The sequence below is a fragment of the Mycobacterium neumannii genome (genome assembly GCF_002245615.1).
Taxonomy (GTDB): domain Bacteria; phylum Actinomycetota; class Actinomycetes; order Mycobacteriales; family Mycobacteriaceae; genus Mycobacterium; species Mycobacterium neumannii_A.
This window is the reverse complement of sequence record NZ_NKCO01000001.1, coordinates 1-56763: the sequence shown is the minus strand read 5'-3', so window position 1 is coordinate 56763 and position 56763 is coordinate 1. Positions and strand designations below refer to the sequence as shown.

At 67.6% G+C, this 56763-nt stretch carries 58 protein-coding genes and 1 pseudogene (1 of these 59 only partly in view); 40 read left to right on the top strand and 19 right to left on the bottom strand.

What is annotated here, in order from left to right; genetic code table 11:
• The 3 genes in view from CEX88_RS00295 to CEX88_RS00285 are tightly spaced (at most 53 nt apart) and all read left to right on the top strand, a layout consistent with a single transcriptional unit that may run on beyond the window.
• Positions 1–623, top strand: the end of a protein-coding gene (locus CEX88_RS00295; protein WP_094292004.1) for a circularly permuted type 2 ATP-grasp protein. Its footprint begins 2038 nt before the window's first position; the window shows 623 of its 2661 coding nt (coding positions 2039–2661); the start codon falls outside the window, past its left edge; it ends in the stop codon at positions 621–623.
• A 53-nt stretch (positions 624–676) separates the two neighbouring features.
• A complete protein-coding gene (locus tag CEX88_RS00290; protein ID WP_094292003.1) occupies positions 677–1552 on the top strand; it encodes a transglutaminase family protein in 876 nt (291 codons plus the stop codon).
• Entirely contained in the window at positions 1545–2573 is a 1029-nt protein-coding gene (locus CEX88_RS00285) for a zinc-binding metallopeptidase family protein (protein WP_094292002.1), read from the top strand. Before CEX88_RS00290 ends, CEX88_RS00285 begins: the two co-directional genes overlap by 8 nt.
• Positions 2574–2689: 116 nt before the next feature.
• On the opposite strand, the gene CEX88_RS00280 is transcribed toward CEX88_RS00285, so the two are convergent.
• Both CEX88_RS00280 and CEX88_RS00275 read right to left on the bottom strand, forming a co-directional pair.
• Positions 2690–3175: a nuclear transport factor 2 family protein gene (locus CEX88_RS00280; protein ID WP_094292001.1), complete on the bottom strand. Its 486-nt coding sequence runs from the start codon at positions 3173–3175 to the stop codon at positions 2690–2692.
• Entirely contained in the window at positions 3172–3972 is an 801-nt protein-coding gene (locus CEX88_RS00275) for an SDR family NAD(P)-dependent oxidoreductase (RefSeq protein ID WP_094292000.1), read from the bottom strand. Before CEX88_RS00275 ends, CEX88_RS00280 begins: the two co-directional genes overlap by 4 nt.
• 122 nt (positions 3973–4094) lie before the next feature.
• On the opposite strand from CEX88_RS00275, the gene CEX88_RS00270 reads away from it, so the two are divergent.
• The 4 genes from CEX88_RS00270 (at position 4095) to CEX88_RS00255 (ending at position 7211) form a co-directional block, all read left to right on the top strand.
• The gene (locus CEX88_RS00270; protein ID WP_094291999.1) at positions 4095–4943 is read left to right on the top strand and encodes a DUF3097 domain-containing protein; all 849 of its coding nucleotides are present in this window, start codon (positions 4095–4097) and stop codon (positions 4941–4943) included.
• Between the two features lie 20 nt (positions 4944–4963).
• Complete coding sequence (locus CEX88_RS00265) at positions 4964–6292, top strand: replication-associated recombination protein A (RefSeq protein WP_094291998.1); 1329 nt, start codon at positions 4964–4966, stop codon at positions 6290–6292.
• 122 nt (positions 6293–6414) lie between these two features.
• The gene (locus tag CEX88_RS00260) at positions 6415–6720 is read left to right on the top strand and encodes an ArsR/SmtB family transcription factor (RefSeq protein WP_066841515.1); all 306 of its coding nucleotides are present in this window, start codon (positions 6415–6417) and stop codon (positions 6718–6720) included.
• Positions 6721–6737: 17 nt separating this feature from the next.
• Positions 6738–7211, top strand: a complete 474-nt coding sequence (locus CEX88_RS00255) for an SRPBCC family protein (RefSeq protein WP_066841323.1) — start codon at positions 6738–6740, stop codon at positions 7209–7211.
• A 66-nt stretch (positions 7212–7277) separates the two neighbouring features.
• Here the strand turns inward: CEX88_RS00255 and CEX88_RS00250 are convergent, their stop codons facing one another.
• A complete protein-coding gene (locus tag CEX88_RS00250; protein WP_064395413.1) occupies positions 7278–7586 on the bottom strand; it encodes a GlsB/YeaQ/YmgE family stress response membrane protein in 309 nt (102 codons plus the stop codon).
• Between the two features lie 79 nt (positions 7587–7665).
• Positions 7666–8286 (bottom strand): hypothetical protein, encoded by a 621-nt coding sequence (locus CEX88_RS00245; protein ID WP_094291997.1) that lies wholly within the window; start codon positions 8284–8286, stop codon positions 7666–7668.
• A gap of 119 nt (positions 8287–8405) precedes the next feature.
• Here CEX88_RS00245 and CEX88_RS00240 point away from each other — a divergent pair, with 119 nt between their 5' ends.
• The 6 genes from CEX88_RS00240 to CEX88_RS00215 all read left to right on the top strand — a co-directional run bounded on the left by CEX88_RS00240 (position 8406) and on the right by CEX88_RS00215 (position 14829).
• Positions 8406–8807: a secondary thiamine-phosphate synthase enzyme YjbQ gene (locus CEX88_RS00240; RefSeq protein ID WP_318284580.1), complete on the top strand. Its 402-nt coding sequence runs from the start codon at positions 8406–8408 to the stop codon at positions 8805–8807.
• A 147-nt stretch (positions 8808–8954) separates the two neighbouring features.
• A complete protein-coding gene (alaS, locus tag CEX88_RS00235) occupies positions 8955–11657 on the top strand; it encodes an alanine--tRNA ligase (protein ID WP_094291996.1) in 2703 nt (900 codons plus the stop codon).
• A 4-nt stretch (positions 11658–11661) separates the two neighbouring features.
• Complete coding sequence (gene ruvX, locus CEX88_RS00230) at positions 11662–12243, top strand: Holliday junction resolvase RuvX (protein WP_094291995.1); 582 nt, start codon at positions 11662–11664, stop codon at positions 12241–12243.
• On the top strand, positions 12236–13477 hold the full coding sequence (locus CEX88_RS00225) for an endolytic transglycosylase MltG (protein WP_066841318.1): 1242 nt from the start codon (positions 12236–12238) through the stop codon (positions 13475–13477). The genes ruvX and CEX88_RS00225 overlap by 8 nt, the downstream gene beginning before the upstream one ends.
• Complete coding sequence (locus CEX88_RS00220) at positions 13474–14274, top strand: shikimate dehydrogenase (RefSeq protein ID WP_094291994.1); 801 nt, start codon at positions 13474–13476, stop codon at positions 14272–14274. The genes CEX88_RS00225 and CEX88_RS00220 overlap by 4 nt, the downstream gene beginning before the upstream one ends.
• 123 nt (positions 14275–14397) lie before the next feature.
• A complete protein-coding gene (locus CEX88_RS00215) occupies positions 14398–14829 on the top strand; it encodes a prepilin peptidase (RefSeq protein WP_094291993.1) in 432 nt (143 codons plus the stop codon).
• Here the strand turns inward: CEX88_RS00215 and CEX88_RS00210 are convergent.
• Genes CEX88_RS00210 through CEX88_RS00190 form a run of 5 tightly spaced genes read right to left on the bottom strand, consistent with a single transcriptional unit; the run spans position 14826 to position 17202 of the window.
• Positions 14826–15026: a CbtB domain-containing protein gene (locus CEX88_RS00210; RefSeq protein WP_094291992.1), complete on the bottom strand. Its 201-nt coding sequence runs from the start codon at positions 15024–15026 to the stop codon at positions 14826–14828. The two genes, CEX88_RS00215 and CEX88_RS00210, sit on opposite strands and share 4 nt — an antisense overlap.
• Entirely contained in the window at positions 15019–15309 is a 291-nt protein-coding gene (locus CEX88_RS00205) for a nitrile hydratase accessory protein (RefSeq protein ID WP_094291991.1), read from the bottom strand. The genes CEX88_RS00210 and CEX88_RS00205 overlap by 8 nt, the downstream gene beginning before the upstream one ends.
• A complete protein-coding gene (gene nthA / locus CEX88_RS00200; RefSeq protein WP_066841313.1) occupies positions 15306–15926 on the bottom strand; it encodes a nitrile hydratase subunit alpha in 621 nt (206 codons plus the stop codon). The genes CEX88_RS00205 and nthA overlap by 4 nt, the downstream gene beginning before the upstream one ends.
• Complete coding sequence (gene nthB, locus CEX88_RS00195) at positions 15926–16660, bottom strand: nitrile hydratase subunit beta (protein WP_094291990.1); 735 nt, start codon at positions 16658–16660, stop codon at positions 15926–15928. The genes nthA and nthB overlap by 1 nt, the downstream gene beginning before the upstream one ends.
• The gene (locus tag CEX88_RS00190; protein WP_066841311.1) at positions 16660–17202 is read right to left on the bottom strand and encodes a DUF1097 domain-containing protein; all 543 of its coding nucleotides are present in this window, start codon (positions 17200–17202) and stop codon (positions 16660–16662) included. The genes nthB and CEX88_RS00190 overlap by 1 nt, the downstream gene beginning before the upstream one ends.
• A 102-nt stretch (positions 17203–17304) precedes the next feature.
• Between CEX88_RS00190 and CEX88_RS00185 the strand changes: the two genes are divergently transcribed.
• Both CEX88_RS00185 and CEX88_RS00180 read left to right on the top strand, forming a co-directional pair.
• A complete protein-coding gene (locus CEX88_RS00185) occupies positions 17305–17691 on the top strand; it encodes a nuclear transport factor 2 family protein (protein ID WP_094291989.1) in 387 nt (128 codons plus the stop codon).
• Complete coding sequence (locus CEX88_RS00180) at positions 17688–18179, top strand: DUF3237 domain-containing protein (RefSeq protein ID WP_094291988.1); 492 nt, start codon at positions 17688–17690, stop codon at positions 18177–18179. Before CEX88_RS00185 ends, CEX88_RS00180 begins: the two co-directional genes overlap by 4 nt.
• A gap of 221 nt (positions 18180–18400) precedes the next feature.
• Here the strand turns inward: CEX88_RS00180 and CEX88_RS00175 are convergent, their stop codons facing one another.
• Positions 18401–19174 carry an alpha/beta hydrolase gene (locus CEX88_RS00175; RefSeq protein ID WP_094291987.1) on the bottom strand — a complete coding sequence of 258 codons (774 nt, stop codon included), beginning with the start codon at positions 19172–19174 and terminating at the stop codon, positions 18401–18403.
• Positions 19175–19270: 96 nt separating this feature from the next.
• On the opposite strand from CEX88_RS00175, the gene CEX88_RS00170 reads away from it, so the two are divergent.
• The 6 genes and pseudogenes from CEX88_RS00170 (at position 19271) to CEX88_RS00145 (ending at position 24335) form a co-directional block, all read left to right on the top strand.
• Positions 19271–19879 (top strand): TetR/AcrR family transcriptional regulator, encoded by a 609-nt coding sequence (locus CEX88_RS00170; protein ID WP_094291986.1) that lies wholly within the window; start codon positions 19271–19273, stop codon positions 19877–19879.
• 37 nt (positions 19880–19916) lie between these two features.
• A complete protein-coding gene (gene aroC / locus CEX88_RS00165) occupies positions 19917–21128 on the top strand; it encodes a chorismate synthase (RefSeq protein WP_066841514.1) in 1212 nt (403 codons plus the stop codon).
• Positions 21128–21652: pseudogene (locus tag CEX88_RS00160) on the top strand (shikimate kinase); the annotation flags it as partial. The gene aroC and the pseudogene CEX88_RS00160, both read left to right, overlap by 1 nt.
• 115 nt (positions 21653–21767) lie before the next feature.
• A complete protein-coding gene (gene aroB, locus CEX88_RS00155) occupies positions 21768–22844 on the top strand; it encodes a 3-dehydroquinate synthase (protein WP_094291985.1) in 1077 nt (358 codons plus the stop codon).
• 4 nt (positions 22845–22848) lie between these two features.
• A complete protein-coding gene (gene aroQ / locus CEX88_RS00150) occupies positions 22849–23289 on the top strand; it encodes a type II 3-dehydroquinate dehydratase (RefSeq protein WP_094291984.1) in 441 nt (146 codons plus the stop codon).
• Positions 23290–23387: 98 nt separating this feature from the next.
• On the top strand, positions 23388–24335 hold the full coding sequence (locus CEX88_RS00145) for a DUF5995 family protein (protein ID WP_126315867.1): 948 nt from the start codon (positions 23388–23390) through the stop codon (positions 24333–24335).
• Here the strand turns inward: CEX88_RS00145 and CEX88_RS00140 are convergent.
• The 4 genes from CEX88_RS00140 to CEX88_RS00125 are packed head-to-tail and all read right to left on the bottom strand — an operon-like array spanning position 24295 to position 30687.
• Positions 24295–25986: a hydroxysqualene dehydroxylase gene (locus CEX88_RS00140; protein WP_066841302.1), complete on the bottom strand. Its 1692-nt coding sequence runs from the start codon at positions 25984–25986 to the stop codon at positions 24295–24297. The two genes, CEX88_RS00145 and CEX88_RS00140, sit on opposite strands and share 41 nt — an antisense overlap.
• Positions 25983–29171, bottom strand: coding sequence for an adenylate/guanylate cyclase domain-containing protein (locus tag CEX88_RS00135; protein ID WP_094291983.1), 3189 nt, complete (start codon positions 29169–29171; stop codon positions 25983–25985). Before CEX88_RS00135 ends, CEX88_RS00140 begins: the two co-directional genes overlap by 4 nt.
• A gap of 49 nt (positions 29172–29220) precedes the next feature.
• Entirely contained in the window at positions 29221–30123 is a 903-nt protein-coding gene (locus CEX88_RS00130; RefSeq protein ID WP_066841300.1) for a hypothetical protein, read from the bottom strand.
• Between the two features lie 18 nt (positions 30124–30141).
• Positions 30142–30687, bottom strand: coding sequence for a B-4DMT family transporter (locus CEX88_RS00125; RefSeq protein ID WP_094291982.1), 546 nt, complete (start codon positions 30685–30687; stop codon positions 30142–30144).
• Positions 30688–30720: 33 nt separating this feature from the next.
• Here CEX88_RS00125 and CEX88_RS00120 point away from each other — a divergent pair, with 33 nt between their 5' ends.
• Genes CEX88_RS00120 through CEX88_RS00105 form a run of 4 tightly spaced genes read left to right on the top strand, consistent with a single transcriptional unit; the run spans position 30721 to position 33471 of the window.
• Entirely contained in the window at positions 30721–31866 is a 1146-nt protein-coding gene (locus tag CEX88_RS00120) for a M24 family metallopeptidase (protein WP_094291981.1), read from the top strand.
• Between the two features lie 17 nt (positions 31867–31883).
• Complete coding sequence (gene efp / locus CEX88_RS00115; RefSeq protein ID WP_064395435.1) at positions 31884–32447, top strand: elongation factor P; 564 nt, start codon at positions 31884–31886, stop codon at positions 32445–32447.
• On the top strand, positions 32440–32919 hold the full coding sequence (nusB, locus tag CEX88_RS00110; protein WP_094291980.1) for a transcription antitermination factor NusB: 480 nt from the start codon (positions 32440–32442) through the stop codon (positions 32917–32919). Before efp ends, nusB begins: the two co-directional genes overlap by 8 nt.
• A gap of 3 nt (positions 32920–32922) precedes the next feature.
• Positions 32923–33471, top strand: a complete 549-nt coding sequence (locus CEX88_RS00105) for a hypothetical protein (RefSeq protein WP_094291979.1) — start codon at positions 32923–32925, stop codon at positions 33469–33471.
• A 10-nt stretch (positions 33472–33481) separates the two neighbouring features.
• Here the strand turns inward: CEX88_RS00105 and CEX88_RS00100 are convergent, their stop codons facing one another.
• Both CEX88_RS00100 and CEX88_RS00095 read right to left on the bottom strand, forming a co-directional pair.
• Positions 33482–34702: an FAD-dependent monooxygenase gene (locus CEX88_RS00100; protein WP_094291978.1), complete on the bottom strand. Its 1221-nt coding sequence runs from the start codon at positions 34700–34702 to the stop codon at positions 33482–33484.
• A 17-nt stretch (positions 34703–34719) separates the two neighbouring features.
• Positions 34720–35922, bottom strand: a complete 1203-nt coding sequence (locus tag CEX88_RS00095; protein ID WP_066841294.1) for a serine hydrolase domain-containing protein — start codon at positions 35920–35922, stop codon at positions 34720–34722.
• Positions 35923–36066: 144 nt separating this feature from the next.
• On the opposite strand from CEX88_RS00095, the gene pyrR reads away from it, so the two are divergent.
• From pyrR to metK, 12 genes are all read left to right on the top strand, one after another.
• Positions 36067–36663, top strand: a complete 597-nt coding sequence (gene pyrR, locus CEX88_RS00090) for a bifunctional pyr operon transcriptional regulator/uracil phosphoribosyltransferase PyrR (RefSeq protein ID WP_064417116.1) — start codon at positions 36067–36069, stop codon at positions 36661–36663.
• A complete protein-coding gene (locus tag CEX88_RS00085; RefSeq protein WP_064395441.1) occupies positions 36660–37610 on the top strand; it encodes an aspartate carbamoyltransferase catalytic subunit in 951 nt (316 codons plus the stop codon). The genes pyrR and CEX88_RS00085 overlap by 4 nt, the downstream gene beginning before the upstream one ends.
• Positions 37607–38911 (top strand): dihydroorotase, encoded by a 1305-nt coding sequence (locus CEX88_RS00080; RefSeq protein WP_094291977.1) that lies wholly within the window; start codon positions 37607–37609, stop codon positions 38909–38911. The genes CEX88_RS00085 and CEX88_RS00080 overlap by 4 nt, the downstream gene beginning before the upstream one ends.
• On the top strand, positions 38908–39411 hold the full coding sequence (locus CEX88_RS00075) for a PH-like domain-containing protein (RefSeq protein ID WP_064417172.1): 504 nt from the start codon (positions 38908–38910) through the stop codon (positions 39409–39411). The genes CEX88_RS00080 and CEX88_RS00075 overlap by 4 nt, the downstream gene beginning before the upstream one ends.
• 20 nt (positions 39412–39431) lie before the next feature.
• Positions 39432–40571 carry a glutamine-hydrolyzing carbamoyl-phosphate synthase small subunit gene (gene carA, locus CEX88_RS00070; protein ID WP_094291976.1) on the top strand — a complete coding sequence of 380 codons (1140 nt, stop codon included), beginning with the start codon at positions 39432–39434 and terminating at the stop codon, positions 40569–40571.
• A gap of 91 nt (positions 40572–40662) precedes the next feature.
• Positions 40663–44010 carry a carbamoyl-phosphate synthase large subunit gene (gene carB / locus CEX88_RS00065; RefSeq protein ID WP_066841289.1) on the top strand — a complete coding sequence of 1116 codons (3348 nt, stop codon included), beginning with the start codon at positions 40663–40665 and terminating at the stop codon, positions 44008–44010.
• Positions 44007–44825 (top strand): orotidine-5'-phosphate decarboxylase, encoded by an 819-nt coding sequence (pyrF, locus tag CEX88_RS00060; protein WP_094291975.1) that lies wholly within the window; start codon positions 44007–44009, stop codon positions 44823–44825. Before carB ends, pyrF begins: the two co-directional genes overlap by 4 nt.
• Before the next feature lie 429 nt (positions 44826–45254).
• Positions 45255–45572, top strand: a complete 318-nt coding sequence (gene mihF / locus CEX88_RS00055) for an integration host factor, actinobacterial type (RefSeq protein WP_003889986.1) — start codon at positions 45255–45257, stop codon at positions 45570–45572.
• A gap of 9 nt (positions 45573–45581) precedes the next feature.
• The gene (gmk, locus tag CEX88_RS00050) at positions 45582–46157 is read left to right on the top strand and encodes a guanylate kinase (protein ID WP_068197204.1); all 576 of its coding nucleotides are present in this window, start codon (positions 45582–45584) and stop codon (positions 46155–46157) included.
• Positions 46158–46230: 73 nt separating this feature from the next.
• The gene (rpoZ, locus tag CEX88_RS00045; RefSeq protein ID WP_064395447.1) at positions 46231–46548 is read left to right on the top strand and encodes a DNA-directed RNA polymerase subunit omega; all 318 of its coding nucleotides are present in this window, start codon (positions 46231–46233) and stop codon (positions 46546–46548) included.
• A gap of 31 nt (positions 46549–46579) precedes the next feature.
• Complete coding sequence (coaBC, locus tag CEX88_RS00040) at positions 46580–47830, top strand: bifunctional phosphopantothenoylcysteine decarboxylase/phosphopantothenate--cysteine ligase CoaBC (protein ID WP_094291974.1); 1251 nt, start codon at positions 46580–46582, stop codon at positions 47828–47830.
• 129 nt (positions 47831–47959) lie between these two features.
• Complete coding sequence (gene metK, locus CEX88_RS00035; protein ID WP_066841281.1) at positions 47960–49168, top strand: methionine adenosyltransferase; 1209 nt, start codon at positions 47960–47962, stop codon at positions 49166–49168.
• Between the two features lie 93 nt (positions 49169–49261).
• On the opposite strand, the gene CEX88_RS00030 is transcribed toward metK, so the two are convergent.
• Genes CEX88_RS00030 through CEX88_RS00020 form a run of 3 tightly spaced genes read right to left on the bottom strand, consistent with a single transcriptional unit; the run spans position 49262 to position 52152 of the window.
• Complete coding sequence (locus CEX88_RS00030; RefSeq protein ID WP_094291973.1) at positions 49262–50743, bottom strand: flavin-containing monooxygenase; 1482 nt, start codon at positions 50741–50743, stop codon at positions 49262–49264.
• A gap of 18 nt (positions 50744–50761) precedes the next feature.
• On the bottom strand, positions 50762–51193 hold the full coding sequence (locus CEX88_RS00025; RefSeq protein ID WP_094291972.1) for an ester cyclase: 432 nt from the start codon (positions 51191–51193) through the stop codon (positions 50762–50764).
• On the bottom strand, positions 51190–52152 hold the full coding sequence (locus CEX88_RS00020) for an alpha/beta hydrolase (RefSeq protein ID WP_094291971.1): 963 nt from the start codon (positions 52150–52152) through the stop codon (positions 51190–51192). Before CEX88_RS00020 ends, CEX88_RS00025 begins: the two co-directional genes overlap by 4 nt.
• Between CEX88_RS00020 and CEX88_RS00015 the strand changes: the two genes are divergently transcribed.
• The 3 genes from CEX88_RS00015 to CEX88_RS00005 form a co-directional block, all read left to right on the top strand.
• On the top strand, positions 52151–52873 hold the full coding sequence (locus CEX88_RS00015; protein WP_202931337.1) for a lysoplasmalogenase: 723 nt from the start codon (positions 52151–52153) through the stop codon (positions 52871–52873). The genes CEX88_RS00020 and CEX88_RS00015 overlap by 2 nt on opposite strands.
• A gap of 77 nt (positions 52874–52950) precedes the next feature.
• Positions 52951–54897, top strand: coding sequence for a primosomal protein N' (locus CEX88_RS00010; RefSeq protein WP_202931351.1), 1947 nt, complete (start codon positions 52951–52953; stop codon positions 54895–54897).
• 84 nt (positions 54898–54981) lie between these two features.
• On the top strand, positions 54982–56763 hold a 1782-nt coding region (locus CEX88_RS00005; protein WP_094291969.1), incomplete at its 3' end, for a DUF2207 domain-containing protein.

Genomic DNA, 56763 nt, shown 5'->3' with positions numbered 1-56763 from the left:
AGGCCGAGGGCGAGGCGTTCCTCACCGCGACGGCCAGCCTGACCCTCGCGGGCATGCTGGCGCTGTCCGGTGTGGCGGCGGAATCGATGATCCGCGATGTCAGCTGGACGATGATGGACATCGGCAAGCGCATCGAACGCGGCCTGAACCTCACCGCGCTCCTGAGCGCGACGCTCACCACCGCCCGTAGCCCGGCCGCCGAGCAGACCATCACCGAATCGACTCTGGTGGTGTGCGAGTCGTCGGTCATCTACCGGCGCCGGATGCTCGGAAAGGTCAGCATGTCCGCGGTCGCCGACCTGGTGCTGTTCGACACCGACAACCCGCGCTCGCTGATCTACCAGCTGGAGCGGCTGCGCGCGGGCCTCAAGGCGTTGCCCGGGTCGTCGGGTTCGTCGCGGCCCGAGCGGATGGTCGACGAGATCGCCACGCGGCTACGGCGACTCGACCCCGATGGTCTCGAGGAGATCGTGGACGGCAGGCGGGTCGAGTTGGCTGAGCTGCTCGACGGAATGCACGCGGATCTCCGTGAACTGGCGACCGTGATCACCGCGACCCATCTGTCGCTGCCTGGGGGCATGCAACACCTGTGGGGTCCGGACGAGCGGCGGCTGATGCCGTGAACGCGTTCCCGGACGGCCCGACTTCGTCTGCGGCCAGCCGCACCTACCGCATTATGCACCGCACCGTGTACCGCTACGCCGCCGATGTCACCAGTTCCTACGGCCGTGGCTTCCTCACTCCGCGGGACACCGAGCGTCAGCGCTGCCTGTCGCACGAGCTCGAGATCGATCCGCCGGCCGCGGACAGTTCCACCAGCCGCGACGTCTACGGCAACATCAGCTCGTATTTCCACGTAGCCGAACGCCACCGGACGCTGGCGGTGACCAGCCGGTCGGTGGTCGAAGTCGACCCACCGCCGCCCACGCTGTACGGGGCCGGTTCGGCGTTGGCGCCGTGGGAGATCGCCCGCCCGGTCGGCGTCGACGCCGCGTTGGCGACCGAGTTCACCCTCGACCTGCAGCCGCCGGAGATCACCCCGGTCCTACGCGATTACGCGGCAGCCAGTTTCGAGCCGGAACGACCGTTGATCGACGCGCTGGGGGACCTGACGCACCGCATCTACTCCGATTTCACCTACCGCTCGGGATCGACGACGGTGTCCACTCAGGTCAGCGAGGTTTTGGCGGCACGCGAAGGGGTATGTCAGGACTTCGCACGGCTGGCCATCGCCTGCCTGCGCGCCAACGGGTTGGCCGCCAGTTATGTGTCGGGTTATCTGGCGACCGATCCGCCGCCCGGGAAGGAACGGATGATCGGTATCGACGCGACCCACGCGTGGGCCGCCGTGTGGACACCGCAGAACCAGTGGTTGGGCCTCGATCCCACCAACGACCAGATGGTCGACGAGCGCTACATCACCGTCGGGTACGGCCGCGATTACGCCGATGTCCCGCCGTTGCGCGGCATCATCTACACCGAGTCGCAGAGCAGCGAGATCGACGTCTCCGTCGACGTCGAACCGTTCGAGGGAGGAGTGTTGCATGCGTGACTTCCTGTGCCCCAACTGCGGACAGCGCCTCGCGTTCGAGAACTCACTGTGCCTGTCGTGCGGTCGGCCGCTGGGGTTCTCGCTCGACGACATGGCGTTGTTGGTCATCGCCACCGGCGACGAGCAGAACCACGCCGGCTTCGTCGACGGCGAGAAGTACCAGCTGTGCGCGAATATGCATCTGGCGGAATGCAACTGGCTGGTGGAGAAAGCTCCGGTCCACAAGCTGTGTGACGCATGCACCCTCACCCGCACCCGGCCGCAGGATTCCGACACCAAGGCGCTCGCGGCGTTCGCCGACGCCGAGCGCGCCAAGCGGCGGTTGTTGGCCGAACTGCACGAACTCAAGCTGCCGATCATCGGCCGCGACGAGGACCCCGACTACGGCCTGGCCTTCGACTTGTTGTCGAGCGAACATAAAAAGGTGTTCACCGGACACCAAAACGGTGTCATCACTTTGGATCTCGCCGAGGGCGACGACGTGCACCGCGAGCAGTTGCGCAAGGCGATGGACGAGCCGTACCGCACGCTGCTCGGCCACTTCCGCCACGAAGTCGGGCACTATTACTACTACCGCCTGGTCAGCGTGTCACCCGATTACGACGCCCGGTTCCGCGAGTTGTTCGGTGACCCCGACGCCGATTACCAGGCCGCTCTGGACCGTCATTACAACGACGGTCCGCCCGACAACTGGCAGAAGAGCTACGTCTCCTCCTACGCCACCATGCACCCGGCCGAGGACTGGGCGGAAACGTTCGCGCACTATCTGCACATCCGCGACACTCTCGACACCGCCGCCGCGTTCGGGGTGGCGCCCGCGGCGGCGACATTCGAACGAAAGGTCCTGGGACCGAGCAGCTTCGACGCCATCATCGAAATGTGGCTTCCGCTGTCGTGGGCGCTGAACATGCTCAACCGCTCGATGGGCAAGGAAGATCTCTACCCGTTCGTGCTGCCCGGCCCGGTGCTCGAGAAGATGCGGTTCATTCACACCGTCGTCGACGAGATCACCCAACCCTGAACTCGCGCTCCCCACACCTCCGCGAGCGCTCCCCACACATCTCCGCGAGCGGCCGTGTTTGCACACGACACGCCGCGACAATTTGACCTCCCGCGGTCGCTCGCGCCGGTCGAGAGTCACCCCGATGTCGGATGTCCGGCCACGCCAGCCGTCAACAACTCGCGAGCCTCGACGCTGCCGTCGAGTTGTCGGGTTCGGCGCGCGACGATCGCCCATCGGCCGTCGCTGCGGTGCAACCGGAAGTGGTTGGCGCCCGCGCGTGACACCGCGAAACCGTCGTCGTGGCGCGTCACCAACAGCGACTCGCAGACCGCGACCGCGTCGTCGCCGTCGACCGTGACCACCGCGGGTCCCAAGAAGTGGCAGCATCCGCGGCGGATCAAACCCTGGTGCGCGTCGGAGCGGACCATCGCCGCGACCTCGCCACGGCCCGCCATGTGCCAACCCTCGACGTCGTAGGTGCCGTCGTCGGCCCAAAGGTTCGCGGTCGCATCGGCTTCGCCGGCGTCAACCAGCGGACCGTAGGAGGCGATCAGCCGCTCGATCGCGCGCTCGTCCTCGAGGCGGGCAAGTCGCCGCTCAAGGTCCGCCAATTCGGTCATCGGGTTCCTTTCTCGCCCAGCAGCTTCTGCATGAACTCGTGCGTGCGCAGCACGACCTTGGCGCGGTCCGGGTCGTTGCGGCGTGCGACGTCCTCGGCGTTACCGCCTGCCACATACACCGGCCCGTTCGCCAACTGCTCCAGACCTTCTCGCGCCACGTCGGCTGGATCGGCCACCCGCATACCGGGCACGTCGAAGTTCAGGCCCACCCGCTCCATGGCCGGTGTGCGGGTCACGCCGAGGACGAGTTCGAGCACATGGACGTCGTAGTCGCGCAGTTCGAGCCACAGGCTCTCGGCGAAGATCCGGCCGAACGCCTTCACCCCGCCGTAAACGGTGTGGCGCACGGAGCCCAGGTATCCCGCCATCGACCCCACCATCAGGATGCCGCCGCGGCGGCGCTCTCGCATCGGACGGCCGAAGTGCTGCACCACCGCGAGCATGGTGCCGACGTTCAGGTCGATCACCTTCTGAAAGTCGGCGAGGTCAGCGTCGAGGAAGTGCTCGCTGCAGGTGTTGGCTCCGGCGTTGTATATCAGCAGGCCGACCTCGACGTCACCGGTGACCGCCACGGTGCGCTCCAGCGCGTCGGGTGAGGTCAAGTCGACGGCAAGGGTTCGCACCGCAACGCCGGTGCGGCGACAGGTTTCGGCCGTCTGCTCGAGCGGGTCGGGCTTGCGCGCGATCAGCACGAGGTTGAACCCCGCGTGGGCAAGTTGGTGGGCGAACTCGGCGCCGACGCCTTCGGAGCCGCCGGCGATCACCGCCCAGGGTCCGTATCGGAACAGATCGGTCACGCCCCGCATTGTCGCCGACGCGCCTTTCTCATCCGCGGGCAGACGTCGGAGTGGCAGACATCTCGGCGTGTCGGAACCACATCGCATCGGGTGGGGGCGGGACGCGGCCCTACGATCGCTCGGTGGCTGATCGCTATGGCTCCGACATCCTGGCCAACAACCCTCACCCGCGCAGAGTCCGCTCCACTGAACAACCGGCCGAGATCGGGCTCGTCGTCGAGGACGCGCAGACGGGATTCGTCGGCGCCATCGTGCGGGTTGAGTACGGCCGCATGGAACTGGAAGACCGCAACGGACGGCGTAAGCCGTTTCCCGTCGGGCCGGGTTATTTGATCGACGGAAAGCCCGTCATCCTGACCGCTCCTCGCCGAACTGTACCCAAGACCACCCGAACGGCGTCGGGATCCGTTGCGGTGCACGGCGTCCGGGCGAAAGTCGCGTTGGCCAGCCGCATCTACGTCGAGGGCCGGCACGACGCCGAACTCGTCGAACAGGTCTGGGGCGACGATCTGCGGATCGAAGGCGTCGTCGTCGAACACCTCGGCGGCATCGACGATCTCGTCGCGATCGTCGAGGACTTCCGGCCCGGGCCCGGCCGCCGGCTCGGCGTCCTCGTCGACCACCTGGTCGCGGGTTCGAAAGAGGCCCGCATCGCCAGCGAGGTCATGAACGCGGTGCGGCGCGGACCCGGCGGCTCCCACACCTTGGTCGTCGGCCACCCGTTCATCGACATCTGGCAGGGCGTCAAACCCGAGCGGCTCGGCGTCGAGGAATGGCCCGCGGTGCCGAAAGGCGTTGACTGGAAGGCGGGCGTGTGCCGCGCGCTGGGCTGGCCGGCCGACGGGCAGGCCGACATCGCCAGGGCTTGGCAACGCATCCGCGGGCGGGTGCGGGACTGGAACGACCTCGAGCCCGCGCTGATCGGGCGGGTCGAGGAATTGATCGACTTCGTGACGCAACCCGCGTCGTGACGGCGTGGTAAGCAGAAGGCGTGTCCGACGGTCTGTTCGACGTCCCCGGCGAGGCCCCAACGCCCGCGGCCGGGCCCGTAGGCGCGTCGGCGCCCTTGGCGGTGCGGATGCGTCCGGCGACCCTCGACGAGGTGGTCGGCCAAGACCACCTGCTGCAGCCCGGCTCTCCGCTGCGCCGAATGGTGGAGGGGTCGGGCGCGGCCTCGGTCATCCTCTACGGCCCGCCCGGTACCGGTAAGACCACGCTGGCGTCGCTGATCTCACAAGCCACCGGCCGACGATTCGAGGCGCTGTCGGCGCTGTCGGCGGGCGTCAAAGAGGTGCGCGCCGTGATCGACGTCGCCAGGCGTGCGGCCGCCTACGGCGAGCAGACCGTGCTGTTCATCGACGAGGTGCACCGCTTCTCCAAGACGCAGCAGGACGCGCTGCTGTCCGCGGTCGAGAACCGCGTCGTCGCCTTGGTCGCTGCGACCACCGAGAACCCGTCGTTCTCGGTGGTGGCCCCGCTGCTCTCGCGGTCGCTGATCCTGCAGCTGCAGCCCCTCGATACCGACGCGGTGCGCACGCTGGTCCGCCGCGCCATCGACGACCCTCGGGGCCTCGCAGGCAGGGTGACCGTCACCGACGAGGCCGTCGAGCTTCTGGTTTCGTTATCTGCCGGCGACGCCCGCCGGGCGCTGACCGCGCTGGAGGTGGCGGCCGAAGCTGGCGAGGCCGTGACCGTCGAGACCATCGAGCAGTCGCTGGACAAGGCCGCCGTCCGCTACGACCGCGACGGGGATCAGCACTACGACGTGATCAGCGCGTTCATCAAGTCCGTGCGCGGATCCGACGTCGACGCCGCACTGCACTATCTGTCCCGGATGCTGGTCGCGGGGGAGGACCCGCGCTTCGTGGCGCGGCGGCTGATGATCCTGGCCAGCGAGGACATCGGCATGGCGGATCCGACGGCGTTGCAGACCGCGGTGGCCGCCGCTCAGACCGTGCAGTTGATCGGCATGCCAGAAGCGCAGCTCACGCTCGCGCACGCCACGGTTCATCTCGCGACGGCGCCGAAGTCGAACGCGGTGACCACGGCGCTGGGGGCGGCGATGGCCGATATCCGGGCGGGTAAGGCCGGGATGGTGCCGCCGCATCTGCGCGACGGCCACTACTCCGGCGCGGAGAAGCTCGGAAACGCGGTCGGCTACAAGTACAGCCACGATGATCCGGACGGGGTTGTGCCGCAACAGTATCCGCCCGATGAACTGGTCGGTGTCGACTACTACAAGCCGACCTCGCATGGCGTGGAGCGCGAGATCGCCACCCGACTCGACAAGCTGCGCGCGATCATCCGTCGCAAGCGCTGACTTCAGCCTTGACACGGCCTCTGGGCCGGTTTACCTTGGTAGTCAACCATAGAGTTGATCAAACATAGGGTTGACAGTTGGAGCGTGATGACGATGCTGACTCCGCACTCGACCGCGCCTTCATGGCGCTGGCCGACCCCGTCCGGCGCGCCATCGTGGCGCGGCTGTCTCGGGGGCCGGCCACGGTCAACGAGCTCGCGGAGCCCTTCGACATCACCAAACAGGCAGTGTCCAAACACATTCAGGTGCTCGAGCAAGCGGGACTGGTCACCAGGACCCGCGAGGCTCAGCGCAGGCCGGTACACCTGGACGCCGCCGCGCTCGAGCGGCTGACCGCATGGATCGACCGGTACCGGCTCGACGCCGAACGCAGTTATCGCCGGCTGGACGCCCTGCTGGCTCAGATTTCACCGATGACCGACACCTGACAGGAAAGAACCGACACATGAGGAACGCACTCGATATCACGGCCCCCGTGGACACACTGGCCATGGAGTTCACCCGGGAGTTCGACGCTCCCGTCGACGCTCTGTTCCGCGCGCACGCCGAACCCGATCTGATCAAGCAGTGGCTCGGCCCGCGCGGACTGGAGATGTCGATCGAGGAGTGGCACTTCAAAAGCCACGGCGGATACCGCTACGTGCATAAGGACCAGGGCGGCGCATACAGCTTCAACGGCACGTTCCACACCGTCCGGGAGAACGACTTCATCCTGCAGACGTTCGAGTTCGACGGGGCACCGGATCAAGTCAACATCGAGTACTTGTGGTTCGAGGACCTCGGTGGTGGCCGCAGCCGCTTGCGAGGCCGGTCGATCTGCCCGTCAGTCGAGGCCCGCGACGCGCTCCTGGCCTCCGGTATGGAGGGCGGGATGACCGAGGGCTACGAGAAGCTCGACGAACTACTGAAGACGCTGTGAGACACCCTGTGCAGAAGCGATCCCGGCTGCCGGGGGGCGCAGCCGGGATCGCCTGGGTGGTTTTCGCTAGCGCAGGACGCCGCCGCGACGGCCGCCCGTCACGCCGGTGCGCCTGCGTCCCATGAGCGCCGATACCAGAGCCACGCCGATCACGGCGACGACGACCTGGCAGAGCAATTCGATCCAGTCGACGCCGGCAGTTGCGGTCGGCAGCCCGAGCGCATTGGCGAGCCACGTGCCGATCAGCGCCGAGACGATGCCCACGAGAACGGTCACGATGATGCCGATGGGCTGCCTGCCGGGCAAGATCAAGCGGGCGAGCACGCCGACCACTGCGCCGATGAGAATCGCGGTGATAACTCCGGTGACGGTCATGGTTCCTCCAGGGTCTCGGGGTGCAGCTGACATACCCCGACACCGACGTCAATAAACTGATCGGCGCGGCGGACCGGGATCAGACCATTTCCGGTATGCGGAGGTGGGCGAGGGCCAGATCGAACTCGCCCACGTCGACGATGTCGGCTCCCAATTCGCGCGTCCGGGTGTTACGCAGTTCCCTGGCCTGGTCCCGGTTCTCCACCATCGCTTCGTGGCTGTCGAACGTCGCCGACGCCACGGCGCGGCCCGAATCCGGATTTATCAGGTAGCTGGCGCTGCAGAAGCCGTGCAGTTCCTCAAGGGCCGGCAGCACCTCGGTCTTGAAGAACGCGATCGAGCGTGCGACGTGTTCGCGAGGCACCCTCAGCCAGGTGGCCCGGACGCAGGCGCCGTCGGCCGAGCGGTGATCGCGGTGCATGACGCCGATCTGCCACTGATCGACGGTCGCCTCACCGCCGAGGGCCTCGGCGGCGCGATCGCGCAGCGGTGCCGCCCGCTCGGTGCTCGCCCGCAGCGCGTCCTCGGAGTCCCATGCGCTGGTCGCGATGCAGTGGCCGGATTCTCGATCCACCAACAACGACAAGCCGACGAACCCGTCGACCGCTTCCAGCGCGGGCATGACCTCGGACCTGATGAACGCGATGCCGTCATCGATCGACGAAGGTCGTGCATGGATGGTGGTAGAGCGTGCGTACACGGCCCACCTCCTTTGCTCGGGGCAGCGCCCCAGCGGCGCCGCCGGACCACCTCTCAGCTTCCTCCTGGTAGGAGGTCGATTCAATGGACGATAGAAACGCGACTCGTACTCTCGATGAGGTGGATACCGACGTGATCGACATCGAGACCGGTCAGCGCCGCATCATCGACCTGACCGACGACGTGCGCTCGTTCTGCGGCCGCCGCGGCGACGGGTTGTGCAGCGTCTTCGTCCCGCACGCGACCGCGGGTGTGGCGATCATCGAAACGGGCGCGGGTTCTGACGACGATCTCGTCGACACCCTCGAGAACCTGCTCCCGCGCGACGATCGCTACCGGCACTCCCACGGCTCGCCGGGACATGGCGCCGACCATGTGCTGCCCGCGCTGATGTCGCCGTCGGTGACCATCCCGGTGCAGAACGGCGAGCCGTTGCTCGGCACCTGGCAGAGCATCGTGCTCGTCGACCTCAACCGCGACAATCCGCAGCGCAAGGTCCGGCTGAGCTTCATCGACGCGTGACGTGACATCGGTGACACCAGACCGAGTCTGACCTGGGCACTGCCGACGCGGCCCGTTCGTTGTCTTTTCGGCGTGACAACCGCGACCGGTACTGTAGTGCGGTCGAATAGTCGCAGGTATCAGCGAAACTTCAAGGATGTATCAGACGTGCAGACACACGAGATCAGGACGCGTTTCCTCGATCACTTCGTGAAGGCGGGCCACACCGAGGTGCCGAGCGCCTCGGTGATCCTGGACGACCCCAATCTGCTCTTCGTCAACGCCGGCATGGTCCAGTTCGTGCCCTACTTCCTGGGTCAGCAGGCCCCGCCGTGGAAGCGGGCCACCAGCATCCAAAAGTGCATCCGCACACCCGACATCGACGAGGTGGGCATCACCACCCGCCACAACACCTTCTTCCAGATGGCGGGCAACTTCTCGTTCGGCGACTACTTCAAGAAGGGCGCCATCGAGTTCGCGTGGACGCTGCTCACCAATCCGGTCGAACAAGGCGGTTACGGGCTCGACCCGCAGCGTTTGTGGGCCACGGTCTACATCGACGACGACGAGGCGATGGCCCTCTGGCAGGAGGTGGCACGGCTGCCGGCCGAGCGCATCCAGCGTCGCGGGATGGCCGACAACTACTGGTCGATGGGCATCCCGGGGCCGTGCGGGCCGTCGTCGGAGATCTACTACGACCGGGGCCCCGAGTACGGCGTCGAGGGCGGCCCGATCGCCAACGAAGACCGCTACATCGAGATCTGGAACCTCGTCTTCATGCAGAACGAGCGCGGCGAGGGCACCTCCAAGGAGGACTTCGAGATCCTCGGGCCGCTGCCGCGCAAGAACATCGACACCGGCATGGGCGTCGAGCGGGTGGCGTGCCTGCTGCAAGGCGTGGACAACGTCTACGAGACCGACCTGCTGCGTCCGGCAATCGACCTGGTGGCCGCGCACGCGCCGCGCGGCTACGGGCAGGGCAGCCACACCGACGACGTGCGATACCGCATCATCGCCGACCACAGCCGCACGGCGGCGATCATCATCGGCGACGGTGTGAGCCCCGGCAACGAGGGCCGCGGATACGTGCTGCGCCGCCTGCTGCGCCGGATCATCCGCTCCGCGAAACTGCTCGGCGTCGAACAACCGATCATGGCCGACCTGATGGCCACCGTGCGCGAAGCGATGGGCCCGTCGTATCCGGAACTGGTCGCCGACTTCGACCGCATCCAACGCATCGCCGTGGCCGAGGAGACCGCGTTCAACCGGACGCTGGCCTCCGGTTCCCGGCTGTTCGACGAGGCGGCCGGCGCCACAAAGGCCAAGGGGGCCACGGTGTTGTCCGGCTCCGATGCGTTCACGTTGCACGACACCTACGGGTTCCCGATCGAGCTCACGCTGGAGATGGCGGCCGAACACGGCCTGTCCGTCGACGAGGAAGGCTTCCGCGGTTTGATGGCCGAGCAGCGCCAACGCGCCAAGGCCGACGCCGCGTCGCGCAAGCAGGCGCACTCGGATCTGTCGGCGTACCGCGATCTCGTCGACGCGGGTCCGACCGAATTCACCGGATTCGACGAGTTGTCTTCCGAGGCACGGATTCTCGGTATCTTCGTCGATGGAGAGCGGGTGCCGGTCGTCTCGCACAGCGGTTCCGGAGGAGGCCCGCCGCCGGACCGCGTCGAGTTGATCCTCGATCGCACCCCCTTCTACGCCGAGTCCGGCGGCCAGATCGCCGACGAGGGCACGATCAGCGGATCGGGCGCCTCCACCGCGGCCAAGGCGGCGGTCACCGACGTGCAGAAGATCGCGAAGACGTTGTGGTCGCATCGTGTCCGTGTGGAGTCCGGCGAGTTCGTCGAGGGCGACACGGTCGTCGCCGCGGTCGACCCGAAGTGGCGCCACGGCGCCACGCAGGGCCACTCCGGGACCCACATGGTGCACGCCGCGCTGCGGCAGGTGCTGGGGCCCAACGCCGTTCAGGCGGGCTCGTTGAACAGGCCCGGTTATCTGCGGTTCGACTTCAACTGGCAGGGACCGCTTTCCGAGGAACAACGCAGCCAGATTGAAGAGGTGACCAACGAGGCGGTCGAGGCCGACCACGAGGTCCACACGTTCACCACCGAGTTGGACAAGGCCAAGGCGATGGGCGCGATAGCGTTGTTCGGCGAGCAGTATCCCGAACAGGTTCGCGTGGTCGAGATCGGCGGACCGTTCTCGCTGGAGCTGTGCGGCGGCACCCACGTGCACAACTCTGCGCAGATCGGTCCGGTCACCCTTCTCGGTGAGTCGTCGGTCGGGTCGGGCGTGCGCCGGGTGGAGGCCTACGTCGGCCTCGAGTCCTTCCGCCACCTGGCTAAGGAACGGGCGTTGATGGCCGGGCTTGCGTCGACGCTGAAGGTGCCCTCCGACGAGGTGCCAGCGCGGGTGGCGAACCTGGTCGAGCGGTTGCGGGCGGCCGAGAAAGAGCTGGACCGGTTGCGTCTGGCCAATGCCCGCGCCGCGGCAGCCAATGCCGCCGCGGGCGCGGAACTTGTCGGTAAGGTCCGTCTCGTGGCGCAGCGCATGGCCAGTGGGATGTCGGCCGGTGATCTGCGCACGCTCGTCGGCGACGTCCGCGGCAAGCTCGGCAGCGATCCCGCCGTTGTCGCGCTGATCGCCGAGGGTGAGAACGACAGCGTGCCGTTTGTGGTTGCGGTCAACCCAGCCGCACAAGACCTCGGGTTCCGTGCCAACGATCTGGTGAAGACGCTGGGTGCGGCCGTCTACGGTCGCGGCGGCGGAAAACCCGATCTGGCACAGGGTTCGGGCAAGGGGGCGGCAGGAATCGACGCGGCGCTGGCGGCGCTCCGCGCAGAGATCGACCGAGGCTAGCGGCGTGAATTCCACACCGACGGGCGACGATCCGCACTCGCGGGGGGACTCAGGCGACCGTCGACCGGATCGGCCTGGGCATTTGCTGAACCCGCCGGATCCGGGGCGCGGCCGCCGGATCGGCATCGACGTCGGCAGTGTGCGGATCGGCGTGGCCGCCAGCGATCCGGACGGCATCCTGGCCACGCCTGTCGAGACCGTTCGTCGCGACCGCACCGACCGGCACATCCGCAGGCTCACCGGTTTGGTCAAGGACCTCGATGTGGTGGAGGTCGTGGTGGGGTTGCCCCGCACGCTCGCCGATCGATCGGGGATCTCGGCCCAGGACGCCGTCGCGTTGGCCGATGCGTTGGCCGCACGGATCGCGCCGACACCGGTGCGACTCGCCGATGAACGACTTACTACGGTGGTGGCGCAACGCTCGCTGCGGGATGCCGGTGTCCGCGCCAGAGGGCAGCGCTCGGTGATCGACCAAGCGGCGGCGGTGGGCATTCTGCAGAACTGGTTGGACCAGCGGCGCGAAGCGGCGCGCACGCAAGGAGCGGATGAGCACGTTGCCGCGCATGGAGAGGTCGGGGATGACTAACCATTGGGGCGCCGAGCGGGCCGAACCTGTTGCGGTGGGTCCGCCGCGGCGCCGGATGACCCGCGCGGAGCGGATCCGCGCGGCGCGCAGCCGGCGCAAGCGCCGCTTGGCAAGTGGCCTGGCCGTCGGCCTGCTGATCGTGGTCGTCATCGGTGCGGTGTTCCTGGGTTCGAAGTTGTGGCACTCACTGTTCGGCGGTAACGACTTCAGCGGCGACGGTGTCGCTGACGTCGTGATCCAGGTGCACGACGGCGACTCGACGACCGCGATCGGCAAGACGTTGCAGGAGCACAAGATCGTCGCGACCGCCAGCGTGTTCGTCGACGCCGCAGAAGGCAACGAAGCGATATCGGCGATCCAACCGGGCTTCTACAAGATGCGGACCGAGATTCCGGCCGCTAACGCCGTTGCGCGGCTTTCGGATCCGAAGAACCGGGTCGGCAAGCTGACGATTCCCGAAGGGCGCCAGCTCGACGATGTGCGTGATGTCAAGACCAACGCGGTCACCGAGGGCATCCTCACCCTGATTTCGCGAGCGACGTGTGTCGACCTCGACGGTGAGCGCCACTGTGTGTCCGCCGACGCGCTGAAGAACGTGGCCGCGACGGCGGCGCCGGCGTCGCTCGGTGTGGCCGACTGGGCCGTCGGCCCCGTCCGGGCGATGGGTGACGACCATCGCCGCCTCGAGGGGCTGATTGCCGCGGGGACGTGGAACATCGACCCGTCGGCACAGCCGCAAGAGATCTTGACCAATCTGATCTCCACCAGCGCAACCCAATACGCCAACGGTGGACTGCTCGAAACGGCCGCGGCCATGGACATGTCGCCCTACGAGATCCTGATCGTCGGCTCCCTGGTGCAGCGGGAGTCGACACCGGAGGACTTTGCGAAGGTGGCGCGCGTCATCTACAACCGGCTGGCGGAGAACCGCACGCTCGAGTTCGACTCGACGGTGAACTATCCGCTCGACCGCATCGAGGTGGCCACCACCGACGCCGACCGCGCCCAGCGCAACGACTGGAACACCTATGTGCGCCCCGGCCTTCCGGCGACACCGATTTGTTCGCCGAGCACCGCGGCGTTGACCGCTGCGGAGAACCCTGCGCCAGGGGACTGGCTGTACTTCGTCACCATCGACATGCAGGGCACGACGTTGTTCACCCGGGACTACCCGCAACACCTCGCGAACATCGAGCTCGCCAAGCGCAACGGTGTGCTCGACTCCGCGCGGTGAGCGCGGGGCGTAAGGCGGCGGTGCTCGGTTCGCCGATCGCGCATTCGCGTTCCCCGCAGTTGCATCTCGCGGCGTACCGGGCGCTGGGTCTGCCCGACTGGACCTATGAGCGCATCGAGTGCACGGCCGAACAGCTGCCGAACCTGGTGGGTGGGCTCGGACCGGAGTGGGTCGGCTTGTCGGTCACCATGCCCGGTAAGTTCGCCGCGCTGGAGGTCGCCGACGAGCGCACGGCGCGCGCAGAACTGGTCGGGTCAGCTAACACGCTGGTGCGCACCGATATTGGTTGGCGGGCCGACAACACCGACATCGACGGGGTGAGCGGCGCCCTCGGCGAGGCGCCCGCCCAACACGGTGTGGTCATCGGGTCAGGCGGCACGGCTCCCGCGGCCATCGTCGCGCTCGCGGAACGCGGCGTCGCCCGGATCACCGTGATCGCGCGTAATCCGGACAAGGCCGGTCCGCTGGTGGATCTGGCGACGCGGGTCGGCGCCGAGGCGCGATGGGCCGACATCGACGGAAGCGGCCTGGCAGCGGCGGCGGCCGACGCGGATCTGATGATCAACACAATTCCGGCGGACGTCGCCGCGGCGTATACCCCCGCACTGGCCGTCGTCCCGCTGCTGCTCGATGCGATCTACGATCCCTGGCCGACCCCGCTGGCCACCGCGGTGCAGAACGCCGGTGGACAGGTGATCAGCGGCCTGCAGATGCTGTTGCACCAGGCGTTCGCGCAGGTCGAACTCTTCACCGGGATGCCGGCGCCGAAAGAGGCGATGGCCGCGGCGCTCGACTAACCCGGTGTGCCGGCGATCCTGGCGCCCAGTTCTGCGCCAGGGTCGTGATCCGGGGCGAATTCACAGCCCTGGCGCAGAAATCGGTGACCAAGCGTGCTCCGGGCGGGCGTTAGCCTTTCGTAGATGGGGGAAGTGGTGGCCTGCGCCGCCGTGCTGGCGTGGCTGGTGGCGCTGAGCGTGTTCGACGTCACGGCGCGTCGGCTGCCCAACTGGCTGACCCTGCCGGGTGCGCTGGTGATCGCTGCGGCCGCGTCCGCGGCGGGGCGCGGTGGTGCGGCCCTGATCGGCGCCTCGGCGCTGTTTCTCGTGTACGTGACGGTGCACCTGCTCGCGCCCACGGCGATGGGCGCCGGCGACGTCAAACTCGCTATCGGTCTCGGAGCCCTGACCGGTTCATTCGGCGTCGACGTGTGGGCCCTGTCCGCGCTTACCGCACCGCTGGTGACGGCGACGTGGGCCGTTGTCGCCGTGATATGCCGCAGGGAAAGCACTGTCCCACACGGCCTGTCGATGTGTCTGGCCGCGGCGACGGCGACAGGGCTCGCGGTGTCCTAGTGGCAGGGGAACCCGAGCAGATGGCGGGCGTCGTGCACGAACTCGTGGATGTGGGTGTCGGAGCCGAAGACCGACGTCGCGCCCTGGTCGAGCCCGACGAGGTACAGCACCATCAATGCCAGGAACGCCGTACCGGACAACCACGCGGTGGCGGCCAGTCCGCTGACGTCGATGCGGGTGGCGGTCGCCTCAGTCATGGCTGTCTCCGGTCATCCGGGCGGGCGCGGTCAGCAGATGGTGGTCGTGAATCACCTTCTCCAGGGCGCTGACCCAGTGGTCGTAATACTGCCAGTGGCCGCGGTCGGTTTCCGGGGTCTCCTCCCACCGCCCGATCGTCTCGATCAAGCTCTGCTGGAAGTCACTCCAATCGAAGTGGCGGAATTCCGACAGGGCCAGTGCCAGACCGAACGCCCGCCGCTGCCAGTCGTGGTCGAACTGCGGGGCCGCCTGGTCGGTGGTGCAGGTCTCGTGCAGGTTCATGAGACCGGCCCCGCCAGGGCCACGCCCATCATCGATTCGGTGGTGACCAGTTCCATCAGCTCCTCGTCAGTGAATTGTTCTGTGCCGGACGGGCGTTCGGGAATGACGAACCACCGTGAGTGTCCGCTGCTGTCCCAGACCTTGATCTCGGTGTCCTCGGGCAGTTCGACACCGATCTCGGCGAGCACCTTGCGTGGTTCGCGCGCTGCGCGAGCACGGAACACCGGGTCCTTGTACCAGTACGGCGGCAGACCCAGCACGGGCCAGGGGAAGCACGAACACAGCGTGCAGATGACCAGATTGTGCACACCGGGGGAGTTGGCGACGGCCTGCAGATGCTCACCCTCGGCGCCGGCCATACCCTCGGGCAGCTCGAGTTCGGCGATGGCCGCAGGGGTGTCGACCACGACGCGAGCCGCGAAATCCGGGTCGGTCCATGCCTTCACGACGATCTTGCGTCCGTTCAGCGGTGTCATCTCTGATTCGAAGTACGACAACACCTTGTCCACGGTTTGGTTTGTGATCACGCCCTTCTCGATCAGAAGAGATTCCAGCGCAGCGACTTTGGCGGCGCTGGACAGCTCGCGATCCTCCGGGTAGTAGAACTGGTCGCTCATCACGCTCCTTCCAGGTAGGCCTCGAACAGCTCGGCGTAGATGGTCAGCGGACCGTTCTCGGCGCGCTCACCGAACAGATCCTGCGGGTCGAACGCGACGATGTAGATCGGCATCGGGTCACCGATGCCGTCGCCGGTGTGGGTGAAGTACGCGTAGTCGCCCTCGAAGATCCGCTCCACGGTGCCCACGCGGCCACGCAGATAGCCGGGCAGGCGGGTGTGGGCGGCAGCGGGGAAGTTGGTGATGCGCACGGAGTCGCCGACGGCGAACTTCGGGTGAGCGACGTCGCGGCGGGGACTGTCGCCCCGACGTAGGTAGTCGACGACCTGGTCGTCGATCGCCGGTACCGGATCGCCGACGGCAGGCGCGGCTTCGGCGGCCAATTCCTCTTTACGCGCGGCCAATTCGTCTTCGGTCACGTAGCCCTTATCGATGAAGAACTGCGTGATGCCGCCCAGCCACTTCTCGTAGTAGCGGAACTTGAAGTAGTCGAACGGGTTCATCGCTTCGGCGCCGGTGCGCAGGTCGGCCCACGTCCACTCGTCCTTGAACGCGGTCGGCACCTCGTCGATCGGATACCGCGGAAGCGACGAACCGAGGTGGTTCGACAACCCCATCATCGCGACGTGGATACCAAAGATCCGCTTCTCCCACTCTTCGACGAAGACTCGCTTCTCGAGGTTGAGCGGTGCCGGCAGCCCCTCCAGGCCGCCGAGGTAGTGCTGCAGCTTCATTACGCGGGGCTGCCTTCCGTCGTCGGTGCAATTTCCGGACTCGCGTGGTGCGTTTCGGGCTCGCGGGTCAACACCTTCGCGACGTACTCGCTCAACAAACCGAACGAGGCCCCGAGCACACACGCCATCGCGGCGACCAGGCCCGGATGCGATATCGACGTCACGGTGATCGCGTTGCCCGTCCCGGCCACCGTGGACACCGTGCTCGCGAAACCCACCACCACCGCGGGCGTCGTCGAGAGCAGCGGTAGCCAGGACGCCTGCACCATCACCGCGCTGCCGATCCCGACGGCCACCGCGACCGCCAACAGGCTGCCGCCCAGCAGGTGGCCCGCATACAGGCTCGCCGCCGCGATCAGGACGCCGGCCAGATTGCTCGCCAGCGACCGCACCCATCCGCCGATTCCGCCACCGACGAAGAAGAAGGAGGCCCACGTCAGGAAGACCACCCAGATCGGGACCGTGATCACTTCCGCGGTCAAGGCCACCGCGAGTCCGCCGAGCACACCGATGCTCACCGTCAATGCCGATCTTGAATCCATGGAAGAACTGTGCGGTCGCGGTGTTTCGCCCGCGTAACGACTGTGTTGGATTCAGAACAACTGCAGTTGCATACTCAGAGTATGTTAATACATACTGTGAGTATGCAGAATGTCGACCTTGACCTGAAAGCCATCTCGGAGCGGTATTTCGCCGCATGGGCCGATCGCGACCCCGACGCGATCGCCGACCTGCACACCGCGGACACCCGTTTCTGGACCCATGTGGACATCGAGCCCGCGGTCGGCCGCGACGCCGCGCGGGAGGCGTTCGCCGGTGTCTTCCGGCAATTCCCCGACTTCGCCTTCGAGGTCAACCGCGTCCTCTACGGCAGTGCCCACTGGGTGCTCGACTGGGTGTTGATCTCCGGTGACGTGCGATTCGACTGCCTCGACGTTGTCGTCGTCTCACCCGACGGACTGGTCGCCCGCAAGGACTCGTTCATCGACTCCGCGCAGATGGTCGCGTCGATGAGCGGAGGCCGTTCGTGACTGCGGCAGCAGCGATCGACCAACTGCCACTCATCGACGCGCTGCCCGTGGAGCACCTCTTCGACGTCAGCGTTGATCTGCTTCCGGCACAACCGGTTCCGACCGCAACCGGCATGCGGCTGACGTTCGTCACCAAAGGCGGGGGCGTGAACGGGCCGCGGCTGCGCGGCGAGGTACTACCCGGGGGTGGTGACTGGCTGCTCGTCGGTGACGACGGATGCGGCAGGGTCGACGTCCGCGCGACCTTGCGCACGCACGACGGCGTGCTCATCCACTTCGAGAGCGCGGGCATCGTCAACGTTCCCGCCGACGGCCTCGACCGGCTGGCGCGCGGGGAGGTACTCGGTTTCGACGAGACCTACGTGCGGACCACGCCGAGATTCGCCACCGCCGACGAACGGTATGCATGGCTCGGCGGAATCGTCGCGGTGGGCTACAACATCCTCTCGCCCGACCACGTCGACTACCGCATTTATCAAGTGCTCTGAACTGAAGAGGCAGAACGCCGCGAACGCGCTGAATTCGAAGCTGAAAGAACGCCACCGCCAAGACTGGCTGGCCGCCAACGACAAACCGCACACTCCCGAAGAGGGTGGGTTGTTCGAGCCACAGTGGAATTGCTGAGCTGCAACTGATTCAGACGAGATGGATACAGCTCCGCTCTGACATGCCCGGGACTGGCCCGGCAAGGCCCGCGGAGCGAGCACGATTACTCGGCGGCGAGCTCGCATTCGTGGCCGCTCGCGAGCACTCGCTCCAGCCACTGAAGCACCGGCGGCGCTACCTGCTGCAGACCCGACTCCGCGACGATCCAGTGCGGCATGTCCGGATGCATTTGATGCTCGGCGCCGTACCGCTTTGCGATCCGTCGCGAAATCCACGGCGCGACATTGCGATCCGAACCGCCGCTGACCACGAGCACGGGACACCTCACCGAACGCCTGTTCGCCCGCACCGACGGCGTGCCCAACGTCAACGCGCGAAACGCCTTGCCCGAGTCGGGCACCAGCTTCGGTACCAGCTCATCCTGCTCGGCCGTCGGCAGCGTGCTCAACGGGACCGCCCGCATCGTGCGCGCATTCGGCAGCACCGGCCGGCCTGCCAGCACCGCCGGCAGGATCGGCACCAGGTGCGGCAAAGACCGCAGCTGCGGCCACAAAACCCCGGCCGGAATCGACGCCAGTAGCACCAGCGCGCGCACGTCGCGCACTGCGGCCAGTTTCTGGCCCAATAGCCCGCCGATACTGTGGCCGACCACCACCGCCGGGGCGTCCAGGCTGTCGTACGCTGCCAGTGCCGCCTCGAAGAACTCCGCCACCCCGCTCGCCGACAACACCTCCCGATCCGTCGGGTTGCGGCCGGGCATTGTCGCGGCACGACACTCGTACCCCGTGGCGCGGAAGAACTCCAGCCACGGCTTGTACAGCTCGGGAGTTCCGAAAATCGAGTGTAGGAACAGGATCGGCGGCTTCTCGGGCGTCATCGCACTGATTCTCGCGGACGGGGTTCGCCGAGTCGATTACCTCGGAGGTCATGGAAGCTCGCACCCACGACCGCACGACACTTGCATACTCGAGGTATGCCCGCAACGCGACTCACCCAGGCCGAACGCACCGAGGCGACCACCGCCGCGCTCATCGACGCGGCGCGCGCGTTGTTCGCCGAGAACGGATACGAGACCACCTCGCTCGACGCCGTCGCGGCCCGGGCGCGGGTGACCAAGGGTGCCGTCTACCACCACTTCGACGGCAAGCGCGGGCTGTTCGAGGCGGTCTTCACGCGCGAGGTCGAGCGGATGGCGGTGCCACTGGCCGAGACCTATCAGCGTGCGTACGCACGGAAGAAGGATCCGTGGGACGCGTTCGGGGCAGGCTGCCGGGCGTTCCTCGACGAATGCCTCGACCCGGGGGTGCAACGGATCGTGCTGCTCGACGCGTTCACCGCGCTGGGCTGGGAGCAGATGCGGCGCCTGGAGACCCCGCTGCTCGACATGATGGAGGCGGCCATCGCTCGTGCGGTCGACGCGGGGCGGATCGCCAAGCGCACGCCCGGGCCGCTGGCGCACTTCCTGTTCGGAGCCATCTGCGAGGCGGCCATGATCGTCGCGCGCTCGACCGATCAGAAGGCCGCGCACCGTCAGGTCGCGGCCGAACTCGCCCGCGTCCTCGACGGCCTGGTCATCGCCTGATTCGGGGTCAGACGGCCGACGTGGGAAGATGGGACGCGTGTTGCGATGGACCACTGCTGGTGAATCACACGGCCGCGCCCTGGTGGCCGTGGTCGAAGGCATGGTCGCGGGCGTGCACGTCACCTCCGACGACATCGCTGGACAACTGGCGCGTCGACGTCTCGGGTACGGCCGCGGCGCCCGGATGAAGTTCGAGCAGGACCAGGTCACGATGCTGGCGGGGGTTCGACACGGCGTCACGCTTGGCGGCCCGATCGCGGTCGAGATCGGCAACACCGAGTGGCCGAAGTGGGAGACGGTGATGGCCCCGGATCCGGTCGACCCCGCCGAGCTGGCCGAGAGCGCACGCAACGCGCCGTTGACGCGGCCCCGGCCCGGGCACGCCGACTACGCGGGCATGCTCAAGTACGGCTTCGACGACGCCCGCCCGGTGCTGGAGCGTGCCAGCGCGCGCGAGACCGCGGCCCGCGTCGCTGCGGGCACCATCGCCCGCGCATTCCTCAAGGAGGCCCTCGGCGTCGAGGTGGTGTCCCATGTCATCTCGATCGGGGCGTCGGACCCCTACGACGGCCCGCCGCCCCAAGCCGCCGACCTCGCGGCGATCGACGCCAGCCCGGTGCGCGCGTACGACAAGGACGCCGAGAAGTCGATGATCGACGAGATCGAGGCGGCCAAGAAGGACGGCGACACGCTGGGCGGCGTCGTCGAGGTGGTGGCCAACGGCCTTCCGGTCGGGCTGGGCTCATTCACCAGCGGCGACAACCGGCTGGACAGCCAACTCGCCGCCGCCGTGATGGGCATCCAGGCGATCAAGGGCGTCGAAATCGGCGACGGCTTCACGACCGCGCGCCGCCGCGGCAGCGCCGCCCACGACGAGATGTATCCCGGTCCGGACGGTGTCATGCGCTCGACCAACCGCGCGGGCGGGCTGGAAGGCGGCATGACCAACGGCCAGCCGCTGCGGGTGCGCGCCGCGATGAAGCCGATCTCCACGGTGCCGCGCGCCCTGGCCACCGTCGACATGGCCACCGGTGAAGAGGCCGTCGCGATCCACCAGCGCTCCGACGTGTGCGCGGTGCCCGCCGCGGGCGTGGTCGTCGAGACCATGGTGGCGCTGGTCCTGGCGCGCGCGGCGCTGCAGAAGTTCGGCGGTGACTCGTTGACCGAGACGCGCGCCAACATCGACAACTACCTGCGCTGGGTGGCCGAACGTGAGCCCTCTCCGCAACGGGTCCAGGCTTCGGGCTGATGGCGCCCCGAGCAGTGCTGGTCGGATTGCCCGGCTCGGGTAAGTCCACCATCGGGCGGCGGCTGGCCAAGGCGCTCGACCTTTCAATGCTCGACACCGACGCCGCGATCGAGGAGACCACGGGCCGCACGATCGCCGACATCTTCGCGACCGACGGCGAGCAGGAGTTCCGCCGGATCGAGGAAGAGGTCATTCGCTCGGCACTGCAGACCCACGATGGTGTGCTGTCGCTGGGCGGCGGCGCGGTGACCACACCCGGCGTGCGCGAGGCTCTGGCCGGTCATACGGTCATCTATCTGGAGATCAGCGCCGCAGAGGGGGTTCGCCGGACCGGCGGAAGCACCGTGCGTCCACTGCTCGAAGGCGGTGACCGCAGCGAGAAGTTCAAAACGCTGATGTCCGAACGGGTTCCGCTGTATCGCGAGGTGGCGACGCTTCGGGTCAACACCAACCGGCGCAACCCCGGCGCCGTGGTGCGCTACATCGTGGCCCGCCTCCAGAACCCCGAGACCACCCACTCCTCGCGACGCAAACGCCGCTCGCCGTGGCGCAGGGGCCCGTCGCAGCTGACCGCCGAACCCAGTACCGAGGCCCCGCCGTCCCCGGCGGCGGTCGCCGCCCGCAATCCGAAGGCCAACCGTGACTGAGCCCGTGACCATAGACGTCCTCGTTGAGGTTCCCTACCCGGTGATCGTCGGCACCGGACTGCTCGGCGACCTCGTGCGCGTGCTCGAGGGCAGGCACAAGGTTGCGATCCTGCACCAGCCGACGCTGGCGCAAACCGCCGAGGTCATCCGAAGCGCCCTGGCAGACAAGGGAATCGACGCACACCGCATCGAGATTCCGGACGCCGAGAAGGGCAAGGACCTGCCCGTCGTCGGGTTCATCTGGGAAGTGTTGGGGCGCATCGGGGTCGGCCGCAAGGACGCGATCGTCAGCCTGGGCGGGGGAGCGGCCACCGATGTCGCCGGGTTCGCCGCCGCCACCTGGCTGCGCGGAATCGACATCGTGCACGTGCCGACCACGCTGCTCGGCATGGTCGACGCCGCGGTCGGCGGTAAGACCGGCATCAACACCGACGCGGGCAAGAACCTGGTCGGCGCGTTCCACCAGCCGACGGCCGTGCTCGTCGACCTCGCGACCCTGCAGACGTTGCCGCGCAACGAACTCGTGGCGGGTATGGCCGAGATCGTCAAGGCCGGCTTCATCGCCGATCCGACGATCCTCGACCTGATCGAGGCCGATCCCGACGCGGCGCTCGACCCGACGGGCGCCGTGCTGCCCGAACTGATCCGCCGCGCGATCGCGGTCAAGGCCGAGGTGGTGGCCGCCGACGAGAAAGAGTCACAACTGCGCGAGATCCTGAACTACGGCCACACCCTGGCCCACGCCATCGAACGCCGCGAGCGCTACCAGTGGCGACACGGCGCCGCCGTCTCGGTGGGACTGGTGTTCGCCGCCGAACTCGGCCGGCTCGCGGGCCGCCTCGACGACGAAACCGCCGATCGGCACCGTTCCGTGCTGACCTCGCTCGGGCTCCCTGTCAGCTATGACCCCGACGCCTTCGGCGACTTGCTGGAAAATATGGCCGGTGACAAGAAGACCCGCGCGGGTGTGCTGCGGTTCGTCGTACTCGACGGTCTCGGCAAGCCCGGACGCCTGGAGGGGCCCGACCCGTCACTCCTGGCGGCAGCCTACGCAGAAATAGGGCGGTGACGTCATGACCCAGACCGTGCTGGTGCTCAACGGTCCCAACCTCGGTCGGCTTGGCCGGCGCGAGCCGGACGTGTACGGCAGCACCACCCACGACGAGCTGATGGAGCTCATCGAACGCGAGGCCGAGGTGCTTGGCCTCAAAGCCGTTGTGCGCCAGAGCGATAGTGAAGCGGACTTGTTGGGCTGGATCCATGCTGCCGCCGACGCGGGAGATCCGGTGATCATCAACGCTGGCGCGCTGACCCACACGTCGGTCGCTCTGCGGGACGCCTGCACCGAATTGCGTGCGCCGCTGATAGAGGTGCACATCTCGAACGTGCACGCCCGTGAGGAGTTCCGGCACCACTCTTACCTGAGCGCGGTGGCCACCGGCGTGATCGTCGGACTCGGCGTGCAGGGTTACGCGTTGGCGCTGCGCTATCTCGCGTCCCTGGAAGACAGGTAGTCGATTACTCACATCACCAGGATCGAATGGTGCCATCGTGATGTCGTGCCTGCCGTTCCGCGGGCGGTTCGGCTCCTAGCGAAGGTGGTGCATCGGCAATGTCTCTACAGGATGAACCGGTGCCGGGCCCATCGGCGGTGCTCGGCCGGGAAACCCCTTCTCGGGGTGTCCCGTGGGAGCCCCTGCAACCGGCCACGGACATCGATGATGTGGTGCGCAATCTCGATCAGATCATCGGTTGGGCGGTCCGGCAGAAGAGCACCATCGGCTACTTCGCGGTGTTGTACAAGCGGTCGACCGTCGCCATTCGCGCCGCCCTCGACGAGGGCCTGTTCTACGACCGCCCGCTGATGGAGCAGTTCGATGCCGTGTTCGCGAAGCGCTACTTCGATGCGTTGAACGCCTACTTCTGCCCTGACGATTACGACGGGTTGACCCTTCCCTGGGAGGTGACATTCCTCCGTCAGGAGTTCGGACAGTCGACGATGCTGCAGCACATGGTGGCCGGACTGAACGCCCACATCAACTTCGATTTAGGCCTGGCCACCGCGGAGATGGTGCCGAACTCGATGGAAGCGTTCGAGCACGATTTCCAGCTCATCAACGCGCTGGTGTCCACGCAGATTCGTGGCATGCTTCGCGTCACCGAAGGGCTTTCACCCGCGGTGCGATGGATCCGCCGAGCCATACCGAACGAGATAGGGTTCGTCAGCAGGATATTGATCAAGTTCCGGAGATCGGGCTGGTTGTTCGCGATCTACCTGTCAATGAATCCCGACAAGGCGCGCGAAAAGGAAGTGAACCAGATGGCCTGGGCCGCAGCGCTCAGCGCCTGGTACCTCGATCCGCCCAGGTATTTCCAACTCATACCCCGCATCATCGCGGCCATCGCCACGCGCGAGAACCGAGATATCGCCGCCCACCTGGAGGCGCTGGACAAAGCGGCGATCGAACCCGACCCGCTGGACGAGCGCTACTTGGACCGTCGATACCGGACCAGGTCCCTTATCCGAAAAGGCGCAGCAGCCCGGCCAGTCCGCGGCTGAGCGGTCCCGCCGACGCAAGGCCCCCTTCTGTGTTGACGTTCACGGGTGGTCGGCCCAGCTTCCACAACACCCGGTCCGCCGCGCGTGCCGCTCCGAATATTCGCGGCTCCTGCAACGGCCAGACCGTGCACCGCGGCGCCGCCGAACCGATGGCGTCGAGAATCCCGTTGACCGCACGCCGCGCGGCCTCGTTCGCGCCTTCCATGGTGGCCAGATCCGTGAAGGTACGAACGAAGTCGGAGGCGAGAAAGAAGTTGGGAATCCGGGTGGCGGCCTCGGGACGGTTGGCCCACGAGCCGGCCGTGTTGATCAACAGCGGCTCCAGGTTGGTCGCCGGCGTCGGGTTCGGGAAGACGATGGCCGGATCGAGGAACCAGGTGAGCACATTCTGCTCGTCGAGGGATCCGTCATCGATGTGTGCGACCATTTGGGCCCACACCTCAGCACGTATCTCCTCCGGCGTGCACTCGGTTGCCACCTTCCCGTAAACCCTTCCCGGGCGCTGCCATTCGGAGATGTCGACCGAGAGGATGCCCTCCACACGGCCGTCCCCGCGCCGCTCGAGGTCGATGTCGGGCCAGAACTGCTTCTGGGAGATCGCGGTCAACGACCATTCGGAGTCGATGAATATGGCGTGGCCCGGTTCCAGCGGTACGTCACGGTCCAGGTAGAACATGATGCCGTTCATCCAGCGGGTGACCAGTTGCGGCAGCCTGCCGAGAATCGGGTCGGCCGCGCGCAGTTCTGGGGACACCAGCTTTTCGAGCTGTTCTTTGGGGATGGCGGAGACGTAATAGTCGGCAACGACGGGCTCCGCACCGGCTGTGGATTCGACGGTCACGCCGGTAACCCGGACTCCATCGCACTTGATCGCGGTGACCTTGGAGTCGATTCGCAGATCGGCGCCGAGATCGCGCAGATGCGCCGTCCAGGGGTCGATCCAGACCTCACTCGTCGGGCCGTCGAGCACGCGAGACATGCGGCCGTCAGCACGCACGATGTCGAACAGCAGCTGACACAGGATCAAACCTCCTGTGCGCGCGGATAACTCGCGTGCACGTGCCGCAACGAGCGTGCGCGTCATTCCGTCGGCGAGGAATTTCTGGAAGGCCGGGGACCGCTGCTCGGCGCCGACGAATTTCCACCAGCTCGTCTTCTCCCACTGGTCGTACCGGCGTTCGTCACATGAACTCATCAGTGTCAGCAGGCGTTCGAGGAACATGCCGAGTTCAGGCGGACTGATGCCGAGGCTGCTGCCGGCTTTGCGGATGAATGCGGCCGTGGCGGCGAAGTCGTCGAAAGACGACGGCTGCTCAGCGATGCCGACGAGCTCGGGGCGCCCGTCTGCCTGGGCCAAGAGTATCCGCGTCGTCGGCACGAGATGGTCGACGACGGTCTTCGATCCGTATGGGATGCGTGCCATCGTGTCGGGAATGTGCTTGTAGAAGCCGGGAAAGAACCGGAATCCGTGCTCGCCGGGCAGGTCGAGCCGGCCACCGGTACCCGATCCCCACACCGGGATCGAGCGTGCTTTTCCGCCGAACGCGTCGGGTCGGCCCTCGTAGACGGTGACCTCGAAGCCGCGCTCGGCGAGCTCGTGTGCTGCGGTGAGACCTGCGACCCCACCGCCCAGCACCGCGACGGACGTCATGCGAGTATCTGTTCAGCACGCGCGACTTCAGGCCACCGTGCATCGCCGGCAAAGCGGCACACGGCGTCAGCCAATTCCGGCCGGACGGCTTGGCCGTCGATATCGAAGGTGTCGAGCAGGCAGCGCATTTCGAACAAGGGCGCGGCCTGACTGTGGGCGAGGTCGAGTGCGGCGGCCAGGGTGTCCCGGCGGGCTTGCAGGTCGGTCAGGGTGTGCGCGCGCACCCTGATCAACTCGGCGTCATTGAAGCGCATACCGGTGTCCTTTGCGTGGTGAAGCGACATGTCCAACCGCTCGCGCGCCTGGTCGTGTCTTCCGGCAGCGCACAACAGGCGGCCGATGACTCCGTCGTGGTAGGTGAGGTAGACGTTGAGCTGCATCATTCGCGAACCGTCGACGAACCGCGCGATTTTCTGCGCCCGCACTGTCAGCGTCTCGGGGTCGGCGCCGGCTCCGAGCGCGGCCAACCCTTTGACGGTGTTGTGCTGCGCCGCGGCGACCATGCGCCACAAATCGAGGCCGGATTCTTCTGTGAAGCGGCGCATCTCGACGGCGAGGACGGCGGCGTCCCCCAGTTGGCCGGCCTCCATTGCAACCCACACCTGCGTGAAATACGTGTGCGCACGATTGAATGCGTTCAGCGGGAATCCCAGGCTCTCGCAATGGCGTACCGACTCGGCCAGCTTCGCCCTGGCCCGATCGAGTTCGCCGTCGAGCACGTCCGTCATCGCCAGATACGTGAGCGCTCCGGAGATCGGATCGGTGTTGCCCCACCACGCGGTGTCCGGATCGCGGGGCTGGACGGCGGTGAGACTGTCGAGTGCCTGCTGCAGGTGCCCGCGCGCGGTCATGAAGTCACCCTCCAGCCAAGTGACAGAACCCAATGACGACTGGATCGCCGCGTGACTCCAGGGTCGATCCCGGGTGATCCGGCCGCCCATCGAGTCCAGCAGCGCGTGTGCCCGCCGCAGATCGGCGCGAGGAACGTAGTAGCTCAGCAGGGCGGTCAGTGTCGCGTAGAGTTCGTCGTCGTAGCCGCCGGAGGCGGTCATCTGCAGACACTGCTCGAAATCCGCGGGGCCCTCGCCGCTCATGCTGCCGTGTGCAGCCCCGATCAGGAACCCCCGTTCCAGCCGGATCGCGATCTCCGTCCCGTCGCGCCGGGGCCCCGGTTCGCAGCGGGCAAGCCGATCGAGCGCGTTGGTCAGGTATCCGTATGCCTCCATCGCGGCGCCGCGACGTCGGGCGTCGACGCAGGCTTTTCGATAGGCGGCGACCGCGTCGTCGAACCGCTCCGCTATGTCGTAATGGCGTGCCACCACACGCCAGTCAGGTTCGGCTCCGTCCGCGCCGTGCACCAGGGCGTGCGCGACGCGCGCATGCAGTTCCCGTTGCAAGCTGGGTGGTGCAAGTTCGAGGGCAAGCTCGCGCAACAATTCGTGGCGGAACTGCCAACGGTCGTCGCGGGTCGGCTCGAAAACTCGAGCCTGCACCAGTTGGTCCACGACGGGATCGATTTCGGCTTCGCTCGTACTTACCGAACGTAGTAGTGCGAGATCACCGCTGCGCCCGATAACGGCCGCCGCCTCGACCACGGGCACCACGTCCCTACGAGTGTGCAGGCGGGCCAACAGCGGTTCATAGAGCGCGTCGGGCACCTGCTCGTCTCGCCCCGACCCGTTCAGCCCCGCTACGACATGTTCGATGTAAAACGGTATCCCATCGCAGCGGCGGCGCACCGCGGCCCGTTGCGCGTCGCTCACGGTGGGATTCAGGGTGTCGATCAGCGTGTCGGACTCTTCTTCGGAGAACGCCCTGAGCTCGAAATAGGTTATCGGCCAATCGATTTCTAGCCATGATCCATCGCGTCCCGTCAGCACGACCATCAGCTGCCCCTCCGCTGAGCTGAGTATCGAGTTGAGCAATTCAATCGTCGATGGGTCGAACCAGTGCACGTCCTCGGCGATGACGAGACCGGCGCGCCCGCCCAGGCACGCCGACACGTAGCGGTGCGCCGCCGCGCCGATCGACTCGTACAGTGTGCGGCCTTCCGCTGCGGCCGGGTGGTAGCCGTGTTCGGACCCCACACCCAGGATCGGCGCCAGCAGCGGCACAGTCGATGCTGGATCCAGTGCGCGAGCTTCCAGTTCTGCCTCGAGCAGGCGGAGCCGCTCCGCGCCGTCGGTGAATCTCGTGATTCCGCAACGACGTTCCAACAGCCTGCGCACGGGATAAAGGCCGGTGTCGGTATGCAGAGGCGAACCGGAGAGCTCGACGACGGCTCCTCCCGTGTCCTCGACGAGCTCGGCAGCGGCTTGCGCCAGCCTGGTCTTACCGATGCCTGGCTCACCGTGGAACGCCACACCAGACCGGGTCGACCGCCCTTGTCGAGTCTCCTGCCACGCCTGCTGCAGCCACGCACGTTCTTGCTCGCGGCCGACCAGCGGCACCGGTCGCAATGAGGGCGCTTGTGACCGTTCTGCGAGCACTCGGTGAAAGGAGACCGGTTCCTCCACGCCTTTCACGCGGGCCGGTGAACATGCGGCGAGTTCGAATGCGTTATGGACCAGGGCGGCAACCGCATCCGATACCGCCACCGATCCCGGCTCGGCCAACGACTGAATTCGTTGCACCAAGTTGGCGGCGAACCCGTACACGTCGTCCTCGGCGGGATCGAGGTAGATCACCCCCCGATGGACGCCGACGCGCACGTTCAGCGCCAGGCCGAACCTGCGCTGTGCCCGCTCGCCGAGCCGGCTGACCGCCCGCGTGATGTCCAGTCCCGCGGTGACCGCACGCAATGCGTCGTCCTCATGCGCCTTGGGATGACCGAACATCACCAACAGGCCGTCGCCCTTGGTCGAGCTGATGTGGCCCTCGTAGTGGTTGACTAACCGGACCACTTCCTCGCGGTAGCGACCCACCAAGGCGCGGTACGTCTCCGGCTCGACGCGGGTAGACAACACCGTCGAGTCGACCAGGTCGACGAACATCAAGGTCAGTCGACGTATTTCACCGGGGCTCGTCGACGCTGCGAGAAGGTCTTCGGCATCAGGGTTACCCCGATCGACCGACAGCACCTGCCCGGCCAGGGCGGAGGCCGTCGCGCGGTCACCGCGGTTGATGGCGCGCACGGCCCGATAGAGCAACTCGTCGATCGACAGACCGCTCTCGCCAGGGCCCACCGGCTCCTCCTGCCCCAGAACGGGTCAAGAGTATCGCGCCGGGACCCCCTTACCGGGATAAACGACGAGCTTGGCGGTTCGCCGGGCCTCGGCCGATCCGCTGTCCGTCGGTGCTGGCCACCGAGTAGCAGATCGCCGTCGAGATCACCGTCGGCAGCACCAGCGTGAGCACCAGCACGCAGATGACGATCATGGGGTTCGGCGCCGTGAGCCAGGCCTCGGGGATGCGGGCCAGGCTGACCGCGAGCCAGGACCCGATGATCGCGAGCACCACGGTGCCGATGGTGGCGAACTTGATCGACCGAAGCTCGAGGAGCGTCGGTTCGGCGGTGTCAGCCAACGACTTCCGCAACGTCCGGGTGCGCAGGTACACCAGCACGAAGTCGGCGATGACGAATGCCGCGGCCGCGACAACGATGGTGCCCTCGACCCACACCGCGGGCCGGTGCCCCCACATGAAGCGCAGGTAGTCGATCGAGGTCTCGGACACGATCAGCGTCGCCGTCATCGCGGCCGCGAAAGTCAGCCAACCGCCGAGCTCGGCAAGGAAGCAGTAAGCGCGCACGTCGGCGGGGTCCTGGTCGCTCACCTTGTTGACGGCGTGGCTGGCCAGCATCCAGCCGAGCCCGCCGAACAACGCTGCCGCTCCCGCGGCCAGCATCCCGGTCGACACCGCACCCTGAGTCCAGGCGATCGCGCAGGTGGCCCGGCGCGCTCCGTCGGGCACCTGTGTTCCGGTGATCAAGCTGAACAGGAAGCTGTCGAGCATCAGGACTAGGACGGCCGAGGAGAAGAGCGCAAGGGTGTGCACGCCTTCGCGGCTGTTCTTATCGAACAGCAGGGCGATCGCGGTGATCAGGAAGCCGCCGAGGACCCCGGCCAGTTGGGAGTTCGAGGACGCGGACGACAGCACGCTCCATTGGTCGGACGTGCAGAACTCGTCCGGGTTCACGGAGCGCTGGGCCTACAGCTAGACCCGGTCGTCGCGGGGCGCGCTCTGGGTGGTCTCGTCGGTACCCGGTTGGCTGACGGCAGCGAACACGTCGGTGTCCGCGCGGTCGTCCTCACCGGCGCGGTGCAGGTGCGGGGTCTGGTCGGCCTTGCGGTCGACGAGCCAGCGGCCGAGGGCCACCCCGGCGAGCGCCATCAGGAACACCAGCAGCGCGGTGAACGCCGCGAAGGTGGTGAGCTCGTTGACGAGCGCCTCGACGTAGAGCCCCTTGTAGAACAGCGAGATGAACCAAGCCACCGCGCCGCTGACGATCCCGGCGAACAGGCCGGCCAGCAGCCAGATCATTGCCAGGTCTCCGCGGCGGTCCGGGTCCGGGTTGGCGCGGGCGTCGGCGCGGCCGTCGACGAACCCCCAGATGAACACCGCGACGGCGAACAGAACGACCAGGACGACGCTGATCAATCCGGCCTTGGTTTCCCACGCGTTGATCAGCGCGCCCTGCAGCAATCGCACGATCACCATCAGGGTCGCGAACACCAGTCCGCGCAGCAACCACTTACTCATGGGGCCTCACCTTAGCGAGTAGCGTCATCGACCGTGACTATTTCACAGCGCCGGGACCGGCTGCGCGAGCGGCTGGCCAAATCCGAAATCGATGCCATGTTGGTATCGGACCTGGTCAACGTGCGCTATCTGAGCGGGTTCACCGGCTCCAACGCCGCGCTGCTGATCAAGACGGACGACGAAACGCCGGTGTTGGCAACCGACGGGCGCTATCGCACGCAGGCAGGGCAGCAGGCGCCCGACGCCGAGATCGTCATCGAGCGGGCGTGCGGACCGCATCTGGCGGGTCGTGCCGCCGCCGACGGCGTGCGCCGGCTCGGCTTCGAGAGTCATGTAGTGACCGTCGATGCCTTTTCAGTTCTCGAGAAGGCCGCCGGCGAGCGGACCGAACTGGTGCGCGCGGCCGGGACCGTCGAAGCGCTGCGCGAAGTCAAGGACGCCGGCGAGGTCGCGTTGCTGCGGCTGGCGTGCGAGGCCGCCGACGCGGCACTGCGGGATCTGGTCGACCGGGGTGGGCTGCGGGCCGGGCGCAGCGAGAAGGAGGTCGCCCGCGAACTGGAATGGCTGATGCTCGAGCACGGCGCCGACGGACCGTCGTTCGAGACGATCGTGGCGGCCGGACCGAACTCGGCGATTCCGCATCACCGGCCCACCGATGCCGTGCTGGCGGCCGGCGATTTCGTCAAGATCGATTTCGGTGCCTTGGTGAGCGGCTACCACTCGGACATGACCAGGACCTTCGTGCTCGCGCCGATCGCAGACTGGCAATACGAGATCTACGCGTTGGTCTCGGCCGCTCAGAAGGCGGGCCGGGAGGCGCTGGCGCCCGGAGTCGCGTGCAAGGACGTCGACGCTGCATCGCGGCAGGTCATCGCCGACGCCGGCTACGTCGAGAACTTCACCCACGGCCTCGGCCACGGCGTGGGGCTGCAGATCCACGAAGCGCCAGGAATCAGCGGGGCGTCCGTCGGTACACTGCTTGCTGGCTCCGCGGTGACCGTGGAGCCCGGTGTCTATCTGCCCGACCGTGGCGGTGTCCGCATCGAGGACACGCTCGTCGTCGGCGACGGCGCTTCGGAGCCGGGTAGCCGGCGACATCAGACCGTGGAGCCGGGTAGCCGGCGACATCAGACAGCAGACTTGCTCACCCGGTTCCCCAAGGAACTGGCCATCCTCTGACAAGGAGTACTACCAACGTGGCAACGACGGCCGACTTCAAGAACGGGCTCGTCCTGGTGATCGATGGCCAACTCTGGCAGATCATCGAGTTCCAGCACGTCAAACCGGGCAAAGGACCGGCCTTCGTGCGCACCAAGCTCAAGAACGTCGTCTCGGGCAAGACCGTGGACAAGACCTACAACGCCGGGGTGAAGGTCGAGACCGCGACGGTCGACCGGCGCGACGCGACCTACCTGTACCGCGACGGTTCGGATTTCGTGTTCATGGATTCCGAGGACTACGAGCAGCATCCGCTGCCCGAGTCCCTCGTCGGCCGCGCCGCTGGGTTCCTGCTGGAGAGCATGCCGGTGCAGATCGCCTTCCACGACGGCAATCCGCTCTACCTCGAGTTGCCCGTGACTGTCGAACTCGAGGTGACCCACACCGAGCCGGGCCTGCAGGGTGACCGCTCCAGCGCGGGCACCAAACCCGCGACTGTCGAGACCGGTGCCGAGATCCAGGTGCCGCTGTTCATCAACACCGGCGACAAGCTGAAGATCGATTCGCGCGACGGCAGCTACCTGGGTCGGGTGAATGCCTGACCGGAAGGGCGATCGGGGCAGGCATCAGGCACGCAAGCGCGCCGTCGACCTGCTCTTCGAAGCCGAAGCCCGCGGGCTCACCTCAGCCGAGGTGGCCGATGCGCGAAATGCGTTGGCCGAGAACCAGTCCGACGTATCGCCGCTCAACCCCTACACGGTGACGGTGGCCCGTGGTGTGACGGAGCAGGCCGCACACATCGACGATCTGATCGCCTCCCACCTGCAGGGCTGGACGCTCGAGAGGCTGCCCGCCGTCGATCGCGCGATCCTGCGGGTTGCGGTATGGGAACTGCTGCACGCCGAGGACGTCCCCGAACCGGTGGCCGTCGACGAGGCGGTCGAACTCGCCAAACAGTTATCCACCGACGACTCACCGGGTTTCGTCAACGGAGTGCTGGGTCAGGTGATGCTCGTGACGCCACAGATTCGTGCCGCCGCTGCGGCCGTGCGGGGTGAGGGGAGCGGGGGATAGGCGATGCCCGCACCGCAGGACTGGGCGCCGTACTCCAGCGTCGACGAAGCGGCCAGGGTGTATCTACGCGATCCCGAACTCGCGCTCGACCAACTGCGGTCGGTGGTGGACCTGCCGATCATCAAGTCGTTCATCATGTCGCGCGGCTACATCGACGAGCCGTGGGGCGAGGAGGACCAATCCCTTTGGCAGGAGGTCGTCCTCACCGACGGGCACCGGCTGATCATGTGGCGCGCCGACGACGAGATGTCGTCGACCGACCGCGACCGTCGCGTGCTCAACGCCTCCGTGCGCACGATCCTGTTGTCGACGATCACCGATCACGTGCTGACTACCGAGTACGAGGTGCTCGACGACGGCACCCGGCGCCTGTCGGAGGTCAGGTTGCGGATGTACACCCAACTGATCACCCGCGCACGGCAGAAGTCGGCCACCGAATCCGACGTCTACTGCGAGTCGTTCCGCTACTACAAGTCCGTCGACAACGGCGGGCTCGCTCAGATGCAGCGGCTGCTGCAGTTCGGGCGCGTCCTCTCGCGCAGCATGCAGTAGCGCGTGGAGTTCAGTTGCCCACCATGGCCGGATAGTCCGGCAGCTCGATCGAATCGGCCGTCGTGAACCACAGCCGCGCGGCCACCGGTCGAAACGGCCAGCGCTGCATCCACTTCATCACCGCCGCGTTGACCGCGATGTCGGACTCCTTCATCGGTGCGTACCGGTCGATCGTGTTGTTCAACTTCTGGCAGGTGTCGACGTAGGGGCGCATCCGCGACTCGTACCGCGCCAGCGCCTCGGCGATACCGTCGGCCTCGACCGAATCCGCCGGGCCCAGTTCACCCGCGAGAAGATAGGCGCCGACAAGGGCGAGGCTCGTACCCATGCCCGACAGCGGCGATGCGCAGTATCCGGCATCTCCGACGAGGGTGACGCGTCCCGTCGACCATGACGGCATGTGGATCTGGGCGAAGGAATCGAAGTAGAAGTCGTCGGCTTGGTCGGCGGCGGCCAGCAGCGCATCGCACTCCCACCCGGCGCCTGCGAACCGCTCGGCGAGGATCCGGCGCTGTTGGTCGGGGTCGTGCCGGTCGTACTCAATCGGCTCGGATCGAAAAGCCAGGCCGGCCTTGGCGATTGCGGGATCGTGGGAGGGCCGCATCGAGGCGTTCAGGCCGCCGGGAGCCTGGTAGAGCAGGTACCAGCCGTCGAGTCCGACGCTGTCGGGCGCGGAGAACCAGGCGTTGTATCCGCCGATCGGCTTGACGAACTGTTCCTCGGGGCCGAAGGCCAGGCGGCGCACCGCCGAATGCGGACCGTCGGCGCCGACGACGAGGTCGGCGTGCAGCACGGTGCCGTCGGCCAGCGTCGCCTCGACTCCCGCGTCGACTTCGCGAAGGTCCGAGATCCGCTGTCCGAAACGGTATTCGACGGAGTCGCGAGTGGCCTGGTACAGCACGTCGACCAGATCGCCGCGCAGGATCTCCAACTTCGACACCAGACCGTTGCCGTCGAACGCGGTCACCGGCATCTCGGCACGTCTGCTGCCGTCGGAACGCACCCAGGCCGCACCGCGCTGTTCGAGTGCGCGGGCCCGCATCTGGTCGATCAGCCCCATCCGCTCGACGACGTCGCCGCCGGCGCCGCGCAGATCGACCGTCTGGCCGCCGGGCCGCACGCCCGGTGCGATCTCCACGACGACAACGCGATATCCGTTGCGCGTCAACCAGAACGCCAACGACGGCCCGGCGATCCCGGCGCCACTGATCAGGACTGTCGGCTGGGTCATGCCGCCAGACTAAACGCTCAGATGTCGAGTGCCTGGTAGGTCCGGCGGACGAATTTCGGCTGAGCGCTCTGCAGCTTGGCCAGCGAGGTGTTGCCCGCGATCGCGGCCATGTCGACGTTGAGATCGGGCAGGTTCTGGACCAGGTAGATCAGGATCAGATCCGCGGACGGGTCGGCCTGCCACCATGTGCCGTACGCACCGGGCCAGCTGAACGTGCCCAGCCCGCCGGGCCCGAACAGCGGACGGGATTTCGCCGGATCGGTCACCACCGACAGGTTCAGCCCGAACCCGCGGCCCACCCAGAACGGGGCGCCGAGGAAGTCCTGGCGCTTCTGCTCGTCGGTCAGGCGGTCGGTGCGCATGAGCCGCACGGACTCCTCTGACAGCACCCGGACACCGTCCAGCGTCCCGCCGGCCAACAGCATCTGCGCAAAGCGCAAGTAGTCATCGACCGTCGACCACAATCCGGCACCGCCGGTGCAGAACGGCGGATCGGTGATCGGTGCGGGCCCCATCACGTCGTGCTGCAGGGTGTTGTTCTGGTCGAGCTTGTACATCGTCGCGGCGCGGTGTCGTCGCGACGTGCCCACCGAGAACCCGGTGTCGGGCATCTGTAAGGGCTCAAAGATCCGTTCGCGCAAGATGTCGGCCAACGGTTTGTTCTCGATTCGCGATATCGCGATCCCGAGCACGTCGGTGGCGTGGCTGTAGGTGAGCCGGTCGCCGGGCTGGTGCGCCAGCGGTAGGGCGGCCAGCTCGGCCAGCCAGCGGTCCTGATCCTGGCGGAACGACATCCGGCCGTAGGCGCGGCTCAACGGACCCAACACCGAGAAGGCATAGGCCAGGCCGCTGCGGTGGGTCATCAGGTCGTCGAACGTGATGAGACGCCGGGCAGGCGTGGTCTTGTCGAGCTCACCCCGCGGGTCGACGAGCACCTGCATGTCGGCGAGTTCGGGTACCCACGTGGCGATCGGGTCGGTGAGCGCGAAGCGGCCCTCCTCGAGAAGGCTCATCGCGGCCGCGACCGTCACCGGCTTGGTCATCGAGGCGATGCGGAAGATCGTGTCGCGCTGCATCGGCAGCCCGGCGTCGACGTCGCGGTGCCCCAATTCGTTGACCTGAACGACCTCACCGGCGTGCCACACGAGGGTCACCGCCCCGGCGAGGAGCCCGGCGTCGATCGCCTCGCGGATGGACGCGTGGTTGCCGTCGAGTTTCATCGCGGCAAGCCTACTGACACGGTGGTGTGGGCAGCCCCCTTCGTGGCGCGAACCGACCACCGTCGCCCGGGTGCTAAGCTTCCCCGCAGTTTCGACGTCCTTTAAGGAGCCGTCCAGAGAGGCGGAGAAGGAGGTCAGAGTCGCTTGGGCGCGCATGAAGGCTCGTCGGGCACCGACCGGGAGCTGATGTCCGCAGCGGACGTCGGCCGCACCATTTCCCGTATCGCCCATCAGATCATCGAGAAGACCGCACTCGACGGTTCCCCCGATGACGCCACGGCTCCCCGCGTCGTCCTGCTCGGCATCCCGACCCGCGGCGTGACGTTGGCCACCCGGCTCGCCGAGAAAATCAAGGAGTTCTCCGGCGTTGTCGTGCCGCACGGCGCGCTCGACAACACGCTGTACCGCGACGACCTCGACTTCAAGCCGCCCCGCGCTCTGGAGGAGACCTCGATACCCGAGGGCGGTGTCGATCAGTCGCTCGTCATCCTCGTCGACGACGTGCTCTACACCGGCCGCTCGGTGCGCGCGGCCCTGGACGCGCTGCGTGACATCGGCAGACCGAAGGCGGTGCAGCTGGCGGTCCTCGTCGACCGCGGCCACCGGGAGCTGCCGCTGCGCGCGGACTACGTGGGCAAGAACGTGCCCACGTCCCGAAGCGAGAACGTCAAGGTCCGGTTGGCCGAAGACGATGGCCACGACCGTGTGTCTATCGCGCCGTACGGAGGTCCGATCAGGTGAAACATCTGCTCTCGGCGGCGGATCTGTCGCGCGACGACGCGCTGGCGATCCTCGACAACGCCGACCGTTTCAGCCAGGCCCTGCTCGGCCGCGAGGTCAAGAAGCTGCCCACCCTGCGCGGGCGCACGATCATCACGATGTTCTACGAGAACTCGACCCGCACCCGGGTCTCCTTCGAGGTCGCCGGTAAGTGGATGAGCGCAGATGTGATCAACGTCAGCGCCTCGGGATCGTCGGTGTCCAAGGGGGAGTCGCTGCGCGACACCGCGTTGACGCTGCGTGCCGCCGGAGCCGACGCGCTGATCCTGCGCCACCCCGCCTCGGGAGCGCCGCAGCAACTCGCGGAGTGGACGGCCACCGAGGACGGGCACGGTCCTGCGGTCATCAACGCCGGCGATGGCACCCACGAGCACCCCACCCAGGCGCTGCTCGACGCGTTGACCATCCGCCAGCGCCTCGGCGACATCGAGGGCAAGCGGGTGGTCATCGTCGGCGATGTCCTGCACAGCCGGGTGGCCCGCTCGAATGTGCTTCTGCTGCACACCCTCGGCGCGGAGGTGGTGTTGGTCGCGCCGCCGACGTTGCTGCCGGTCGGTGTCGCCGGCTGGCCGGTGACCGTCTCGCACGACCTCGACGCCGAACTACCGCTGGCCGACGCGGTGCTGATGTTGAGGGTGCAGGCTGAGCGCATGAACGGCGGATTCTTCCCGTCAGCCAGGGAGTACTCGGTGCTCTACGGCTTGTCCGAGAAGCGCCAGGCGCTGCTTTCGGGTAACGCAGTGGTGCTGCACCCGGGCCCGATGGTCCGCGGTATGGAGATCGCCTTCTCCGTCGCGGACTCGTCGCAATCGGCTGTGCTGCAGCAGGTTTCCAACGGTGTGCATATCCGGATGGCGGTGCTGTTCCACTTGTTGGTGGGTGCCGAGAAAGAGGCGATCAGCGTATGAGCGTGCTGATCCGAGGGGTCCGGCTCTACGGCGAGGGCGACCGCGTCGACGTGTTGGTGGACGATGGGCAGATCGCCGACATCGGCGCGGACCTGGCGAAGTCCGGCGGCCTCGACAAGGCCTCCGAGGTCATCGACGCCACCGATCAGGTGCTGCTCCCTGGCTTCGTCGACCTGCACACCCACCTGCGCGAGCCCGGCCGCGAGTACGCCGAGGACATCGAAACCGGCTCGGCCGCAGCCGCTCTGGGCGGGTACACCGCAGTGTTCGCCATGGCCAACACCACCCCCGTCGCCGACAGCCCCGTGGTGACCGACCATGTCTGGCAGCGAGGTCAGCAGGTGGGCCTGGTCGACGTGCACCCCGTCGGCGCGGTCACCGTCGGCCTGGCGGGCGCCCAGCTCACCGAGATGGGGATGATGGCAGGCGGTGCCGCGCAGGTGCGGATGTTCTCCGACGACGGCATCTGCGTGCACGATCCGCTGATCATGCGCCGCGCGCTCGAATACGCCACCGGGCTCGGCGTGCTGATCGCCCAGCACGCCGAGGAGCCCCGGCTCACGGTCGGCGCCGTTGCCCACGAAGGTCCCAACGCCGCGCGGCTGGGCCTTGCCGGGTGGCCGCGCGCGGCCGAGGAGTCGATCGTCGCGCGCGATGCGCTGCTGGCACGCGATGCCGGTGCGCGGGTCCACATCTGCCATGCGTCCACCTCGGGCACGGTCGAGATCGTGCGATGGGCGAAATCACAGGGGATCTCGATCACAGCGGAGGTGACCCCACACCACCTGCTGCTCGACGACGAACGGCTGGCCACCTACGACGGGCGCTACCGGGTCAACCCGCCGCTGCGTGAGGCCTCGGACGCGCGGGCGCTGCGCCAGGCGCTGGCGGACGGGATCATCGACTGTGTGGCCACCGATCACGCCCCGCACGCCGAGCACGAGAAGTGCTGCGAGTTCTCCGTCGCCCGCCCCGGCATGCTCGGATTGCAGACCGCGCTGTCGGTGGTGGTCGAGACGATGGTGCGCCCGGGGCTGCTGAGCTGGCGGGACGTCGCGCGGGTGATGAGCGAGCGGCCCGCCGAAATCGTCGGGCTGCCCGATCAGGGAAGGCCACTGGAGATCGGCGAGCCGGCCAACCTGACGGTGGTCGACCCGGACGCGACGTGGACGGTCGAGGGTTCCGCGCTGGCCAGCCGCTCGGCCAACACCCCCTATGAGGCGCTCGAACTGCCCGGGGCAGTGACGCTGACGTTGTTGCGCGGCAAGGTGACTGCGCGCGATGGGAAGTGTCCGGCATGAATACCGCCACGCTCGTCGGATCGCTGATCATGGCCGCCGTCGTGGCCGTGCTCATCGCGGTGCTGATCCAGGCGATGATCCGGGGATGGCGCCGCCGCGCCGAGCGTCAGGCCGAACTGATCGGCACACTGCCCGCGCTTCCCGACACGGTCGGGCCCGCGATCGTGTCCGCCACCAAGGGCCTGTACGTCGGCAGCACGCTGGCCCCCCACTGGAACGACCGAATCGTGGTCGGCGACCTGGGCTTCCGCGCCAAGGCCGTGCTGACCCGCTACCCCGAAGGAATCATGTTGCAGCGCAGCGGCGCCCTGCCGATCTGGATCCCCGACGAGGCGATCACCGAAATCCGCACCGAGCGGGGGATTGCGGGCAAGGCGATGACGCACGAAGGCATTCTGGCGATCCGGTGGCGACTGCCGTCGGGCACCGAAATCGATACGGGGTTCCGCGCCAACGACCGCCGCGAGTACTCGCACTGGGTGGAACAGGAGGCGGTGTGAGAGGAACCGACAAGGCGGCGATGAGCGCTCGTCGCGAAGAGCAGAAGGCACTGTTGGTGCTCGAGGACGGCCGCGTCTTCACGGGTACGACATTCGGCGCGGTCGGGCAGGCGCTCGGCGAGGCGGTGTTCTCCACCGGAATGTCGGGCTATCAGGAGACGCTCACCGATCCGAGTTACCACGGTCAGATCGTGGTCGCGACGGCACCGCAGATCGGCAACACCGGATGGAACCACGAGGACGCCGAGAGCCGTGGCGACAAGATCTGGGTGGCCGGCTACGCGGTGCGCGATCCCTCGCCGCGGGCCTCGAACTGGCGGGCCACCGGCACGCTCGACGAGGAACTCGAACGCCAGGGCATCGTCGGCATCGCAGGCATCGACACGCGCGCGGTGGTGCGCCACTTGCGCAGTCGGGGCTCGATGCGGGCCGGGTTGTTCTCCGGACCGGCGCTGGCCGACCCCGACGAACTGCTCGAGCGGGTGCGCAGTCAGCCCGGCATGCTCGGCGCGAACCTGGCGGGCGAGGTCAGCACCGACGCCACCTATGTGGTGGAACCCGAAGGGCCGCAACGGTTCACGGTGGCCGCGATCGACCTCGGCATCAAGACGAACACCCCCCGCAATTTCGCCAGGCGCGGTATCCGCAGCCACGTGCTGCCCGCGTCGACGACCTATGAGCAGATCGCCGACCTGAAACCCGACGGTGTGTTCTTGTCCAACGGCCCCGGCGACCCCGCCACCGCCGACCACATCGTGGCCGTCACCCGGGAGGTGCTCGGCGCGGGCATTCCGCTGTTCGGCATCTGTTTCGGCAATCAGATCCTGGGCCGTGCGCTGGGACGCTCGACGTACAAGATGGTGTTCGGCCACCGCGGGATCAACGTGCCGGTGATCGATCACCAGACCGGCACGGTCGCGATCACCGCGCAGAACCACGGTTTCGCCCTCGAGGGCGAGGCGGGGGAGCGCTTCGACACCCCGTTCGGCGAGGCGATCGTCAGCCACACGTGCGCCAACGACGGCGTCGTGGAGGGCATCAAACTCGTCAGCGGGCTGGCCTTTTCGGTGCAGTACCACCCGGAGGCCGCCGCGGGACCGCACGATGCGAACTACCTGTTCGACCAGTTCGTCGACCTGATGGCAGGGGAGAATAAGTGACGTCGTCCGCGGTGAGCGACCGCTGTTGTACAAATTTGCGCGGCGTGTCGTGCGCAAACACGGTCACTCGCGGTGGAAGAGGGATGGGGTAATGCCCAAGCGGAGCGACCTGAACCACGTCCTGGTGATCGGCTCCGGGCCGATCGTGATCGGTCAGGCCGCCGAGTTCGACTACTCCGGCACCCAGGCGTGCCGGGTGTTGCGCGCCGAGGGGTTGCAGGTCAGCCTGATCAACTCGAACCCGGCGACGATCATGACCGACCCCGAGTACGCCGACCACACTTACGTGGAGCCGATCACGCCGGCGTTCGTCGAGCGGGTGATCGTGCAGCAGGCCGAGCGCGGCAACAAGATCGACGGCCTGCTGGCCACACTGGGCGGCCAGACGGCGCTGAACACCGCGGTCGCGCTGTCGGAGTCGGGAGCGCTGGCCAAGCACGGGGTGGAGCTGATCGGCGCGGACTTCGAGGCCATCCAACGCGGCGAGGACCGGCAGCGGTTCAAGGACATCGTCGCCAAGGTCGGCGGCGAATCCGCCCGCTCCCGAGTCTGTTTCACCATGGACGAGGTACGCGAAACGGTCGAGGACCTCGGCCTGCCGGTGGTGGTGCGCCCCTCCTTCACGATGGGGGGGTTGGGCTCGGGCATGGCGTACTCCGCCGAGGACGTCGACCGGATGGCCGGCGACGGGCTCGCCGCTTCGCCGAGCGCCAACGTGCTCATCGAGGAGTCGATCTTCGGCTGGAAGGAATACGAACTCGAGTTGATGCGCGATGGCCGCGACAACGTGGTGGTGGTGTGCTCGATCGAGAACTTCGACCCGATGGGTGTGCACACCGGCGACTCGGTCACCGTCGCGCCGGCCATGACGCTCACCGACCGCGAGTACCAGATCATGCGCGATCTGGGCATCGCGATCCTGCGCGAGGTCGGCGTCGACACCGGCGGCTGCAACATTCAGTTCGCCGTCAACCCGGCCGACGGGCGCCTGATCGTGATCGAGATGAACCCGCGAGTGTCGCGGTCGAGCGCGCTCGCGTCGAAGGCCACCGGGTTCCCGATCGCCAAGATCGCGGCGAAGCTGGCCATCGGCTACACGCTCGACGAAATCGTCAACGACATCACCAAGGAGACCCCGGCCTGTTTCGAGCCGACGCTCGACTACGTCGTCGTCAAGGCCCCGCGTTTCGCGTTCGAGAAGTTCCCCGGCGCCGACGGCACGCTGACCACCACCATGAAGTCGGTCGGCGAGGCGATGTCGTTGGGGCGCAACTTCATCGAGGCGCTCGGCAAGGTGATGCGCTCACTGGAGTCCGGCCGCGCCGGGTTTTGGACCAAAGCCGACCCCGACGAGGACACGGTCACCGTCGACGAGTTGCTGGAGCGGCTGAGCACACCATCGGACGGGCGCCTGTACGACCTGGAGCTGGTGCTGCGCAAGGGCGCGACCGTCGAGCAGGTGTCTCAGGCCTCCGGCGTCGACCCGTGGTTCGTCGAGCAGATCGCCGGGCTGGTCGCGCTGCGCGCCGAGATCGTCGATGCGCCGGTGCTCGACGCCGACCTGCTGCGGCGCGCCAAGTACCACGGGCTGTCCGACCGCCAGATCGCCGCGCTGCGACCCGAACTCGCCGGTGAGGTCGGCGTGCGGGCACTGCGCCAGCGACTCGGCATCCACCCGGTGTTCAAGACCGTCGACACGTGTGCCGCCGAGTTCGAGGCCAAGACCCCGTACCACTACAGCAGCTACGAGCTCGACCCCGCCGCCGAGACGGAGGTGGCCCCGCAGACCGAGCGGCCCAAGGTGCTGATCCTCGGCTCGGGCCCCAACCGCATCGGCCAAGGCATCGAGTTCGACTACAGCTGCGTGCACGCCGCAACGACGTTGAGCCAGGCCGGCTTCGAGACGGTCATGGTCAACTGCAACCCCGAGACGGTGTCCACCGACTACGACACCGCCGACCGGCTCTATTTCGAACCGCTCACCTTCGAGGACGTGCTCGAGGTGTACTACGCCGAATCCGTCTCCGGCGCAGGCGGTCCCGGTGTCGTCGGCGTCATCGTGCAGCTCGGCGGCCAGACACCGCTCGGACTGGCCGAACGGCTGCAGAACGCGGGCGTGCCGATCGTCGGTACGAGCCCCAAGGCGATCGACCTGGCCGAGGATCGCGGCGCATTCGGCGAGGTGCTGACCAATGCAGGCCTACCCGCCCCGAAGTTCGGCCTGGCCACCAGCTTCGACCAGGCGCGGCGCATCGCCGCCGACATCGGCTACCCCGTGCTGGTGCGGCCCTCCTACGTCCTCGGCGGTCGCGGCATGGAGATCGTCTATGACGACGAGACGCTGCACGGCTACATCACCAGGGCCACCGAACTCTCGCCCGAACATCCCGTGCTGGTGGACCGGTTCCTCGAGGACGCCATCGAGATCGACGTCGACGCGCTGTGCGACGGGACCGAGGTCTACATCGGCGGCATCATGGAGCACATCGAGGAAGCCGGTATCCACTCCGGTGACTCCGCGTGCGCGCTGCCACCGGTGACGTTGGGCCGCAGCGACATCGAGGCCGTGCGGCGGGCCACCGAAGCGATTGCCCACGGCATCGGCGTGGTGGGCCTGCTCAATGTGCAGTACGCGGTCAAGGACGATGTGCTCTACGTGCTCGAGGCCAACCCGCGCGCCAGCCGCACCGTGCCGTTCGTCTCGAAGGCCACCGCGGTGCCCCTGGCCAAGGCGTGTGCGCGGATCATGCTCGGCGCGACGATCGCCGAGCTGCGCGAGGAAGGCGTGCTGGCGCGCACGGGGGACGGCGCGAGCACCGCACGTAACGCGCCGGTCGCGGTCAAGGAAGCCGTCCTGCCGTTCAATCGGTTCCGCAAACACGATGGCACGCAGATCGACTCGCTACTGGGCCCGGAGATGAAGTCGACGGGTGAGGTAATGGGCATCGACCACGACTTCGGAAGCGCCTTCGCCAAGAGCCAGACCGCCGCCTACGGGTCCCTGCCGCTGGAGGGCACGGTGTTCGTGTCGGTGGCCAACCGCGACAAGCGATCGCTGGTGTTCCCCGTCAAACGGCTTGCCGATCTAGGGTTCCGGGTTCTGGCCACCGAAGGCACCGCGGAGATGTTGCGGCGCAACGGGATTCCGTGCGAGGAAGTGCGCAAGCACTTCCAGGAGCCGAGCGAGGACAAGCCTGCCTCGTCGGCCGTCGACCTCATCAAGGCCGGGGAGGTGGACATGGTGATCAACACCCCGTACGGCAACTCCGGTCCTCGCGTCGACGGATACGAGATCCGCTCGGCGGCAGTGGCGAACAGCATCCCGTGTGTGACGACGGTGCAGGGCGCGTCCGCGGCGGTACAGGGCATCGAGGCCGGCATCCGCGGTGACATCGGCGTGATGTCGCTGCAGGAACTGCACAGCGTGCTGGGGCCGTGACGGGTTTCGGCCTGCGGTTGGCCGACGCGGTGGCCCGGCGTGGACCGCTGTGCCTGGGCATCGACCCGCATCCGGAGTTGTTGCGCGCGTGGGGACTCACCGATGACGCCGACGGGTTGCGCCGGTTCTGCTCTGTGTGCGTGACGGCGTTTTCCGACTTCGCCGTCGTCAAACCGCAGGTCGCGTTCTTCGAGGCGTACGGCGCCGCCGGGTTCACGGTGCTCGAGCACACCATCGCCGCGCTCCGCGAGGCCGGCGTGCTGGTGCTCGCCGACGCCAAACGCGGAGATATCGGTTCGACGATGGCCGCCTACGCCGCCGCGTGGGCGGGTGCATCGCCGCTGGCCGCCGACGCGTTGACCGCATCGCCCTACCTGGGCTTCGGCTCGCTACAACCGCTGATCGACACGGCGTTGGCCAACGAACGCGGCGTGTTCGTGCTCGCGGCCACCTCGAACCCCGAGGGCGCGTCCGTACAGCGCGCCGACGCGGGCGGACGCACCGTCGCGCAGTCGATCGTCGACGCCGCCGCGGCGGTCAACCACGCCGTGCCCGCGCAACCCGGCCCTATCGGTGTCGTCGTCGGCGCCACCCTGGCCGAACCGCCCGACGTCAGCGCGCTCGCCGGACCGGTCCTGGTCCCGGGTGTCGGCACCCAGGGCGGGCGCCCGGACGCGCTGAGCGGGCTCGGAGGGGCCCAACCAGGCCAGTTGCTGCCCGCGGTGTCTCGCGAAGTGCTGCGCGCCGGCCCGGACGTGGGCGCGCTGCGTTCCGCGGCCGAGACAATGCGCGACGCGGTCGCCTACCTGGCCTGACACCTCCGCGGACGACACAACACCGGCAACGCGAGGCTCACCAGTCACAAGCGTCACAAACCGGCTGCTCGCGACACGCCCGAAAGCTGATGACCAGCGAAAATTTTCTTTTTCGGCAGTGCTGACCCGCCGAAGTGTGGCGCAGGTCACGCGCTGAGCGCCCGATTAGCGCTCTCGTGCAATCCGAAATGCCTTGATATGCAGGCGGTTCCGGCGAGACAAAATGAGGTTTCGCCGGTCCTGGCCACGAAACGGCGTCGGCACGTGCGCGGCGCGACCGCCCGACACGCTGGGCTTTTGACGCCGTAACCAGGGGGTGGGGTTCGCATTCGTCAGCCAGCGTGGGTACGGTCGTCGTCGCTGGCTGTTTGAGGGTTTTCTCTATCAGCCGAGGCAGTGGAAATTGATGGTGATGAGACGGAGGAACCCGTGGCCCTTCCCCAGTTGACCGACGAACAGCGCGCGGCCGCGTTGGAGAAGGCTGCCGCCGCACGTCGAGCCCGAGCCGAATTGAAGGATCGGCTCAAGCGCGGCGGCACCAACCTCAAGCAGGTGCTCAAGGATGCCGAGACCGACGAGGTCTTGGGCAAGATGAAGGTTTCGGCGCTTCTGGAGGCGTTGCCCAAGGTCGGCAAGGTCAAGGCGCAGGAGATCATGACCGAACTCGAGATCGCCCCGACCCGCCGGTTGCGCGGCCTCGGCGATCGCCAGCGCAAGGCGCTGCTGGAAAAGTTCGACCAGTCCTAGGCGCATAAATTGAGCGCCGGCCGAGGGGCCGGCCGGGTAGTCGTGCTGTCCGGCCCCTCTGCCGTCGGGAAGTCGACCGTCGTTCGCTGTCTGCGCGAACGCGTTCCCGACCTGCACTTCAGCGTGTCCGTCACCACCAGGGCCCCGCGGCCGGGTGAAGTCGACGGCGTCGATTACTCGTTCGTGACCCCCGACGAATTCGATGAATTGATCGCCGATGGCGCCCTGCTCGAATGGGCGGAGATCCACGGCGGGTTGCACCGCTCCGGAACACCAGCCCGGCCCGTCCGCGAGGCGATCTCCGCCGACAGGCCCGTTCTGATCGAGGTGGATCTCGCGGGCGCGCGGGCCGTGAAGGCCGCGATGCCCGAGGCACTGACCGTCTTCCTGGCGCCGCCGAGCTGGGATGAGCTGAAGAACCGGCTGACCGGACGGGGCACCGAGACACCCGAGGCGATGGAGCGCCGGCTGGCGACCGCGCGAGCCGAACTCGCCGCACAGGACGACTTCGACACCGTGGTCGTGAACAGTCAATTGGAGTCTGCCTGCGCCGAATTGGTATCCTTGCTGGTGGGCCACCGATAAGTACGCGCCGGAGACGGCGCCGCAGGCCCGACAGCTATCTCGCATTCAGCTAAAACCGCCAGGAGAATTTTTCGTGAGCACCCCGCACGCCGACACGCAGCTGGCAGCTGTGGACGACTTCGACACGTCCGCAGCCAGCGCCTACGACACGCCGTTGGGCATCACCAACCCGCCCATCGACGAGCTGCTGGATCGCGCGTCGAGCAAGTATGCGCTGGTGATCTATGCCGCCAAGCGCGCCCGCCAGATCAACGACTACTACAACCAGCTCGGCGACGGCATCCTCGAGTACGTCGGCCCGCTGGTCGAGCCGGGCCTGCAGGAGAAGCCGCTGTCGATCGCGTTGCGCGAGATCCACGCCGACCTGCTCGAGCACACCGAAGGCGAGTAGCAACACCGCGAGGCATAGGGGAGCGGCCGCCATGGAGCCCAAGCGGATCATCGTCGGCGTCGCCGGTGGTATCGCCGCCTACAAGGCGGCCACGGTGGTCAGACAGCTCACCGAGGCCGGACACGACGTCCGCGTCGTCCCCACCGAGTCCGCGCTGCGGTTCGTCGGTGCCGCCACCTTCGAGGCCCTCTCGGGTCATCCCGTGCACACCGGAGTCTGGGACGACGTCCACGAGGTGCCGCACGTCCGCTTCGGCCAGGAGGCCGACCTCGTCGTCGTCGCCCCCGCCACCGCGGATCTTCTGGCGCGGGCCGTCGCGGGCCGCGCGGACGACCTGCTGACCGCGACGCTGCTGACCGCGCGATGTCCGGTGCTGTTCGCCCCGGCCATGCACACCGAGATGTGGTTGCACCCCGCGACGGTGGAGAACGTCGCCACGCTGCGCCGCCGCGGTGCCGTCGTCCTCGAACCCGCGTCGGGCCGGTTGACCGGAGCCGACAGCGGCGCGGGCCGTCTGCCCGAGGCCGAGGAGATCAGCACGCTGGCCCAGCTTTTGCTGACGCGACCGGACGCCCTGCCCTACGACCTGGCAGGGGTCAAGGTGCTGGTCTCTGCGGGCGGGACGCGCGAGCCGATCGATCCCGTGCGATTCATCGGCAACCGCAGTTCGGGCAAGCAGGGGTATGCGATGGCGCGGGTGATGGCCCAGCGCGGTGCCGACGTCACGCTGATCGCCGGCAACACCGCCGGGCTGGTCGACCCGGCGGGCGTCGAGGTCGTGCACATCGTGTCGGCCGCCCAGCTCAAGGACGCCGTGTCCAAGCATGCCCCCGACGCCCATGTGCTGGTGATGGCGGCCGCGGTCGCGGATTTCCGGCCCACGCAGATGCAGACCAGCAAGATCAAGAAGTCGGCCGATCCGGACGCCGCCGCGCCGGTGATCGAACTGACCCGCACCGAGGACGTGCTCGCCGGCGCCGTGCGGGCCCGCGTCGACGGACAACTGCCGAATATGCGGGCCATCGTGGGGTTCGCTGCCGAGACCGGCGACGCCAACGGCGACGTGCTTCACCACGCTCGCGCGAAGCTGCAGCGCAAGGGATGCGATTTGCTCGTGGTCAATGCGGTGGGCGAGAATCGGGCGTTCGAAGTGGACAACAACGACGGTTGGCTGCTCGCGGCCGACGGTGCGGAGTCCGCTCTGGAACACGGTTCGAAAACGCTGATGGCCAGCCGTATCGTCGACGCGATCGTGGCCTTCCTGCACAGCGGCAGCGGGTAGCGCGGATCACGCATCCGGCTGGCGTGAAATGCTTGCGCGCGAGGCGAGCAGAGGCTTGGGTGCAACAGGGCACTCCTACAATTTGATGTACTAACTACCTCAAGATGACTTGAGTGGAAGGATCACACCGTGAGTGAAGCTCGGCTGTTCACCAGTGAGTCGGTAACCGAGGGCCACCCCGACAAGATCTGCGACGCGATCAGCGACTCGGTGCTCGACGCTTTGCTCGCGGGCGATCCCAAGTCGCGGGTTGCCGTCGAGACACTGGTCACCACCGGGCAGGTGCACGTCGTCGGCGAGGTGACGACGGCCGCCAAGGAGGCCTTCGCCGACATCGCCACCACGGTGCGCGAGCGCATCCTGGAGATCGGCTACGACTCGTCGGAAAAGGGCTTCGACGGTGAGACCTGCGGCGTCAACGTCGGCATCGGTCGTCAGTCGCCCGATATCGCGATGGGCGTCGACACCGCGCACGAGACCCGCGTCGAGGGCGCGGGCGACCCGCTCGACCTGCAGGGCGCGGGCGACCAGGGCCTGATGTTCGGCTACGCGATCAAGGACACGCCCGAGCTGATGCCACTGCCGATCGCGCTCGCACACCGGCTGTCGCGCCGGCTGACCGAGGTCCGCAAGAGCGGTGTGCTCGACTACCTGCGCCCCGACGGCAAGACCCAGGTCACCGTGCAGTACGACGGCACGACCCCGGTGCGCCTCGACACGGTCGTGCTGTCGACGCAGCACGCGGCGGGCATCGACCTCGAGGGGACGCTGACGCCGGACATCCGCGAGAAGGTCGTCAACACCGTCCTGGCCGACCTGGGCCACGATTCGATGGACACCTCCGACTTCCGCCTGCTCGTGAACCCGACCGGCAAGTTCGTGCTCGGTGGCCCCATGGGTGACGCGGGGTTGACGGGCCGCAAGATCATCGTGGACACCTACGGCGGCTGGGCCCGTCACGGCGGCGGCGCGTTCTCGGGCAAGGACCCGTCAAAGGTGGACCGCTCGGCGGCCTACGCGATGCGCTGGGTGGCGAAGAACGTGGTCGCGGCGGGTCTGGCCGAGCGCGTTGAGGTCCAGGTCGCTTATGCGATCGGCAAGGCCGCTCCGGTCGGCTTGTTCGTCGAGACGTTCGGCAGCGAGTCCGTCGATCCGGGCCGCATCGAGAAGGCCATCACCTCGGTGTTCGATCTGCGTCCCGGCGCGATCGTGCGCGACCTCGACTTGCTGCGCCCGATCTACGCGCAGACTGCCGCGTACGGCCACTTCGGCCGCACCGACGTCGAGCTGCCCTGGGAGCAGCTGAACAAGGTCGACGAGCTCAAGGCCGCCGTCTGACGCCGAGACGACGGTTGTTGAGAGATATCGGCCGAATTCCGTCAGAAACCGTAGTCTCGCGGCTCGTGGGCGTGGCCTACGCAGCGCCAACGGTCAGGGACTGAACGCGTAATCCCGTAGCGGGAAGCGGCGGCTGCGCCAGTACGCCTCGAGCGTGGTGGTCGGCCGCAGCGGGGCGTCGCCGTTCTTGTCGAAGTAGTAGCTGTTGGCCCGCTGGCAGCTCTCCTGCCAAAAGATCTGGCGGTGCCGTTTGCGCATCATCTCATCGAAGTAGCGGTCGTTGGCCTCTTGCGTGACCTCCACGCGACGGGCGCCGTTGCGTCGGGCGTGCTTGAGACAGCGCACGATGTGATGCGTCTGCGTCTCGATGAGCGCGAAATACGACGACCCGACATAACCGTAGGGTCCGAACACCGTGAAGAAGTTCGGGAAACCCGGCACACTCACTCCTTCGTAAGCCTGCAGCCGGTTCTCCTGCCAGTGCTGGCTCCACGTCCGGCCGCCCGAACCGGTGACCGGATAGGTCGGCATGTCCTCGGCGTCCATCACTTTGAAACCCGTCGCCAGGATCAGCACGTCGATGTCGCGGGTCATGCCGTCGGCGGTGGCCACACCTGAACCGGTGATCTTGTCGATTGGCTCGGTGACCAACTCGACGTTGTCGCGGTTGTACGTCGACAGGTAGGTGTTGTGGAAGCCGGGCCGCTTACAGCCGACCGCATACTCGGGCGTGAGCTTTTCGCGGACCTCCGGGTCGTGGACCTCTTTGCGTAGATACGCCTCGCCGACTTTCGACATGTTCTTGGCCATCGGGTTGACGGTGAAGTACTGCGCGGGCAGCGTGAACGTCAACTCGACGTAGGCCTGGCTGAGCAGACGCTGCACCACGTGGCCGCCAGGCAGCCGCATCATCCGTTGCGCCATTGGCGACAGCGGCACATCGAACTTCGGGAAACACCAGATCGGTGTGCGCTGAAAAACGGTCAGCTGCTTGACGATCGGCGCGATCTCGGGAATCACCTGCACCGCCGACGCGCCCGTGCCGATGACCGCGACCCGCTTGCCGGTCAAGTCCTGCTCGTGGTCCCAACGCGCGGTGTGCATGGTGACACCGGCGAACGAGTCGACACCGTCGATATCGGGCAGTTTCGGCGTGATCAGCACCCCGCACCCATTGATCAGGAACCGCGCGGTGACGACCTCACCGGAGTCAAGTTCGACCCGCCACAGGCTCTGATCATCGTCGAACACGGCGCCGAGCACCTTGGTGTTGAACCGGATCTTGGGCCGCAGACGGTACTTGTCGACGCAGTGCTCGGCGTACGCACGCAACTCGTGCCCCGGTGCGTAGGTGCGGGTCCATTTTGGGCTCTGCTCGAAGGAGAACTGGTAGGAGAACGACGGAATGTCAACGGCGATACCGGGATACGTGTTCCAGTACCACGTCCCGCCCGGTCCCTCGCCGGCTTCGATGATCAGATAGTCACACAACCCGGCCTTGTTGAGGCTGATCCCGGCGCCGATGCCGGAGAAGCCGGCGCCGACGATGATGGTGTCGTGATCGGGCACTGTCATCGAGCCTCCCCGTGTCGCTCACGTCCCGATCACGGTACCCCCGCTGTTCAGCCGTTGGGACAACTCCCAAGCGCTGCGTTCGACCCAGTTGGTGAGCAGCTTGCCGTCCTCACCGACAGCCCAGACCGCGGTACCGGTCATCGCGATTTCGCTGCCGTCGGGCGCGCTTCCGAGATAGCCGGTGTTCTTCCCGGTCAGTAGCCACCGCGACGCGACGCGGCTGCCGTCGGCGCTCTCGAACGACTCGACGACCTCGAGATGTAAGTCGTCGACCTTACTCAGGAACCCGGCGATCCATGCCTTGAAATTCTCGCGGCCACGCACCGTCTCGCCGCCGGTGATGATCACGAAGTCGTCGACCACGAAGCGGTCCACCGCCGCCGGGTCGTGGGCGTTCCAGACCTCGTCCCAGAACGCGTGCACGATGTCGATGGATTTCGATGTGTTCACACCGGGTGTAACGCGGCGTGTAGCGCCCTCAATCCCCGTTCGGTGGCCTCGGTCGCCGCGGGCACCACCCCGGCGTAGCCGAGGTAGCCGTGCACGAGCGATTCAGCATTGTGAAGTTCGACGCGAACCCCGGCGGCCGACAGCAACTCCGCGTACCGGGCGCCGTCGTCACGCAACGGGTCATGGCCCGCGACGGCGATGTAGGCCGGCGGCAGCCCGGTCAGGTCCTCGGCGCGCGCGGGCGCCAGCGTCGCGGGCATGTCCGAAAGGTCCATGTCGCCGACATACCAACGCGAAAAGCCGCCTATCGCAGCGAAATCGAGTATTGGCGCGTCGGCGTTCTCGGCGAAGGACGGCAGTGTGGTGTCCCACGTCGTGGCCGGATACCACAGCAGCTGGAGACAGATCTGGGGCCCGCCCGCGTCGCGCGCCAACTGTGCGACCACCGCGGCGAGATTGCCGCCCGCCGAGTCGCCGGCCACCGCGAGCCGGCCCGCGTCGATGCCCAGCTCGTCCGCGCTCGCGGCGACCCACTGCGTCACCGCCCACACATCGTCGACAGCGGCGGGGTAGGGGTGCTCGGGTGCCAGCCGGTAGTCGACGGCCACCAGCACGGCCTCTGCGTCGGCCGCATGTCGACGCGCGGTGCCGTCGTAGCTGTCGAGGCCGCCGACACACCAGCCGCCGCCGTGGAAGAACACCACCACGGGGGCGCGCGCGTCGGAGGCGGTCGGCGGCCGGTATACCCGGACCGGGATCGGGCCGCCGGGCCCGTCGACCGTGCGGTCTTCGGCGCGCACCTCGGGCAGGATCTCGACCGCCGGCAGCGCGTTGAACCGTTCGCGCGCGGCCTGCACGCCCCCGTCGGTTGTCAACTGGAACGGAACGGCCTGCAGTACCTTCAGCAGAATGGCGTCGATGGGTTCCGGGCTGGCCGGCCCTACCTCAGGGACTGACATGGGGACACCGTACGTTCATCGGCGAACCCGGCTTCTGTGGGTGGCCGCAGCCGTCGTCGCCGCCTGCTACGGGGTGTTCCTGATCGCGACCGCGGTGCGGCTGCCCGGCGGTGCCGAGCTCACCGGTCAGTTCGCGCTGCAGCCCGCGGTCAAGGCCGCCGCGGCGGTGCTGCTCGCCGCGGCCGCGTTGACACACCCGATCGCCCGGGAACGACGCTGGTTGGTGGCCGCGCTGCTGTTCTCCGCGGCGGGTGATTTCCTGTTGGCGCTGCCGTGGTGGGAGCCGTCGTTCGTGCTCGGGCTGGCCGCGTTCCTCGTCGCCCACCTGTGCTTTCTGGGCGCGCTGTGGCCGTTGGTCACCCGCTCCGGTCCGAGGCTGGCCGCCGCCGCGGTCACGGTCGCGGCCTGCCTGGCCCTGCTGGTGTGGTTCTGGCCGCGGCTCATCGCCGAGAGCATGGCCGTACCGGTCACGCTGTACATCGCGGTGCTCGGCGCGATGGTGTGCGCCGCGCTGATGGCCCGGTTGCCCACGCCGTGGACGGCATTGGGTGCGGTATGTTTCGCGGTGTCGGACGCGATGATCGGGATCGGCAAGTTCGTGCTGGGGTCCGAGGCTCTGGCGGTACCGATCTGGTGGGTGTATGCGGCGTCGCTGGTGCTCATCACGGCCGGGTTCTTCTTCGGCAGGACGTCGGTGCCGTCTGCTACCAATCCTGCGTGACGGGGTCCGACAGCCCGGCCCGCCCGGGCGCCACCAGACAGCCTGCCGAGCACGAGCCGGTCGCGCGTGTGCTGCCGATGCTGACCGTCCCGCACCTCGACCGCGAGTTCGACTACCTGGTCTCCGCCGAGCAGTCCGACGACGCGCAGCCCGGCGTCCGCGTCCGGGTGCGGTTCCACGGCAGGCTGGTCGACGCGTTCATCCTGGAGAGGCGGTCCGACACCGACCACGTCGGCAAGCTCGGCTGGCTCGACCGCGTGGTCTCGCCCGAGCCGGTGCTGACGCCCGAGATCCGTCGACTCGCCGACGCCGTGGCGGCCCGTTACGCCGGCACCCGCGCGGACGTCCTGAGGCTGGCCATCCCGCCGCGGCACGCCCGGGTCGAAAAACAGGAGCCGCCGACGACGGCGCCGACCGACCCGCAACCCGTCGCAACCGATTCCTGGAACGCCTACGGCAGCGGTGAGCAGTTCCTCGCGGCGGTGGCGAGCGGACGAGCCGCCCGAGCGGTCTGGCAGGCGCTGCCCGGGGAGGCGTGGGCCGATCGACTGGCCGAGGCCGCGGCGGTGATGGTGAACTCGGGCCGCGGTGTGCTGGTGATCGTGCCGGATCAACGCGACATCGACGCGGTGCACGCCGCCGCGCTCGACCGCCTCGACGAGAACCTGGTGGTGGCCTTGTCGGCGGGACTCGGCCCCGCGCAACGCTATCGGCGTTGGTTGTCGGTGTTGCGCGGCAGCGCCCGGCTCGTCATCGGCACCCGCAGCGCGGTGTTCGCACCTGTCGCCCACCTCGGTCTGGTGATGGTGTGGGACGACGGCGACGACACGCTCGCCGAACCCCGTGCGCCGTATCCGCATGCCCGCGAGGTGGCGATGTTGCGGGCACATCAGCTGCGCTGCGCCGCGCTGATCGGCGGATTCGCCAGAACCGCGGAGGCCCAGGCGCTGGTGCGCAGCGGCTGGGCGCACGACCTGGTCGCGCTGCGGCCGACGGTGCGGGCGGCCTCACCGCGCGTCGTCGCCCTCGATGACAGCGGTTTCGAGCAGGAACGCGACCCCGCCGCCCGGTCGGCCAGGCTCCCGTCGATGGCGCTGCATGCGGCGCGCAAGGCGCTGGAGTCCGGCGCCCCGGTCCTGGTGCAGGTGCCCCGCCGCGGGTACGTCCCCGCCCTCGCGTGCGGGCGCTGCCGAACCATCGCCCGGTGTCGCAACTGCACGGGGCCGTTGTCGCTGCCCGACCGCGATGCCGCAGGCGCGGTGTGCCGGTGGTGCGGGCGCGCCCACCCGTCGCTGCGCTGCGTGCGGTGCGGCTCGGATGCGGTGCGCGCGGTTGTCGTCGGGGCCAGGCGCACCGCCGAGGAACTCGGCAGGGCGTTTCCGGGCACGACGGTCATCACCTCCGGCGGTGACGCGATGGTCGCCGAGGTCGCGTCGAAGCCCGCGGTTGTCGTCGCCACGCCCGGCGCCGAACCGATAGCCGCGGGCGGCTACGGTGCCGCGCTGCTGTTGGACAGCTGGGCGCTGCTCGGCCGCCAGGACCTGCGGGCGGCCGAGGACACCTTGCGCCGGTGGATGGCCGCGGGCGCCCTGGTACGCAAGCGCGGCGACGGCGGGGTGATCGCGGTGGTGGCCGAGTCTGCGATACCGACTGTGCAGGCGCTGATCCGCTGGGACCCCGTCGGTCACGCCGATGCCGAGCTGAACGCGCGCGGTGAAGTCGGCCTGCCGCCCGACGTGCACATGGCCGCGGTGGACGGACCGCCCGAGGCGGTGCACGCCTTGCTCGACATCGCCGATACGCCCGAGGGCACCGAACAACTCGGTCCGGTCGACCTGCCGGTCGGCGCGCGCCGACCGCCGGGACTGGCCTCCGACACGACGGTGATCCGGATGCTGTTGCGGGTGCCCCGCGACACTGGACTGGCCCTCTCCTCGGCGCTGCGCCGGGCCACCGCCGTGCTCAGCGCCCGTCACGACCAACAGCCGGTTCGCGTCCAGATCGACCCACTGCACATCGGATGACCCGATGGCCAGTTCGCGCCGAAATCGGCCCGCTGCACTTAGGGTGAACCGGAAACCTGGCGTCGCACGCAACAGGAGGACCGCATGCGCCGGCTGTTCGCGTGGTCGATCACGTTGCTGGTGCTGGCATTTGCGGTGCTCTGGCCGGTGGTGTTCAGCGGTGGTGGTTCGGCGGCCGCACCCGCCGACGACCCCGTCGTCATCACGGACTACGACGTGGACCTCCTTGTCGACGAAGACGGGCGACTCGACGCCGTCGAGACCATCACCGCGGATTTTCCCAGTGGCAGGCACGGCATCTTCCGGTACTGGGATGTGACCAACCCCAACAGTCCTCACGTGCGCCAGGTGCCGGAGATCGATTCCATCCTTCTCGACGGTGACCCGGCGCCCTACGAGCTGCTGTGGGAAGACGGTGAGCGGTTCCGGGTCGCCAAGATCGGCGATCCCGACAGCTACCTGAGCTACGGCGAGCACGTATACGAGATCCGCTACTCCATCGACGGTGTCCTCGATACCGGAACCACCGGTGCGGACCGGAGATTCGCCACATCGTCGGGTGAACCCGCCACGACCGAATCGGTGTTCTTCTGGAACGTGATCGCGCCGGCCTGGAACAACCGGATCCAGCGCGCCGACATCTCGATCGGCCTGCCCGGAGACGTTGCCCGCGTGCAGTGTTCGGTCGGATACGGCGTCGGCGGGCAGTGCCTGGACCTGACGACCACGGGGAACAGGGTGGAACTGTCGGCGCGAAACCTGCCGCCGCGCACGCCGGTGACGGTGCGGGCAGGTGTGGACGTGCCGACGCCGCCGCGCACCGAGCTGCCCTGGACCTATGAATGGGACCGCGTGCTGGGCCAGTCGCTGGCCGGAGCGCTCTGGGTGGCAGCGCTGACCGTGGCCGCCGGCGTGGCCGGTCTGCTGTGGTACCGCACCACGGTCGAACCGTCGCCAGGTTTCCCACTGCAGTACGCGCCACCGGAGGGCCTCGGCCCGGTGCAGACGGAGTACATCCGGACCGAGGCAGTCCCCAAACAAGCCCTGACCGCGACGCTGTTCTACCTCGCCGAGCGGGGCTTGGTCGAACTGCGCCAGGTCAGCGAGAAGCATTGGCGGATCCGCGGCATCGCCGAGCACGGCGCCTGGGTCGACGTGGACCCGGTCAGTGTGACCGTCGGGTCGGTGTTGAAGGTTTTGCATCCGGGCGGCGAGTTCGAAGCGAAAAAGACCGTCAAGTCCGGCCAGAAGCTCAACAAGGCCAAGACCGATCTGGCCAAGACCGTCCAGAACTGGGCCTTCGACAACAAGCTTCTCGTCAAACGGCGCAACGAACTCTGGCTCCGCACCGCGAACGCGATCGCTTTCGTGCTCATGCTGTGCGCCGTCTTCCGCTGGCTTTTTCCGACCACGATGTGGGCGTTGCCGTTCGCGGCGTTCTTCCTGCTGTCGATCGGTTCGTGGGCCGCAGGCGTGGGAACCAGGCGGACCGAGGCCGGCCGCGATCTCTGGTCGCGCGCAGGTGGTTTCCACCGCATGTTAACCACCGATTCGGCCGAGGCGCGTTTCGACTTCGGGGCGCGCAAAGACCTCTACTCGGCCTACGTTCCGTTCGCGGTCGCTGCGGGCGCCGCGGCACTGTGGGCCAAGAAGTACGAAACGACGATGGGAACGGCTGCGCCGCAGCCGGATTGGTACAACTCGACCACACACGGCGGTACGGGGTTTGTCGGCGGCTCCGGCGGGTCAAACTTCGACAGCTTCGAGTCCGCGTTGTCGTCGTCGATCGGCGCGTACACCGCATCACAGTCGTCCAGCGGGGGCGGCGGGTCCAGCGGCGGCGGCGGTGGCGGCGGAGGCGGAGGG

Bases quoted from the DNA above. Each gene is read 5' to 3' on its own strand.
- CEX88_RS00290 (WP_094292003.1), top strand. From the start codon at position 677: ATGCACCGCACCGTGTACCGCTACGCCGCCGATGTCACCAGTTCCTAC.
- CEX88_RS00285 (WP_094292002.1), top strand. From the start codon at position 1,545: ATGCGTGACTTCCTGTGCCCCAACTGCGGACAGCGCCTCGCGTTCGAG.
- CEX88_RS00280 (WP_094292001.1), bottom strand. From the start codon at position 3,175: ATGACCGAATTGGCGGACCTTGAGCGGCGACTTGCCCGCCTCGAGGAC.
- CEX88_RS00260 (WP_066841515.1), top strand. From the start codon at position 6,415: ATGGCGCTGGCCGACCCCGTCCGGCGCGCCATCGTGGCGCGGCTGTCT.
- CEX88_RS00255 (WP_066841323.1), top strand. From the start codon at position 6,738: ATGAGGAACGCACTCGATATCACGGCCCCCGTGGACACACTGGCCATG.
- CEX88_RS00250 (WP_064395413.1), bottom strand. From the start codon at position 7,586: ATGACCGTCACCGGAGTTATCACCGCGATTCTCATCGGCGCAGTGGTC.
- CEX88_RS00225 (WP_066841318.1), top strand. From the start codon at position 12,236: ATGACTAACCATTGGGGCGCCGAGCGGGCCGAACCTGTTGCGGTGGGT.
- CEX88_RS00215 (WP_094291993.1), top strand. From the start codon at position 14,398: ATGGGGGAAGTGGTGGCCTGCGCCGCCGTGCTGGCGTGGCTGGTGGCG.
- CEX88_RS00210 (WP_094291992.1), bottom strand. From the start codon at position 15,026: ATGACTGAGGCGACCGCCACCCGCATCGACGTCAGCGGACTGGCCGCC.
- CEX88_RS00205 (WP_094291991.1), bottom strand. From the start codon at position 15,309: ATGAACCTGCACGAGACCTGCACCACCGACCAGGCGGCCCCGCAGTTC.
- nthA (WP_066841313.1), bottom strand. From the start codon at position 15,926: ATGAGCGACCAGTTCTACTACCCGGAGGATCGCGAGCTGTCCAGCGCC.
- nthB (WP_094291990.1), bottom strand. From the start codon at position 16,660: ATGAAGCTGCAGCACTACCTCGGCGGCCTGGAGGGGCTGCCGGCACCG.
- CEX88_RS00190 (WP_066841311.1), bottom strand. From the start codon at position 17,202: ATGGATTCAAGATCGGCATTGACGGTGAGCATCGGTGTGCTCGGCGGA.
- CEX88_RS00185 (WP_094291989.1), top strand. From the start codon at position 17,305: ATGCAGAATGTCGACCTTGACCTGAAAGCCATCTCGGAGCGGTATTTC.
- CEX88_RS00175 (WP_094291987.1), bottom strand. From the start codon at position 19,174: ATGACGCCCGAGAAGCCGCCGATCCTGTTCCTACACTCGATTTTCGGA.
- CEX88_RS00170 (WP_094291986.1), top strand. From the start codon at position 19,271: ATGCCCGCAACGCGACTCACCCAGGCCGAACGCACCGAGGCGACCACC.
- aroQ (WP_094291984.1), top strand. From the start codon at position 22,849: ATGACCCAGACCGTGCTGGTGCTCAACGGTCCCAACCTCGGTCGGCTT.
- CEX88_RS00145 (WP_126315867.1), top strand. From the start codon at position 23,388: ATGTCTCTACAGGATGAACCGGTGCCGGGCCCATCGGCGGTGCTCGGC.
- CEX88_RS00140 (WP_066841302.1), bottom strand. From the start codon at position 25,986: ATGACGTCCGTCGCGGTGCTGGGCGGTGGGGTCGCAGGTCTCACCGCA.
- CEX88_RS00125 (WP_094291982.1), bottom strand. From the start codon at position 30,687: ATGAGTAAGTGGTTGCTGCGCGGACTGGTGTTCGCGACCCTGATGGTG.
- nusB (WP_094291980.1), top strand. From the start codon at position 32,440: ATGCCTGACCGGAAGGGCGATCGGGGCAGGCATCAGGCACGCAAGCGC.
- CEX88_RS00105 (WP_094291979.1), top strand. From the start codon at position 32,923: ATGCCCGCACCGCAGGACTGGGCGCCGTACTCCAGCGTCGACGAAGCG.
- CEX88_RS00100 (WP_094291978.1), bottom strand. From the start codon at position 34,702: ATGACCCAGCCGACAGTCCTGATCAGTGGCGCCGGGATCGCCGGGCCG.
- CEX88_RS00095 (WP_066841294.1), bottom strand. From the start codon at position 35,922: ATGAAACTCGACGGCAACCACGCGTCCATCCGCGAGGCGATCGACGCC.
- CEX88_RS00080 (WP_094291977.1), top strand. From the start codon at position 37,607: ATGAGCGTGCTGATCCGAGGGGTCCGGCTCTACGGCGAGGGCGACCGC.
- CEX88_RS00075 (WP_064417172.1), top strand. From the start codon at position 38,908: ATGAATACCGCCACGCTCGTCGGATCGCTGATCATGGCCGCCGTCGTG.
- carA (WP_094291976.1), top strand. From the start codon at position 39,432: ATGAGCGCTCGTCGCGAAGAGCAGAAGGCACTGTTGGTGCTCGAGGAC.
- carB (WP_066841289.1), top strand. From the start codon at position 40,663: ATGCCCAAGCGGAGCGACCTGAACCACGTCCTGGTGATCGGCTCCGGG.
- coaBC (WP_094291974.1), top strand. From the start codon at position 46,580: ATGGAGCCCAAGCGGATCATCGTCGGCGTCGCCGGTGGTATCGCCGCC.
- CEX88_RS00030 (WP_094291973.1), bottom strand. From the start codon at position 50,743: ATGACAGTGCCCGATCACGACACCATCATCGTCGGCGCCGGCTTCTCC.
- CEX88_RS00015 (WP_202931337.1), top strand. From the start codon at position 52,151: ATGGGGACACCGTACGTTCATCGGCGAACCCGGCTTCTGTGGGTGGCC.
- CEX88_RS00020 (WP_094291971.1), bottom strand. From the start codon at position 52,152: ATGTCAGTCCCTGAGGTAGGGCCGGCCAGCCCGGAACCCATCGACGCC.
- CEX88_RS00010 (WP_202931351.1), top strand. From the start codon at position 52,951: ATGCTGACCGTCCCGCACCTCGACCGCGAGTTCGACTACCTGGTCTCC.